At 30.9% G+C, this 57,671-nt stretch carries 52 protein-coding genes (1 of these 52 running past the window's edge); 28 read left to right on the forward strand and 24 right to left on the reverse strand.

The window, feature by feature from the left end; genetic code table 11:
- Positions 1–296: 296 nt before the first annotated feature.
- Positions 297–533: a NifU family protein gene (locus AQ1689_RS03850; protein ID WP_058884028.1), complete on the reverse strand. Its 237-nt coding sequence runs from the start codon at positions 531–533 to the stop codon at positions 297–299.
- 21 nt (positions 534–554) lie between these two features.
- Positions 555–1,685, reverse strand: coding sequence for an Mrp/NBP35 family ATP-binding protein (locus AQ1689_RS03855; RefSeq protein ID WP_101915050.1), 1,131 nt, complete (start codon positions 1,683–1,685; stop codon positions 555–557).
- Positions 1,686–1,869: 184 nt separating this feature from the next.
- On the opposite strand from AQ1689_RS03855, the gene AQ1689_RS03860 reads away from it, so the two are divergent.
- Positions 1,870–3,405, forward strand: a complete 1,536-nt coding sequence (locus AQ1689_RS03860) for a T9SS type A sorting domain-containing protein (protein ID WP_101955246.1) — start codon at positions 1,870–1,872, stop codon at positions 3,403–3,405.
- 103 nt (positions 3,406–3,508) lie between these two features.
- Here the strand turns inward: AQ1689_RS03860 and AQ1689_RS03865 are convergent, their stop codons facing one another.
- The 3 genes from AQ1689_RS03865 to AQ1689_RS03875 are packed head-to-tail and all read right to left on the reverse strand — an operon-like array spanning position 3,509 to position 4,748.
- Positions 3,509–3,835, reverse strand: coding sequence for an MGMT family protein (locus AQ1689_RS03865; protein WP_101955247.1), 327 nt, complete (start codon positions 3,833–3,835; stop codon positions 3,509–3,511).
- A gap of 10 nt (positions 3,836–3,845) precedes the next feature.
- A complete protein-coding gene (gene trmB, locus AQ1689_RS03870; protein ID WP_101915047.1) occupies positions 3,846–4,517 on the reverse strand; it encodes a tRNA (guanosine(46)-N7)-methyltransferase TrmB in 672 nt (223 codons plus the stop codon).
- Between the two features lie 12 nt (positions 4,518–4,529).
- On the reverse strand, positions 4,530–4,748 hold the full coding sequence (locus AQ1689_RS03875; RefSeq protein ID WP_101915046.1) for a DUF6341 family protein: 219 nt from the start codon (positions 4,746–4,748) through the stop codon (positions 4,530–4,532).
- Positions 4,749–4,790: 42 nt separating this feature from the next.
- On the opposite strand from AQ1689_RS03875, the gene AQ1689_RS03880 reads away from it, so the two are divergent.
- Positions 4,791–5,693, forward strand: a complete 903-nt coding sequence (locus AQ1689_RS03880) for a DUF6427 family protein (RefSeq protein ID WP_101915045.1) — start codon at positions 4,791–4,793, stop codon at positions 5,691–5,693.
- 2 nt (positions 5,694–5,695) lie between these two features.
- Here AQ1689_RS03880 and upp read toward each other — a convergent pair whose 3' ends face one another.
- Together upp and AQ1689_RS03890 are read right to left on the reverse strand one after the other, a co-directional pair.
- The gene (gene upp / locus AQ1689_RS03885; protein ID WP_101915044.1) at positions 5,696–6,349 is read right to left on the reverse strand and encodes a uracil phosphoribosyltransferase; all 654 of its coding nucleotides are present in this window, start codon (positions 6,347–6,349) and stop codon (positions 5,696–5,698) included.
- A gap of 155 nt (positions 6,350–6,504) precedes the next feature.
- Positions 6,505–7,284 (reverse strand): alpha/beta fold hydrolase, encoded by a 780-nt coding sequence (locus AQ1689_RS03890; RefSeq protein WP_101955248.1) that lies wholly within the window; start codon positions 7,282–7,284, stop codon positions 6,505–6,507.
- A 147-nt stretch (positions 7,285–7,431) separates the two neighbouring features.
- Here AQ1689_RS03890 and brnQ point away from each other — a divergent pair, with 147 nt between their 5' ends.
- Positions 7,432–8,712, forward strand: a complete 1,281-nt coding sequence (gene brnQ / locus AQ1689_RS03895) for a branched-chain amino acid transport system II carrier protein (protein WP_101955249.1) — start codon at positions 7,432–7,434, stop codon at positions 8,710–8,712.
- Positions 8,713–8,828: 116 nt separating this feature from the next.
- Here the strand turns inward: brnQ and AQ1689_RS03900 are convergent, their stop codons facing one another.
- The 3 genes from AQ1689_RS03900 to AQ1689_RS03910 all read right to left on the reverse strand — a co-directional run bounded on the left by AQ1689_RS03900 (position 8,829) and on the right by AQ1689_RS03910 (position 11,897).
- On the reverse strand, positions 8,829–9,338 hold the full coding sequence (locus tag AQ1689_RS03900; protein ID WP_058884019.1) for a DUF3575 domain-containing protein: 510 nt from the start codon (positions 9,336–9,338) through the stop codon (positions 8,829–8,831).
- Between the two features lie 219 nt (positions 9,339–9,557).
- A complete protein-coding gene (feoB, locus tag AQ1689_RS03905) occupies positions 9,558–11,660 on the reverse strand; it encodes a ferrous iron transport protein B (protein WP_101955250.1) in 2,103 nt (700 codons plus the stop codon).
- Between the two features lie 12 nt (positions 11,661–11,672).
- A complete protein-coding gene (locus AQ1689_RS03910; RefSeq protein WP_058884017.1) occupies positions 11,673–11,897 on the reverse strand; it encodes a FeoA family protein in 225 nt (74 codons plus the stop codon).
- A 137-nt stretch (positions 11,898–12,034) separates the two neighbouring features.
- Here AQ1689_RS03910 and AQ1689_RS03915 point away from each other — a divergent pair, with 137 nt between their 5' ends.
- The 3 genes from AQ1689_RS03915 to AQ1689_RS03925 all read left to right on the forward strand — a co-directional run bounded on the left by AQ1689_RS03915 (position 12,035) and on the right by AQ1689_RS03925 (position 15,480).
- Positions 12,035–13,180, forward strand: coding sequence for a DNA polymerase III subunit (locus tag AQ1689_RS03915; RefSeq protein WP_101915039.1), 1,146 nt, complete (start codon positions 12,035–12,037; stop codon positions 13,178–13,180).
- Positions 13,181–13,263: 83 nt separating this feature from the next.
- Entirely contained in the window at positions 13,264–14,676 is a 1,413-nt protein-coding gene (locus AQ1689_RS03920; RefSeq protein WP_101915038.1) for a sensor histidine kinase, read from the forward strand.
- A 21-nt stretch (positions 14,677–14,697) separates the two neighbouring features.
- The gene (locus AQ1689_RS03925) at positions 14,698–15,480 is read left to right on the forward strand and encodes an enoyl-CoA hydratase/isomerase family protein (RefSeq protein WP_101915037.1); all 783 of its coding nucleotides are present in this window, start codon (positions 14,698–14,700) and stop codon (positions 15,478–15,480) included.
- 76 nt (positions 15,481–15,556) lie between these two features.
- Here AQ1689_RS03925 and AQ1689_RS03930 read toward each other — a convergent pair whose 3' ends face one another.
- Together AQ1689_RS03930 and AQ1689_RS03935 are read right to left on the reverse strand one after the other, a co-directional pair.
- Positions 15,557–16,222: an HD domain-containing protein gene (locus tag AQ1689_RS03930; protein ID WP_101955251.1), complete on the reverse strand. Its 666-nt coding sequence runs from the start codon at positions 16,220–16,222 to the stop codon at positions 15,557–15,559.
- 99 nt (positions 16,223–16,321) lie between these two features.
- Positions 16,322–17,311 carry an aspartate-semialdehyde dehydrogenase gene (locus AQ1689_RS03935; protein WP_101955252.1) on the reverse strand — a complete coding sequence of 330 codons (990 nt, stop codon included), beginning with the start codon at positions 17,309–17,311 and terminating at the stop codon, positions 16,322–16,324.
- A gap of 231 nt (positions 17,312–17,542) precedes the next feature.
- Here AQ1689_RS03935 and trhO point away from each other — a divergent pair, with 231 nt between their 5' ends.
- Positions 17,543–18,574 carry an oxygen-dependent tRNA uridine(34) hydroxylase TrhO gene (gene trhO / locus AQ1689_RS03940; RefSeq protein WP_101913953.1) on the forward strand — a complete coding sequence of 344 codons (1,032 nt, stop codon included), beginning with the start codon at positions 17,543–17,545 and terminating at the stop codon, positions 18,572–18,574.
- Between the two features lie 41 nt (positions 18,575–18,615).
- Here the strand turns inward: trhO and AQ1689_RS03945 are convergent, their stop codons facing one another.
- From AQ1689_RS03945 to rplU, 4 genes are all read right to left on the reverse strand, one after another.
- A complete protein-coding gene (locus AQ1689_RS03945) occupies positions 18,616–20,388 on the reverse strand; it encodes a tetratricopeptide repeat-containing sensor histidine kinase (RefSeq protein WP_101913954.1) in 1,773 nt (590 codons plus the stop codon).
- Positions 20,389–20,398: 10 nt separating this feature from the next.
- Positions 20,399–21,133: a LytR/AlgR family response regulator transcription factor gene (locus AQ1689_RS03950; RefSeq protein ID WP_101913955.1), complete on the reverse strand. Its 735-nt coding sequence runs from the start codon at positions 21,131–21,133 to the stop codon at positions 20,399–20,401.
- 361 nt (positions 21,134–21,494) lie between these two features.
- Entirely contained in the window at positions 21,495–21,755 is a 261-nt protein-coding gene (rpmA, locus tag AQ1689_RS03955; RefSeq protein ID WP_101913956.1) for a 50S ribosomal protein L27, read from the reverse strand.
- Between the two features lie 36 nt (positions 21,756–21,791).
- Positions 21,792–22,427, reverse strand: a complete 636-nt coding sequence (rplU, locus tag AQ1689_RS03960; RefSeq protein ID WP_101913957.1) for a 50S ribosomal protein L21 — start codon at positions 22,425–22,427, stop codon at positions 21,792–21,794.
- 772 nt (positions 22,428–23,199) lie between these two features.
- Here rplU and AQ1689_RS03965 point away from each other — a divergent pair.
- Both AQ1689_RS03965 and AQ1689_RS03970 read left to right on the forward strand, forming a co-directional pair.
- The gene (locus AQ1689_RS03965) at positions 23,200–24,513 is read left to right on the forward strand and encodes a M16 family metallopeptidase (protein WP_101913958.1); all 1,314 of its coding nucleotides are present in this window, start codon (positions 23,200–23,202) and stop codon (positions 24,511–24,513) included.
- Positions 24,514–24,534: 21 nt separating this feature from the next.
- Positions 24,535–26,583 carry a M16 family metallopeptidase gene (locus AQ1689_RS03970; RefSeq protein ID WP_101955253.1) on the forward strand — a complete coding sequence of 683 codons (2,049 nt, stop codon included), beginning with the start codon at positions 24,535–24,537 and terminating at the stop codon, positions 26,581–26,583.
- Positions 26,584–26,663: 80 nt separating this feature from the next.
- On the opposite strand, the gene AQ1689_RS03975 is transcribed toward AQ1689_RS03970, so the two are convergent.
- Positions 26,664–27,536 carry a DMT family transporter gene (locus tag AQ1689_RS03975; RefSeq protein WP_101955254.1) on the reverse strand — a complete coding sequence of 291 codons (873 nt, stop codon included), beginning with the start codon at positions 27,534–27,536 and terminating at the stop codon, positions 26,664–26,666.
- A 92-nt stretch (positions 27,537–27,628) separates the two neighbouring features.
- Here AQ1689_RS03975 and AQ1689_RS03980 point away from each other — a divergent pair, with 92 nt between their 5' ends.
- Positions 27,629–28,228, forward strand: a complete 600-nt coding sequence (locus AQ1689_RS03980; protein WP_101955255.1) for a cation transporter — start codon at positions 27,629–27,631, stop codon at positions 28,226–28,228.
- A gap of 87 nt (positions 28,229–28,315) precedes the next feature.
- Entirely contained in the window at positions 28,316–29,341 is a 1,026-nt protein-coding gene (locus AQ1689_RS03985) for a COX15/CtaA family protein (protein ID WP_101955256.1), read from the forward strand.
- A 146-nt stretch (positions 29,342–29,487) separates the two neighbouring features.
- Here AQ1689_RS03985 and gldD read toward each other — a convergent pair whose 3' ends face one another.
- The 4 genes from gldD to mutY are packed head-to-tail and all read right to left on the reverse strand — an operon-like array spanning position 29,488 to position 32,870.
- Entirely contained in the window at positions 29,488–30,048 is a 561-nt protein-coding gene (gene gldD, locus AQ1689_RS03990; RefSeq protein WP_101913964.1) for a gliding motility lipoprotein GldD, read from the reverse strand.
- Positions 30,041–31,339 carry a gliding motility-associated protein GldE gene (gldE, locus tag AQ1689_RS03995; protein WP_101955257.1) on the reverse strand — a complete coding sequence of 433 codons (1,299 nt, stop codon included), beginning with the start codon at positions 31,337–31,339 and terminating at the stop codon, positions 30,041–30,043. The genes gldD and gldE overlap by 8 nt, the downstream gene beginning before the upstream one ends.
- A 19-nt stretch (positions 31,340–31,358) precedes the next feature.
- Complete coding sequence (locus AQ1689_RS04000) at positions 31,359–31,790, reverse strand: single-stranded DNA-binding protein (RefSeq protein ID WP_101913966.1); 432 nt, start codon at positions 31,788–31,790, stop codon at positions 31,359–31,361.
- A 39-nt stretch (positions 31,791–31,829) separates the two neighbouring features.
- A complete protein-coding gene (gene mutY, locus AQ1689_RS04005; RefSeq protein ID WP_101913967.1) occupies positions 31,830–32,870 on the reverse strand; it encodes an A/G-specific adenine glycosylase in 1,041 nt (346 codons plus the stop codon).
- A gap of 330 nt (positions 32,871–33,200) precedes the next feature.
- Here mutY and AQ1689_RS04010 point away from each other — a divergent pair, with 330 nt between their 5' ends.
- From AQ1689_RS04010 to AQ1689_RS04035, 6 genes are all read left to right on the forward strand, one after another.
- Positions 33,201–36,521 carry a SusC/RagA family TonB-linked outer membrane protein gene (locus tag AQ1689_RS04010; protein ID WP_101955258.1) on the forward strand — a complete coding sequence of 1,107 codons (3,321 nt, stop codon included), beginning with the start codon at positions 33,201–33,203 and terminating at the stop codon, positions 36,519–36,521.
- A 16-nt stretch (positions 36,522–36,537) separates the two neighbouring features.
- Entirely contained in the window at positions 36,538–38,097 is a 1,560-nt protein-coding gene (locus AQ1689_RS04015) for a RagB/SusD family nutrient uptake outer membrane protein (RefSeq protein ID WP_198913854.1), read from the forward strand.
- Between the two features lie 19 nt (positions 38,098–38,116).
- Entirely contained in the window at positions 38,117–38,989 is an 873-nt protein-coding gene (locus tag AQ1689_RS04020; protein ID WP_101955259.1) for a zinc-binding metallopeptidase, read from the forward strand.
- Between the two features lie 5 nt (positions 38,990–38,994).
- Complete coding sequence (locus tag AQ1689_RS04025; protein ID WP_101955260.1) at positions 38,995–40,242, forward strand: DUF4302 domain-containing protein; 1,248 nt, start codon at positions 38,995–38,997, stop codon at positions 40,240–40,242.
- A gap of 153 nt (positions 40,243–40,395) precedes the next feature.
- Entirely contained in the window at positions 40,396–40,686 is a 291-nt protein-coding gene (locus tag AQ1689_RS04030) for an HU family DNA-binding protein (RefSeq protein WP_058883990.1), read from the forward strand.
- 305 nt (positions 40,687–40,991) lie between these two features.
- Positions 40,992–42,524 carry an Rne/Rng family ribonuclease gene (locus AQ1689_RS04035; protein ID WP_058883989.1) on the forward strand — a complete coding sequence of 511 codons (1,533 nt, stop codon included), beginning with the start codon at positions 40,992–40,994 and terminating at the stop codon, positions 42,522–42,524.
- A 64-nt stretch (positions 42,525–42,588) separates the two neighbouring features.
- Here AQ1689_RS04035 and AQ1689_RS04040 read toward each other — a convergent pair whose 3' ends face one another.
- The gene (locus AQ1689_RS04040; protein ID WP_101955261.1) at positions 42,589–44,775 is read right to left on the reverse strand and encodes a patatin-like phospholipase family protein; all 2,187 of its coding nucleotides are present in this window, start codon (positions 44,773–44,775) and stop codon (positions 42,589–42,591) included.
- A gap of 53 nt (positions 44,776–44,828) precedes the next feature.
- Positions 44,829–46,625, reverse strand: coding sequence for an excinuclease ABC subunit UvrC (gene uvrC / locus AQ1689_RS04045; protein WP_101955262.1), 1,797 nt, complete (start codon positions 46,623–46,625; stop codon positions 44,829–44,831).
- A gap of 87 nt (positions 46,626–46,712) precedes the next feature.
- Here uvrC and AQ1689_RS04050 point away from each other — a divergent pair, with 87 nt between their 5' ends.
- The 6 genes from AQ1689_RS04050 (at position 46,713) to AQ1689_RS04075 (ending at position 53,090) form a co-directional block, all read left to right on the forward strand.
- Positions 46,713–48,494, forward strand: a complete 1,782-nt coding sequence (locus tag AQ1689_RS04050; protein ID WP_101955263.1) for a MutS-related protein — start codon at positions 46,713–46,715, stop codon at positions 48,492–48,494.
- A gap of 86 nt (positions 48,495–48,580) precedes the next feature.
- Positions 48,581–49,573: a GTP 3',8-cyclase MoaA gene (gene moaA / locus AQ1689_RS04055; protein ID WP_101955264.1), complete on the forward strand. Its 993-nt coding sequence runs from the start codon at positions 48,581–48,583 to the stop codon at positions 49,571–49,573.
- A gap of 28 nt (positions 49,574–49,601) precedes the next feature.
- Complete coding sequence (locus tag AQ1689_RS04060; protein ID WP_101955265.1) at positions 49,602–50,843, forward strand: molybdopterin molybdotransferase MoeA; 1,242 nt, start codon at positions 49,602–49,604, stop codon at positions 50,841–50,843.
- A gap of 136 nt (positions 50,844–50,979) precedes the next feature.
- Positions 50,980–51,270 (forward strand): GIY-YIG nuclease family protein, encoded by a 291-nt coding sequence (locus AQ1689_RS04065; RefSeq protein ID WP_101955266.1) that lies wholly within the window; start codon positions 50,980–50,982, stop codon positions 51,268–51,270.
- Between the two features lie 231 nt (positions 51,271–51,501).
- Entirely contained in the window at positions 51,502–51,978 is a 477-nt protein-coding gene (gene moaC / locus AQ1689_RS04070; protein ID WP_101913977.1) for a cyclic pyranopterin monophosphate synthase MoaC, read from the forward strand.
- A 2-nt stretch (positions 51,979–51,980) separates the two neighbouring features.
- Positions 51,981–53,090: an NTP transferase domain-containing protein gene (locus AQ1689_RS04075; protein WP_101955267.1), complete on the forward strand. Its 1,110-nt coding sequence runs from the start codon at positions 51,981–51,983 to the stop codon at positions 53,088–53,090.
- Between the two features lie 197 nt (positions 53,091–53,287).
- Here AQ1689_RS04075 and rimK read toward each other — a convergent pair whose 3' ends face one another.
- On the reverse strand, positions 53,288–54,658 hold the full coding sequence (rimK, locus tag AQ1689_RS04080) for a 30S ribosomal protein S6--L-glutamate ligase (RefSeq protein ID WP_101955268.1): 1,371 nt from the start codon (positions 54,656–54,658) through the stop codon (positions 53,288–53,290).
- A gap of 309 nt (positions 54,659–54,967) precedes the next feature.
- On the opposite strand from rimK, the gene AQ1689_RS04085 reads away from it, so the two are divergent.
- The 5 genes from AQ1689_RS04085 to AQ1689_RS04105 form a co-directional block, all read left to right on the forward strand.
- Positions 54,968–55,303, forward strand: coding sequence for a hypothetical protein (locus AQ1689_RS04085; RefSeq protein WP_101955269.1), 336 nt, complete (start codon positions 54,968–54,970; stop codon positions 55,301–55,303).
- 11 nt (positions 55,304–55,314) lie between these two features.
- Positions 55,315–55,689 carry a hypothetical protein gene (locus AQ1689_RS04090; RefSeq protein WP_101913980.1) on the forward strand — a complete coding sequence of 125 codons (375 nt, stop codon included), beginning with the start codon at positions 55,315–55,317 and terminating at the stop codon, positions 55,687–55,689.
- Positions 55,679–55,963 carry a hypothetical protein gene (locus tag AQ1689_RS04095; protein ID WP_101913981.1) on the forward strand — a complete coding sequence of 95 codons (285 nt, stop codon included), beginning with the start codon at positions 55,679–55,681 and terminating at the stop codon, positions 55,961–55,963. The genes AQ1689_RS04090 and AQ1689_RS04095 overlap by 11 nt, the downstream gene beginning before the upstream one ends.
- Before the next feature lie 242 nt (positions 55,964–56,205).
- On the forward strand, positions 56,206–57,309 hold the full coding sequence (gene dprA / locus AQ1689_RS04100; RefSeq protein WP_101955270.1) for a DNA-processing protein DprA: 1,104 nt from the start codon (positions 56,206–56,208) through the stop codon (positions 57,307–57,309).
- Positions 57,310–57,321: 12 nt separating this feature from the next.
- Positions 57,322–57,671 carry the start of a hypothetical protein gene (locus AQ1689_RS04105; protein WP_058883975.1) on the forward strand. 736 nt of this gene lie beyond the right edge of the window, so the window shows 350 of its 1,086 coding nt (coding positions 1–350); its start codon is at positions 57,322–57,324; its stop codon lies off the right edge, out of view.

Consider the following 57,671-nt stretch of genomic DNA (forward strand, 5'->3'; position numbering starts at 1 on the left):
TTAAATGACAGCGTAATTTTAACAGTCCTGCTTCAAAAACAGTAAATAATCCTGTTGGACCTGCTCCTATTATTAAGATATCTGTTGTAATCATTTGTTGTTGTTTTAAATCTCACAGACTTTAAATTCTGTGAGATTTTATTTTTTGGTAACTATTCAATGCGTTAGTGATTGAGCGGTTTGTTTGAGCTCTTTTTTAAATTTTTTCTATTTAAAAAAAGCGAGTAGCGAAAGCACGCCCGAACGCCCAAAAATAATACGTTTATAGGACTCTAAAAATGAAAAAAATCAGCTTTTTAAGCCACATTAATTACTTGTTCAATAACTGGTGCGTACTTTTTTATAGTTGCTTCAACACCATTTTTTAAGGTCATTTGGTTTACAGAACAACCGCTGCAAGCTCCTTCTAATTGAACTTTTACAATATTATTTTCTATAGATAAAAGCTTAATATTTCCGCCATCGCTTATTAAAAAAGGACGGATTTCTTCTAAAGCTTTCTCTACATTATGCTGTATTTCTGTTGCTGTCATACTCTTGCTTTTGAATTATTATTATTTAGTGCTACAACCACTCATAGTGGTTATACGAACCACTTCGGTAGCTGGTAAATTTTCATTTCTTTTTAACAATTCGGCAACCATTGCTTTTGTTACGTCTTTAAAGGCATTTTCTAGCGGCGTATTTTCTTGCAATGCTACTGGATGCCCTACGTCACCTGCTTCACGGATGCTTTGTACTAATGGTATTTCACCTAAGAAACTTGTTTTAATATCTTCTGCTAAATTTTTAGCTCCGCCTTGACCAAAAATGTAATATTTATTGTCTGGTAATTCGGCTGGTGTAAAATATGCCATGTTTTCAACAATTCCTAAAACAGGTACATTAATGCTTTCTTGTTGAAACATTGCAACTCCTTTTTTAGCATCTGCTAAGGCGATGTTTTGTGGGGTGCTTACCACTACGGCTCCGTTGATTGGCACTGCCTGTACGATTGATAAATGTACGTCTCCTGTTCCTGGAGGTAAGTCGATTAATAAGAAATCTAATTCGCCCCAATCTGCATCAAAAATTAATTGATTTAATGCTTTTGATGCCATTGGTCCTCGCCAAATTACGGCTTGATTAGGGTCGGTAAAGAAACCTAATGATAATAATTTTACGCCGTAATTTTCAACAGGTTTCATTTTTGAACGCCCGTCTACTTTTACTGACAATGGTTTTTCAGTAGCCACATCAAACATTAAATGTTGTGATGGTCCGTAAACATCGGCATCTAAAACACCTACTTTAAAGCCCATTTTAGCTAAAGAAACTGCCATATTAGAGGTTATGGTCGATTTTCCTACACCTCCTTTTCCTGAAGCGATTGCTATAATATTTTTGATATTAGGAATTACTTTTCCTTTAATTTCGTTCGGATTTTCTTTTTGAACAACCTCCACTTTTACATTCACTTTTACGTCAATAGTAGCATCAACATTTGTGTGAATTGCTTTGGTTATTTCTACCTCAGCTTTCTTTTTTGCTTGTAAAGATGGGTTTGAAATGGTTACATCAACAATTACTTCTTTACCAAAAGTAACGACGTTTTTTATGTTTTCGCTTTCTACTAAACTTTTACCTTCTCCTGGAGCTGTAATTGTTTCTAAAGCTTTGTATATATCTTGTTTTTTAAAACTCATTTGAGTATTTAATTTAATTAATGCTAAGTTACAAAGATACATTTTAGCCCGCAGAAAATAAAGGCTTTAGATGTTGATAATTGTTTTTACATTTTATTTTTAAATATATAATAGAAGCAATACTGTTAAAAATTATTTGGTTTGGTCATTATTTGCTTATTTTGTGATATCTAATATATAAAATATGAAACAAAAAGACTTTTTAAAATTATTATTTTCAGTAGCCATAAGCGTATGTTCTTTTAGTACTACCTACGGACAAGGACAATACACATGGACAGGGGCAACTAATAATGATTGGGATACCAATACAAATTGGGATAACAACGTTGTTCCACCAAACTCAACGGATGTAATTATTCCTAGTGGTTTAACAAATTACCCTACAAAATCAAGTGGATTTATCTTTCTTAATAGCCTTATTTTTGAATCAGGAAGTTCTATATTGCTTGAAGGTGGTAATATTTTTAGTGATATTACTTACAAACGAAACCTTACTTCTAACTGGCATTTAATAGCATCTCCTATTGAAGACCATACCTTTGAAGCACTTATTGCTGATAACGATTTTGCTGCAGGAACAGGAACGAATATTGGTATTGGTTTACATGACAATAGTCTTGCTACCCCTTGGCAATACAAAAGTGAAACCGCTACTGGAGCAATAGATAATAAATTAGGAATGGCAGTTAAGTTAAAGCCAGGTTCTTCTAGTATTGTTTTTAAAGGAAAAGTGTTTCGTGATGTAGCCGTAACCAAACCTGTTGACGGAATTACTGATTTTACCTTAATTGGAAACCCATATTTAGCCTACTTAGATTCAAATCTTTTTTTTAGTAATATGGATAATTCACTTCTTCTTAAAGAAAAAACAATTTGGCTATGGAATGGTACTGAGTATATTACAAAAAACTTAGCCGAGCCTATTAAAGTAGCACCAACTCAAGGTTTTTTTGCTAGAGCTATAGGGTCTATAAATGTTTATCCAGCGATGTTATCTCATCAAACTACAGATGTTTTTTTAAGACAAGCGCCTACGCCTTCTTTTGAATTATCTGTGGCTAATAATAAAGCTAAAAAATCGACTAAAGTATTTTTTATCGATAATAAAACTACAGGATTTGATAATGGTTATGATAGCAGTATATTTAGTGGTGTTAAAAATAAGTTTGCTGTTTTTACCCAATTAGTTTCAGATAGTAAAGGAGAAAAATTAGCAATTCAAACTTTACCCAATGCAAATTACCAAAACACGGTTATACCTGTTGGTTTAATTGCTAAAGCTAAAGAAGAAATCACCTTTGCTGTTAATTCTAAAAACCTACCTACAGATGTTACTATCTATTTAGAAGATAGAAAAAATAAGACCTTTATTAATCTTTCTAAAAATGAACATACTATTTCTTTAGATGAAAAAAGTAATGGTATTGGGCAATTTTACATACATACTCAGGCTAAAAAATTAAATACTGATACTATTTTAAATGATTTAAATAATATCAGTATTTACAATTCTGATGATAAAGAAATAAGTATTTCAGGATTACAAGGAAAAGCTGTTGTTAAAGTATATAATACTTTAGGAAAAGAATTAGTTCAAACACAAATTAACTCTAATGGTATTAATCAGGTTTTACTTCCTCATTTATCAGCAGGAATTTATATTGTTAAATTAAATACAGACTTAGGTTCTATCACAAAGAAAATTGTTTTAAAATAAGCACTTAATTATTCTTATAAAAACAAAAATAGGATTAAATCATTATTGATTTAATCCTATTTTTATATCATTTATATTCTTTTGAGCTTTAACTAAAAGCCGCTTACAATTCATCTATTGGATTCCAAAAAACAGTTTCGAAATTTTGTATTTGATTGTCAATAACAACAATTCCTTCACTTTCTAATAGTTGCTGCATCAGGTTTGTTCCATCAAAATGATGTTTTCCTGTCAGCAAACCAATTCGATTTACAACTCTGTGTGCAGGAACATCTTTGGTATGTGAATTATTCATTGCCCAACCTACCATTCGTGCCGATTTGGCTGCTCCTAAATACCTTGCAATAGCACCATAACTAGTTACTCTTCCGTAAGGAATTAACCTTGATACTTGGTAAACTCTTTCGAAAAAATTTTGATTACTACTCACGTAAATAAAGTTAATACTTTAACTTAAAACGGATATAAGTAATAGGTTTCCCTTTTTCTAAATATTGTTTTTCGTAAAAAGTTTGCGTAGAAGTTACTTCTTCTGGTGCTCCTTCATTTACGTAAACATTATGATTTGCATGTAAAATTTCATGCCCTTCTCCATGTAATAAACCCAAAGTATAACCGTGCATAAACTCGCTGTCGGTTTTTAAGTTCATGATACCGTCTTGTTTTAAAATATGATCGTATCTTTTTAAGAATGTCGCGTTGGTCATTCTATGTTTTGTACGTTGATATTTTATTTGCGGATCAGGGAAAGTTATCCAAATTTCATCAACTTCATTTTCAGCAAAAATGTGGTCAACTAATTCTATTTGGGTTCTAATAAAGGCAACGTTTTGCATATCGTTTTCGATAGCTGTTTTAGCACCACGCCAAAAACGAGCTCCTTTAATATCAATACCGATAAAATTTTTATCTGGATTTTTTTCTGCCAAGGCAATGGTATATTCTCCTTTACCACAACCAAGTTCTAAAACTATAGGATTGTCGTTTTTAAAGAAGGTGTTCCACTTTCCTTTTAAAGAAAAATTTCCTGTTACTTCTTCTCTCGTAGGTTGAAGTACGTTTGCAAACGTTTCATTTTCTTTGAAACGTTTCAATTTATTTTTGCTTCCCAATATGTCTGTAAATTATGCTTTATCTTCAGTTCCGTTTTTTCGAAAACCCAATGATTGTGACATCCAGTATCCAAATAACACTATTAAAATTAAAATAAAAACCCAGTTAACGGCATTTGAAGTCCACCAACCTAAGTCACCTTTTGCAACTTCTAATCGCAACCATTTGAAAGGTTGTAATATAAAAGTAAATAAATCTGCAATTAATCTAAAAATATTTAATCCTAACATAACTTGATTATCTTTATGTTTGCAAAAGTATAAAAAGAAACTATGTTAGCCAATTTTTTCGGTAAATCAAAACCTGTTAATTTTATAGTGCTTTTCGCACTGTTTTTAAGTTACTTCTCATTTAGCTTAGTAACCAAAGAAGTTTCCTTAGAAACAGCAAAAGAAATAATAGGTATCTTGCTTATTTTTAGTGTTTTCAATTTTATAATTACTAAAAATAAATTAACCTTTGACAACTCTTACGCCTTTTTATTTTTTGTATTACTTCTTGGTTTTTTTCCTGAAGCTATTCATCTTGATAAAACTTTTTTAGTAGCTTTTAGTATCTTACTTTTTTCACGAAAAATTTACAGCTTACAATCGTCTAAAAACAGCTTATTTAAGCTATTTGACGGCGGATTATGGCTTGGGGTTTCTTTTTTAATAGAGCCTTACTCTTTGCTTTTTGCCGTATTATTATACACCGCTATTTACCTGCACGAACACTTTACCTATCAAACATTATTAACTCCTTTTATTGGCTTTATAAGTGTTGTTTTTTTGTTTTTTACCTATTGTTTTTGGTATAATGAAATGCCGCTTTTTCACCAATTATTTGATTGGAATTTATCGTATAATATTGATTTTTACTTAACTACAAAGCATTTATTTTCAATACTATTTATAGCTGTTTTAGTATTTTATGCACTAATTTTAAAAACACCAAAAGCATTATCGGTACTAAATACCTTTAGAAAAAATTGGATTTTAACCTGTATTCACTTATTTATTGCCTTAATTACGGCACTTTTAATACCGCATAAAACAGGCACCGAATTGTTATTTCTCTTTTTTCCGATAGCCATTATTTTAGCCAATGGAATAGAATTATTTCAAAAAAGTTGGATTTCCGATGCCGTATTATTGTTGTTTTTTAGCTGTTCAATAGTCGCTAATTTTTTATGATATTACATTTTTGTACCAAAAGCTAAATCGCCAGCATCGCCTAAACCTGGTACAATATATCCTTTACTATTTAATTCGTTATCGATATCGGCAATCCATAAATGAGTGTTTTCAGGGAAAAATTTACTAATATATTCCACCCCTTCCGATGAACCAAGAACCGATACTATTTGAATTTCTTTTGGTGTTCCATATTTTTTTATAGCATCGTAAACCGCCACTAACGAACGCCCCGAAGCAAGCATAGGATCGACCAACAACAAGGTTTTTCCTTCAATTGATGGCGAGGCAAAATACTCTACTACAATTTCAAATTCGTCATCGTTATTCGGATGATGACGGTATGCCGATATAAAAGCATTTTCGGCATCATCAAAATAATTTAACAACCCGTTATGCAAAGGCAATCCTGCTCTTAAAATAGAGCATAAAATAATATCGTTAACAGGTGTTTCTATTTCTTTTACGCCTAAAGGTGTTGTAACTTGATTGGTTTTAGTGGCTAATTTTTTACTTAATTCATAGCCTAATATTTCACCAATTCGTTCAATATTTCTACGAAAACGCATGGAATCTTTTTGAATTTCAACGCTTCTTATTTCTGTTAAAAATTTATTTAAAATTGAAGTTTCTTTGGCTAAATGATGAATGTGCATGTTTAAAATAGTTTGATGCTAATTTACAAAATCTACTATAAAATAAAGCACAATGCCTAGCCCCGATTGAAGCATTTGTTTGAGCTCTTTTTTGTTTTTCCTTTTAAAAAACAAAAAAAGCGAGTGCGGAAAGCGGGAAATTGCTTCAAAAAAACTTAATCTGTAATAAATTTCTGAAGGATTTTTAACAATATTTTTTTATTGTCGATAGGACTCATATGCCCGCCACTAAGCTCGTGTAAAGGTGTGTTTGTGCGCTTTGCCTGTTCAGAAATTTCTTTAAAATTTAATATTGCATCGTTTTTTCCTGCAATAATTAAACGGTTTTCAATGCGTTGTAAAACGGCTTCGGTATTTGCTCTTAGTCGCATTCCTTGGCTTGCCGAAATATAACTTTGAGCCGTAATTTTAAAAGCTTCTTTTTTTGTTTGTGCTATTTCTGCTGGAAAATCTGCCTTATTTTTTGCTGTAAATAAATTAGAAATAGACATTTTCAGCAAACTTTCATAATTTGTTTTTGCCATTTTACAAGCTCTTTCACGTAACTTTTTTCTGTTTTGATCATCGGCTGATGCGCTTGAATTTAACAAGCATATTCCTTTTATTTTCTTCGGATATTTTTCAGCCAACGCCAATGCCACATAGCCTCCCATAGAATGACCAACTATATAAAATTGCTCAATATTTAAGGTTTTTAAAACCGATTTTACCGCCAAAGCCATTGCTTTCATTGTATGAATTTCGGCAAGAGAATCTGTTTTTCCATGCCCCAATAAATCAATGTAAATTACCCGATTTGTTTTTGATAAATTACAAACCACATCTTCCCACATTTTGGAGCTTTCTAAAAAACCATGCAATAAAACAAGGGGGTTTCCTTTACCTGATTCGGTATAAAAAATTTTAATATTTTTATAAATTATATAATTTTCCATAAATTTTAAAATACTACTATTTTAGGGTGTTTTATATAAAAAAAAGCATTGTTTTTTGAAGAGTTTTAATACTTTTGAACCCCTTTAATTTTTAATTGATTTTAGGTTTAATTTCACCCTTATTTATATTTATAAAAGTACTTAAAAATGAACAAAACGAAAGATATATACGTTACAGGTTTCGCTTTATTTTCTATGTTTTTTGGCGCAGGAAATTTAATATTACCTCCTTATTTAGGAAAAAATGCCGCTGATTTATGGAGTTTGGTAACCCTTGGTTTTTTTATTACCGCCGTTTTTATTCCTATTTTAGGAATTTTAGCCCACGCAAAACTACAAGGAACCATGTACGATTTTGGTAAAAAAGTATCGCCTATTTTTAGTAGCGCTTACTGCCTAATTGTCTATGCAATTGCGGTGGCTTTACCCTCACCAAGAACCGCTTCGGTTACTCACGAAATGGCAATTGCTCCTTATTTTGAAAGCAGTTCTTTAATAACAAGTTTACTATATTTCAGCTTGGTTTTTATTTTTGTAATGAACAGAAATAAAGTATTAGATTTATTAGGAAAGTTTTTAACTCCTTTAATTATATTTATATTATTAGCCATTATTATTGTGGGAATATTTACCACGCCAAGCGCAATGAACCCCTCAATATTCGATGCGCCTTTTGTAAGCGGTTTGCTTGAAGGCTATCAAACTTTTGACGCTATTGGCGCCGTGGTTGTTGGTGGCGTGCTGGTTGTTTCGATGAATTTTAATAAAAACACCTCTTTCGAGGTTAAAAAAGATTTAATTACCAAAGCAGGTTTTATAGCAGGTTTAGGGCTTTTAGTTATTTACGCAGGGCTTATTTATAACGGCGCATTATTTAACACTGTTTTTGCCGATGATGCCACTCGTTCAGAAGTTTTAAGCACTTTGAGTTCGCAAACTTTAGGAAATATTGGAACCTTATTTTTAGGTGTTTTGGTTGCCTTGGCATGTTTTACCACAGCGGTTGGGCTTATTACAGGAACAGCAGATTATATAAAAGGAATTTGCAAAAATTCGGATAAAGCCTATATGGCAACCGCTATTTTTGCTTGTGTTGTAGGTATTTTAGTTGGGCAGTTTGACGTAAAATATATTATAAATATTGCCCTACCTGCCTTGATGCTTGTTTATCCGACGACTATTGTTTTAATTATTTTAAACTTATTGGCTGATAAATATGCTTCAGGAATTGTTTTTAAAGCAGTGGTTTTTGTTACCTTATTTTTTAGTATTCCTGATGTTTTAGATTTTATTATTGATAAAGAACTTTTAGCGCCTATCAAAAATTTTATTCCACTAGCAACCCATAATTTAGGATGGGTTTTACCAGCAATTATCAGTTTTATTCTAGCAAATATTTTTCAGATGAAAAAACAAAAAAGCGCTTAAAAAAAGGCTTTTACTACTAGAAATAAAACCCCCTATATACATCTTTCAAAAGATGTATATAGGGGGTTTTATTTAACTTTCTATTGTTGATTTTTCATCAAAAAAAGATGAAATTTCTAAAATCTATATCCTAAATTGATACCAACTCTAGGAACAACAACTGGTGATTTTGAGGTAAACATATTTCTTCCTAAACCTGCATAAACATCAAGTACAAAACCACCTGATGACACATATTTAGATCCAATTGCCAAACCTAAAGCACCGTCAGTATATTTTTCTTCTATGTTTTCAACAACTCCCGCTGTTTCAACTTTTTTGTCTTTTTCACCACCGTTAATTCCCATAAAAACCTCTCCAAAATAATTCCAATTGCTATTATCTGTAAAATAATGACGGAAATAAGGCGTAATCATCCAGTTTTCATTATATCTAAAATCTTTGGATTTTTTTTCAAAATTAATCAATGTTGAAAGCCCTACTGATGAACGTTCGGTAGTGTAATATTCATAAGAAACTTCTACTGTTTTAAGCGCCAAAGCATCTAAAAGATCTACCTTAACTTCTTGTTGTGCCTGTGCAAATGAACCGATAAAAAGTACCGCTATTAAAAGTGTTTTTTTCATGTTTTAATTTTAAATGAATTGTATTTTAACTAAATAATCAATTATAATACCACAAAAATACATTAATTGTTTATTTCAAAACAAAATTAGACACTCTTTTCTATGAAGAACAATCGCAATTCGTAGCGCAGCCTTTTTGCTGTTTATCTTTAATAAAAAATTTATTTACTAAAAATAATACTGCAAAACCAACAGCTATATACGTTATAATTTCTTGCATTATCGTAGTATTTGATAGGCTAAAAAAGCCGATAAATATGCCAAAGATCCCATTCCAAAAAGTTGTAGCATTGGCCATTTCCAACTTTTAGTTTCTCTTTTAACAATTGCTAAAGTTCCCATACATTGCATTGCGAAAGCATAAAACAATAATAATGACATTCCTGTAGCAAAATTGAAGCGTTTTTCTCCCGTTTCTTCGTTTATTTCAGAGGCCATTTTTGCTTTAATCGTAGCAATATTATCATCGTTATTTTCAACGCTATAAATAGTTGCCAAGGTTCCGATAAAAACTTCTCTTGCTGCAAAAGAAGCAATTAATCCGATACCTATTTTCCAATCATAACCAAGCGGTTTTACAATTGGTTCGATTGCTTTTCCTGCCATTCCAATGTAGGAATTTTCTAATTTTACGGAAGCTATTTTTTGCGATAACTCTTGTTTTGATAACTCCTTATTTGCTGTATTTTCTGTAACATTTTTTTCGGCATTTTTAAAATTTGAAGCTCCGTTAGATGCTAAAAACCACAATACAATTGAAATCGCTAAAATAATTTTTCCTGCATCAAAAACAAAGGCTTTGGTTTTTTCCAACACATCAAAAAACACATTTTTTACCGATGGAATTTTATAATTAGGCATTTCCATTACAAAAAATGAGGTGTTTTTTATCTTTAATGTTTTATGTAAAATATACGCACCAATAATTGCAGAACCAAAACCAAGCGCATACAATCCTAACAAAGTTAAACCCTGTAAACCTATAAAACCAAACAATTTAGTATCAGGAATTATCAGTGCAATTAAAATAGCATATACCGGCAAACGCGCCGCACAGGTAGTAAATGGTGTTACTAAAATGGTTATTAAACGCTCTTTCCAGCTAGTAATTGTTCGGGTTGCCATAATTGCAGGAATCGCACAGGCTGTTCCCGAAATTAACGGAAAAACACTTTTACCACTCATTCCAAAACGACGCATAATTTTATCCATTAAAAAAACCACCCGACTCATATAGCCTGTTTCTTCTAAAATGGCGATGAAAAAAAATAAAATAACTATTTGCGGAATAAAAATAAGCACCCCGCCTATTCCTGGGATAATTCCTTCGGATAACAAATCGGTAAACATTCCTGCTGGTAAATTCGATTTGGCAAGGTCTGAAATACTCGCAAATAAACCGTCAATAAAATCCATCGGAGCAGATGCCCACTCAAAAACCGATTGAAATATCAATAATAATAATCCGAAGAAAATGAAATATCCGAATATTTTATGGGTAAAAATAGTATCTAATTTTGAACGAATATCTGTTGCTTTTGAAGCGTCAATTTGATAGGTTTTCTTTAAAGTATCATTTATTTTCTGATAGCGATAAATGGTTTCTTTGTGCTGGTATTTTTTTTGTTTAGATACATCATGGCTAAACAATTCTAAGGCTTTTTTTTCGGTTGAATAAAGTAAAGAGGTATGCTGTTTTGTAAGCATCATCCATAATTCATAGACTGAAAACTTAGTGCTTTTTTGAGCTAATTCTTCAAAATAATCAGCATCAATTTTAGTGGTGATTTCCTTAAAATTAGAATATACTTCTAAATTTTTAACGTTTTCTATTGCTCGTTTTAAAACATCAATTCCTTGATTTTTTCTAGCAGATATTAAAACCACTTTGGTATGTAATTCTTTTTCTAAATTTTCAATATCAATAGAAATCCCTTTAGTTTTCATTTGATCCGCCATATTTAAGGCTAAAATGATCGGAATTTCTAAATCTTGAATTTGAGAAAAAAGCAATAAGTTACGCTTTAAATTTTCAACATCGGCAACAATAACAATAACTGTTGGTTTTTCATTTTTTACCGTTAGCAAACTTTTTAAAACAATACTTTCATCCATCGAAGTTGGATTAATACTGTAAGTTCCTGGTAAATCGGTAATAATTGCTGTACTATTTTCTGATAATTGGCAAGTTCCTGATTTTTTATCAACTGTAACCCCAGGATAATTTCCAACTTTTTGAGTTAAGCCTGTTAATTGATTAAATAAAGAGGTCTTTCCTGTGTTCGGGTTTCCTATTAATGCTACTTTTATACGTTTACTCATTGATTATATCCGTTAAATTTTGGTAATTAAAATTTGGCTAGCCATCTCTTTTCGAATTGCTAAATGGCTTCCGTTTACGCAGATATATATCGGATCTTTTAAGGGTGCAATTTGCAGTAATTCGACTTCTGTTCCAGGCAAACAGCCCATTTCTAATAATTTTAAAGGAATAACATCTAATGATTCTTCGGATATAATTCCACTCTCACCAATTTGTAAACTTGCAATTGAACTCAAAATAATACGTATAATATTGACTAGCAAAGATACTAAAATAGAACGATTCTAAACAATAAGCCTGTAACAATCTTGCTATTTCTTTTTATTGATTGCTTGGTGTATTGTGCTATTATTTGAAATCTTATATTTGTTGCATGACTTTCGATAAAATTATAGGGCAAGAACATATTAAAAAACATTTACAGCAATCTGCGGATAACAACCGAATACCTCACGCACAACTTTTTGTTGGTAAAGAGGGTTCAGGAACGCTGCCTATGGCAATTGCCTACGCCCAGTATTTGCTATGTAATTCGTCAAATAATGCGGATGCTTGCAATTTAAAATGCAACAAATTACAACATCCTGATTTGCATTTTGCCTTTCCTGTAACCACCAACGATGCGGTAAAAAAACACCCTGTTAGTAATTTATTTTTAGCCGATTGGCGTTCTTTTATTGAAAAACAACCCTACGGAAGTCTTTTTAATTGGTCGCAACAAATTGGGGTTGAAAATAAACAAGGACAAATTGGGGTTGATGAAGCTTTTGATATTGTTAAAAAACTGCAATTAAAATCATACGAAGGTGGTTTTAAAGTGATGATAATTTGGATGGCAGAAAAAATGAATATCGCTTCGGCAAACAAATTATTAAAACTTATTGAAGAACCGCCCGAAAAAACGGTTTTTATACTGATTACTGAAGATGAAGAGCAAATTATAAACACCATAAAATCGCGCTGTCAGGCATTAAATTTCCCTGCTTTAAGCGAAGCTGATATTGCCAACGCCTTGGTTAAAAACAACCAGATATCAGAAAATGAAGCCATTAAAATAGCGCATCAATCCGAAGGAAATTACAACAAAGCACTGCATATTTTAAACAATAATTCGAACGATTTAATTTTTGAACAATGGTTTATTACTTGGATTCGTGCCGCTTTTAAAGCCAAAGGAAATGCGGCTGTTATTCAAGATTTAATCGAATGGTCAGAAACCATTGCAAAAGCAGGGCGAGAAACACAAAAACAGTTTTTACAATATTGCTTACAATTTTTTAGACAAGCATTATTATTAAATTATGGCGCAAATGATTTGGTCTTTTTAGAAACAAAAACGCCTAATTTTAAATTAGAAAAATTTGCACCTTTTATACATAGCGGAAATATTTTAATTATTGATAAAGAACTAAATGATGCGCAATATCATATTGAAAGAAACGGAAACCCTAAAATTATTTTGTTAGATTTATCTATTAAATTAACACGTCTTTTACATACAAAAGAAGAAAAAATTTAATTATAAAATTACACCAACAAATAAAACCATACAACTTGCTAAACATCCATAACATATCTTTACGAATTAGAATTTTCCTTTCCATGATATTATTGGTATTATTGGCATCGGTTTTAATTGTTACAGTAACCATAATTCAATATGGCGAACAAACCGAAGACTATAATATTCAGCGTTTTAACCGAAAAGAAAGTGCCACAAAACACGATATAGAAATTGAGTTAAAACGCAAAACAACCTACCCGATTACCACCGATAATTTAGCCAAAATATTTCAAGACCGAATTTACGATATCGCCTATGTTCATAAATTAACCGTGTCAATGTACGACATGAATGGGCGGCTTTTAAAATCGTCAATTCCCTATAATTTTGATCAAAAAAAAGCCCCCAATTTAACCACAGAAATTGTTACTGAACTGGCTAATAACTCCAATCATAAAATTTTAAAAAGCCGAAATAATAAAGGAATTACCTATCAATCATCATATACGTATATAAACGATACCCGCTTTAAACGAATTGGACTTTTAGAGCTGCAAATAGCCCAAGATAACGAAGAACAAAAGCAGGAATTACGAGAATTTATATCGCGTTTATTACTAGTTTATTTACTGATGTTTGTCATTGCTATTGCATTGGCGTATTTTTTATCGAGCTATATTACACGCTCTATTCAAACGATTTCTGAAAAAATTAAAGAAACGAGATTAAATCAACGAAACGAAAAAATCACTTTAAATTCAGCTAGTTCAGAGATAAATTCATTAGTTGATTCGTATAATAATATGATTGATCAGCTAGAGGAAAGCGCCGTAAAACTAGCCAAAAGCGAACGAGAACAAGCCTGGCGAGAAATGGCAAAACAGGTGGCACATGAAATTAAAAATCCGCTAACACCGATGCGCTTATCGGTACAAAGTTTTGAAAGAAGATTTAATCCTGAAGATCCAAAAATTAAAGACAAACTAGCCGAATACAGCGAAACACTTATTCAACAAATTGATGTAATGAGCGCTATTGCTTCTGCATTTTCAGATTTTGCAAAAATGCCCACACAGCGTCGTGAAAAACTCGATGTCGTAGATGTTGTAAAACATTCGTTAGATATTTTTACCGAAGATTACATTTATTTTATTCCAAAAGAACCCGAATTATTTGCCTATTTAGATAAAACACAATTAATTAGAGTTTTAACAAACTTAGTTAAAAACGCTACACAAGCAATTAAAGAAGATGAAAAAAATCCGAGAATTGAAGTAAAAGTAACTTCTGATGGAAATAACGTAAAAATCACCATTTCTGATAACGGAAAAGGCATTGCTGCCGAAAATAAAGAGTTAATTTTTGAACCTAAATTTACCACCAAAACAAGTGGAATGGGCTTAGGTTTAGCCATGATAAAAAATATAATTGAAGCCTATGATGGTTCTATTTACTTTACATCAACCCAAGGAATTGGAACTATTTTTACCGTAATTTTACCTAAAACTTAACACCTAAATTTAATGAATTTTATGGATTTCGAAAACATTTTAGTAAAAACTACTAACGGATTAGCAACAATTATCATTAACAGACCTAAAAAGTTAAATGCTTTAAATAGCGCTACCATTGAGGAATTAAGTACTGCTTTTGAAAGTTTAGAAGATGATCTGACTATAAAAACAATCATTATTACTGGAAGCGGAGAAAAAGCCTTTGTAGCAGGTGCAGATATTGCCGAATTTGCAAATTTCAACAGCCAAAAAGGAGAAGAATTAGCACGCTTAGGACAAGAATCATTATTTGATGTGGTTGAAAATTTAGCTACACCAGTAATTGCAGCCATTAATGGTTTTGCCTTGGGTGGCGGATTAGAATTGGCAATGGCATGTCATTTTAGAATAGCATCAGACAATGCTAAAATGGGATTACCAGAAGTATCTTTAGGCGTAATTCCTGGTTATGGCGGTACACAACGCTTACCTCAATTAATAGGTAAAGGAAAAGCAATGGAATTAATTATGACCGCAGCAATGATATCTGCTGAAGAAGCAAAAAATTGGGGCTTGGTAAATTATGTGGTTCCTCAAGAGGAATTACTACCATTAGCAGAAAAATTAGCAGGTAAAATAATGCGCAATTCATCGGTGGCAATTAGTGCTGCAATTAGCGCTATTAACGATAATTTTAAAGACGGAATTAACGGTTACGAAACTGAAATTTCAGAATTCGGTGACTCTTTTTCTACAGCTGATTTTAAAGAAGGAACAACGGCTTTTTTAGAAAAAAGAAAACCTAATTTTACTGGTAAGTAATTGCCTGTAATTTATTATTTTTTTAGAAGCAGCTAGTTTTCTAGCTGCTTTTTTATATTCTAATAAGCTCTAAAAATTACAATACACCATTAATTTCAGCATCAAATTGGGTTAAAAAACCCTGCATATATTCATGTCTAGCAAGCGCAATTTTTTTAGCTGTTTTAGTATTCATTTTATCTTTTAAAAGCAATAATTTTTCATAAAAATGATTAATTGTTGGGGCGGTTGAATTTTTATATTCAGCTTTTGTCATCTTTAAATTTGCGGGTATTTCAGGGTCGTATAAACCTCTATTTTTAAAACCTCCGTAATTAAAACAACGGGCAATTCCGATAGCGCCAATTGCATCTAACCTATCAGCATCTTGAATTACCGCCAATTCTGGGGAGCTAAATTTTTGAGCTGATGACAACTTATCTAAGCTATTTTTAAAAGAAATATGTTTAATAATATTTTCTATATGAAGAATTATTGATTCATTTAATTGCTGATTTTCTAAAAATTGACGTGCCATTTTAGGAGCAATTGTTTCATCGCCATTATAAAATTTAGCATCGGCAATATCGTGTAGTAAAGCACCTAACGATACTATAAAAACATCTACCTTTTCATCCTTAGCAATTAACAACGCATTTTTATAAACACGTTCTATATGAAACCAATCATGCCCGGCTTCTGCTCCTTGCAAGGTTTTTTTTACAAAGGCAATTGTGTTTTCTATTATCTGATTTTTATTCATGTTTCAAAAGTAAAAAAATCCTGTGCTATAAACACAGGATTTTAGCTCTATATAAAACAGGCTCTAAAATTAAGCAACCTATTAAATTATCTCTTAAAACTAAAGCAACTTATTAGCCACTAAATATTCGGCAATTTGAATCGTATTTGTAGCTGCTCCTTTTCGTAAATTATCAGCAACTATCCACATATTTAAGGTGTTTGATTGCGATTCATCTCTTCGGATTCGTCCTACAAAAACTTCATCTTTATTGTGTGCCAAAATTGGCATCGGATATACATTATTTTGCACATCATCTTGTACAATTATACCGTCGGTTTTACCTAAAATTTCACGTACTTTTTCTAAATCGAAATCATTTTCAAACTGCACATTTACAGCTTCTGAATGTCCGCCTGCCGTAGGAATTCGAACTGCGGTTGCTGTTACAGAAAAAGAATCATCGCCTAAAATCTTCTTTGGTTCTTTAACCAATTTCATTTCTTCTTTGGTGTAACCGTTTTCTAAAAATACATCGCAATGTGGCAAGGCGTTTCTTCCAATTGGATGCGGATATACCATTTCACCATCAATTCCAGCCTCTTCATTATCTAATTGCTGCACCGCTTTTACACCTGTTCCTGAAACCGATTGATAGGTAGAAATGACCACACGTTTCATCTTATATTTTTTATGTAAAGGTCCTAGCGCCATTACCAATTGAATGGTTGAACAGTTAGGGTTTGCTATAATTTTATCCTCAGCAGTTAAAAAATTTCCGTTAATTTCAGGCACTACTAATTTTTTGGTATCATCCATTCTCCATGCCGATGAATTATCAATAACGGTAGTTCCTACTTCGGCAAATTTAGGCGCCCAAATTAAAGAGGTTTCTCCTCCTGCTGAAAATAATGCTACATCGGGTTTCATATCCACCGCTGTTTGCAAACCTACAACACTATATTGGGTTCCTTTAAATTCAATTTTATTTCCTACCGAACGTTCCGATGCAACAGGAATTAATTCTGTTACAGGAAAATTACGTGCTGCTAATATTTGTAACATTACATTACCGACCATTCCTGTGGCTCCTACAACTGCTACTTTCATTTTTATTATTTTATAATAAGTTACTAAAACTAATGTATTTATTAAGACAAAGATTTAAAAAAAACGAATCATTTTTGCCTGTTTGCTATGATATTTTAAATAAACACTTAAAAAAAATCAAATTACTGCAAAAAGTCTATTTTCAAACAATAAAACACAAAAAACAAGTATATTTGTACTGATTTTTTAAATAAATCATCAAATTTTGTATCACTTAAAAACAAGTATAGCATGCAACTGTACAATAAATTAAGCGCCAATGAGCGTGCTGCTTTAATAGACGAAGCAGGAAAAGACCGTATTACTATTTCATTTTATCAGTATTATAAAATAGAAAATCCTCAACTTTTTAGAGATAAATTGTTCTTAGAATGGAACGAATTAGATGTTTTAGGTAGAACCTACGTTTCTTACGAAGGAATTAACGCCCAAATATCAGTAGCTTCTGAAAATTTCTTAGCCTTAAAGGAACAATTAGATGCGATTTCATTTTTAAAAGATATTCGATTAAACGTAGCTGTTGAACACGATAATAAATCGTTTTTAAAATTAAAAGTAAAGGTTCGTAACAAGATTGTTGCCGATGGTTTAAACGATACAACTTTTGATGTAACCAACAAAGGTGTGCATTTAAACGCCAAAGATTTTAATGAAATGCTAGCAAACCCAAACACGGTTTGTGTAGATATGCGAAATCATTACGAAAGTGAAATTGGTCATTTTGACGGCGCAGTAACACCTGATGTTGATACTTTTAGAGATTCGTTAGATATTATTGAACAAGATTTAAAAGACAACAAAGAAGATAAAAATTTATTGATGTATTGTACTGGTGGTATTCGTTGCGAAAAAGCATCGGCCTATTACAAGCACAAAGGTTTTAAAAATGTTTTTCAGCTAGAAGGCGGAATTATTGAATATACGCGTCAGGTAAAAGACGAAGGAATCGAAAATAAATTTATTGGTAAAAATTTTGTTTTCGACCACAGAAGAGCCGAACGAATTACCGATGACGTAGTTTCTAATTGTCATCAATGTGGAAAAGCTTGTGATGAGCATACAAACTGTGCCAATGAAGGTTGTCATTTATTGTTTATTCAATGTGATGAATGTGCTGAAAAAACAGAAAATACCTGTTCAACCGATTGTCAAGAAATCATTCAATTATCTTGGGAAGAACAAAAAGCATTACGAAAAGGTACACATGCTAGTAATAAAATCTTCAAAAAAGGACGTTCTGAAGTTCTGAAATTCAAAAAATAAATCACTAAAAAAAGCGTTCGAAAAGAGCGCTTTTTTTAGTTTTAATGCAAAGGTATTTTCAAGGAAACTTTTGTGCCTTTTGCCTTACCATTTTCATCAACCAAATCAATATAAACCAACGAATACTCATTTTGAAATTGTGTCGAAAAATTTTTCAAACGTTCTTTGGTTAAGTAAATTCCTATTGATTTTCTGTTTAACGTTTTATTATTTTTAATTCTAAGTGCTTCTTTTCTACCAATACCATTGTCTTCTATTTCAATTTTAATAAATTCTTTGGCTATTTTAACAACAGATATTTCTAGTTTTTTACTTCCTATTTTTGATGATAAGCCGTGCCAAATGGCATTTTCTAAAAAAGGCTGTAAAATTAATGGTGGAACTTTAATCCTTTCTAAATTTACAGATTCGTTAATAGTTTGGGTATATATTATAGCATTTGAAAGCCGTATATTTTCAATACTCATATATAGGTTCATTGTTCTGAGCTCTTCGCTTAAAGTAACTTCTTTTATAATAGTCGATTCTAAAATATTGCGCATTAGTTTTGAAAATTTATTCAAATAATACACCGCATTTTTTTGTTCGTTATTAATAATATACAATTTAATCGAATTCAAGGCATTAAACACAAAGTGCGGATTCATCTGAATTCTTAAGGTCTTTTGCTCTAACAGTAATATTTGTTTTTCATTTTTTAACAAGCGCTGTCTGTACATTGAATATAGCAAAAATCCAAAAAAAGCAAGCAACATTAATACTATAATTAAAATATTTCTATTTCGGATGTTCTTTATTTTAGCTATTTTATTTTCAATCGCTAAACTCTTTATTTTATTAGCACTTACTTCAATATCGTATTTATTAATAAGACTATTTACATAGCGAATATCTTTATTATTAAATCTTTTTTTAGCTATTTCAATTGATTTTTGATAGTAATTTAATGCCGCCTTATAATTTTCTGTTTGTTTATTTAATTCCGATAAATGATTATAACAATTTTCTAAATTTGATAAATTAGTATCTTTTAATCCTATTTCTAATGATTTTTTCAAATAATAATCAGCCTTTTTATCTTCTTTTAATTTCAAAAAAACCCAGCCTAAACTGCTGTAGACTTTTGATAAAATATCGCTATTTCCAATATCTTCAGCAAGTGTTTGTATTTCAACTAAACAGCTGTGAGCAGCTTTATACTGTCCTTTTATAATTAAAACATTGGCAATACTATTATGACAAATTATCATTACTAATTTATCTTTATTAAGTGTGTTATAGCCTAACGATTTTTTAAAATCAGCCAATGCTTTATCTAAATTTCCTGTTTTTTGATATGCAAGCCCTCGCTGTTGATAACTACTTGCTAAGCCACTAATATTACCTACTTCTTCCTGTATAGGAATCGATTGATTAAATAAATCTAACGCTCTTTCATATTGTTTTAAGGATATATAAATAGTTGCAATACTATTTATCGCAATACTAGCACTGTGTTTAACATCGTTGTTTTTACTTTTTATATTGGCTATAATATCTAAAGCTTCTTGATGGTAATTTAATGCTTCTCGAATGTTGTCTTGTTGGTTATAAGCATTACCTAACTTGTTTAATATTACAAGCGTTTCGGCATTGTTTTTTACAATTCTAACCTGTTTTAGTGCAGCTTTAAGCTTTGCTATTTTTTTAGACTTAAAAAAGGCTGCTTCTTTTTTACTGACAGTATTTAAAAATAAACTATCTCCATTTTTTTGCGCTAAACAAATCGGTAGTGTACAGAAAAACAAGAAAATTATAAAACTGATTATTTTCATAAAAATAGCTTTAAAATTTTTCTAAAAAGTCTGATTTCTTTTGACGAGAAACAGGGATTCTATGATTGTCTTCTAAAATAACATATCCGTCCGATTTTATAAATTGCTTTAATTTATTTAAGTTGATAATAAATGAATTGTGAATTCTAAAAAAATGCTCTTCAGGAAGTAGTGCATTTATTTCTTTTAGTTTTTTTGTTACCACAATTTTTTTATTATTAATGGTATGAATAGAACAATAGTTTCCGTCCGACTCTACAAATACAATTTCCGATTGTTTTAAAAAGATGAGTTTTCCATCGGTATTAATTGTAATTTTTCTTTTGTTAAATTTGTTATTAAAATTAGAAAGTATTTGTTCAATTTTTTCACTGCTATTACTTTTTTCATGATAATTTTTAACCCTATTTAATGTTACCTCTAAATCATCAGAATCTATGGGTTTTAATAAATAATCAATTGCATCATTTTTTAAAGCCTTTATAGCATATTCACTATAAGCAGTTGTAATAACAATGGCAAAATCTTTTCTATTTAACCTTTCTAACAATTGAAAACCATCCATTGTTGGCATTTCAATATCTAAAAAAAGACAATCAATCGCATTATTATTTATATATTTTATAGCCTCTTCTGCTTGAGTAAATGTTTGTATAACTTCTAGGTCATCATTAAAACTAGACAATTCCCACAAAAGTCCTTCTATTGCCTTAGGCTCGTCATCAACAATTACAGCTCGTAACATACATCAAATTTTACCTCAAATATAATCGATATTAGGCTAAATAAGAACACAAAAAGCTGAAAAACACTATTTAAAAAAAGGGAAAGTGCTTAAAATTAAAATAAAAACCATCCATACATAAATTGATACCATTTATACATAAGTTCTTTTTTCTGACATCTTTTTTAAAGATATTTGCATCTATATAATATACATGGGAAATCATTTTGATAAATTGGGGGATTAATCAAAATTGATCGTAAACAAAAGCATCACTCTAATAAGGTGGTGCTTTTTTTTATGCACAATATTTTAAATTTAGCGCATAAAAAAGCTCAAACAATAAATTGTTTGAGCTTTAATATATGTAATCAGAAATTTCTTAAGCCTCGAAAGGAACTATAGAAACGTATGATCTGTCATTTCTTTTCTTTCTGAAAGCAACAACACCATCAACTCTAGCATGTAAAGTATGATCTTTCCCCATGTAAACATTTTTACCTGGATTGTGTGTTGTACCTCTTTGACGAACAATAATATTACCTGCAATAGCAGCTTGTCCTCCAAAAATCTTTACTCCTAATCGTTTCGATTCTGATTCTCTACCATTCTTCGAACTACCGACACCTTTTTTATGAGCCATCTTATTTTGATTTTTTTAGATTAAACTTGTACGGGATTATTTTTCAATTCCTCCGTCTAACTTGTCTTGTAACACTTTTAAAACATCCCACTCACCATCAGCAGCTAATTGCGCTTGTTTTGGCCAAGTAGTAGTAACTAAGTGAGATAAACGAGAACTAGCTTCTACTAAAATTTTACTTAATGTAGCTGGGTCTTGTTTTGCAACTTTCGCAAAAGTATCGATTCCTGCGTTCACTAAAGCTTCAGCAGCTTTAGGTCCAGCACCTTCAATCTTTGTTAAATCATCGGCTTTAGAAGCTTTTTTCGCAGCTTTCTTTGGTGCAGCTTTAGCAGCCTTTGGAGCAGCTTTAGAAGTTCCAGAAGCAACGATAGATTCAACTTGAATTTCAGTTAAATACTGTCTGTGTCCGTTTTTCTTTTTGTAACCTTTTCTTCTTTTCTTCTTGAAAACGATTACCTTATCACCTTTTAAGTGACGTAATACTTTTGCAGTTACTCCTGCACCTGTTATAGCTGGGGCGCCAATAGTTACGTTACCATTGTCTGCAATTAGCATAACGTTCTCAAATGTTACATTTGATCCTTCTGCTGCTTGTAAACGGTGTACGTATACTTTTTGGTCTTTTGCTACTTTAAATTGCTGCCCTGCTATCTCTACGATTGCGTACATACTTTTTGTTTTGCGTTATTAGTTTACATTTTCCTCATGAAAATGAGGGTGCAAATATACGTTGTATAAAAATAACAAACAATCTAAAGCTCAGAAAATTACTACTAATTTGCATCAAAACAAGTATTTACTTCTTAAAAAAGCAATAATAACCTATCTATCAAAACATTTGAATTCATACTTATTTTTTTTTGGAGCTATTTCCCGCTTTCCGCACTCGCTCTTTTTTGAAAAAAAATCAAAAAAGGAGCTCAAACAATTGCTACAATCGGGGCTAAGCATCATCATCATATTTAAGATATTTCAAAAATTTATTTAGAGCCTGTTTAAATTTCATTTTAAAAAAAATTGTAACAGAATAATAAGAAATTGCATCGGTCAACCTGAATTCATTTCAGGTTCGCATCCTGATTTGCCGTAGTTCTCCCCTTTTTTTTGATGATTCTTGTCAATTCGAGTGATTTTAATGACTAGAAGGAATTAAAATTGTATCGAGAATTTGAACTCTTTTATATTAATGAATTTCATGCTAAAAAAATTCTCGATACAATTTTTTTGAAGGAAAAAAATCACTCGAACTGACAGCTTATTTAATTTTTAAACAGGCTCTTATAAAAATATTTTTCAACTAAAAAAAAGCCTTATTAAAACATAGAAATCACAAAAAAATGTTAAAAAATAGCCTTATTAAAATCTAGATATCATAATATGTAACAAACAGTCTAACTTCACGTCCTATATAAAAATCAGTTAAAAACTAAAAAAAATATCCATGAAAAAAAGTATGATAACTCTTTCAATGGCTTTACTTGTTGGCTTTTATGCTACTGCTCAAAAAGTCGAATTTAAAGAGTACGATTTAAGCAACGGAATGCATGTAATTTTGCATCAAGACAAGGCAGCCCCTGTAGTAACAACAGCAGTAATGTATCATGTTGGAGCAAAAGATGAACAGCCAAACAGAACAGGAATGGCACATTTTTTCGAACACTTATTGTTCGAAGGAACAAAAAATATTAAAAAAGGAGACTGGTTTAAAATTGTTTCATCTAACGGAGGAAAAAACAACGCAAATACCACCGATGACAGAACCTATTACTACGAAGTATTCCCTTCAAACAACCTAGAATTAGGTTTATGGATGGAGTCGGAACGTTTATTACACCCTGTAATTAATCAAGGCGGTGTTGACACTCAAAACGAAGTTGTAAAAGAAGAAAAAAGAATGCGTGTTGACAATCAGCCGTATGGAAGCTTCTTAGAAAATGTTAAAAAGAATATTTTCAAAAAGCATGCTTATAAAGGAACAACTATTGGTAAAATGAAGCATTTAGACGACGCTACTTTAGCCGAATTTTTAGCCTTTAATAAAAAATTCTACGTTCCTAATAATGCTACTTTAGTGGTTGCTGGTGATATCAATATCAAAAAAACTAAAAAATTAGTAGAAGCTTATTTTGGAAACATCCCTAGAGGTGCCGAAATAACAAGAAAATTTGTAAAAGAAGACCCAATCACCAAACAAATAAATGCCAAGGCCTATGATGCGAATATTCAAATTCCAGCAATTGTAAATGCCTACAGAACTCCTTCTATGAAAAGTAGAGAAGCAAGAGTTTTAGACATGATTTCAACCTATTTAAGTGATGGAAAAAGTTCTGTTTTATATAAAAAATTAGTCGATACTAAAAAAATGGCATTACAAGTTGGTGCTTTTAGTGTTAGCCAAGAAGATTACGGAACTTACGTGGTGTATGGGCTTCCTTTAGGAAAAACTTCTTTAACTGATTTAACCAAAGAAATTGATGAAGAAATTGTAAAAATCCAAACCAATTTAATTTCAGAAAAAGCCTATCAAAAATTACAAAATAAATTTGAAAATGATTTTGTAAACGCTAACGCAAGTGTTGAAGGTGTTGCAAATTCTTTAGCACGTTTTAACGTATTATATGGCGATACCAATTTAATAAACACCGAAATTGATATTTTCCGTTCTATTACTCGTGAAGAAATTAGAGCTGCTGCAAAAAAATACCTAAACCCAAATCAACGATTAGTTTTAGAATATTTACCAAAAAAGAAATAAATCAAAAGACATTAATATATTATGAAAACAAAAATAGTATCACTTATCGCAATTTTAGCAATGTCTTTTGCTACCACTGCACAAATAGATAGAAGCGTACAACCAAAACCAGGACCAGCGCCAAAAGTACGATTAGGAAAAGTGAAAAAATTTACACTGCCTAATGGTTTGCAAGTAATCATGGTTGAAAACCATAAATTACCAAGAGCATCTGCTAGCTTAACTATTGATAACAAAGCCGTTCTTGAAGGTGAAAAGGCAGGTTTATCAAGTGTTATGGGAAGTTTATTAGGACGTGGAACAGCAAACATTACCAAAGATGAATTTAACGAAAAAGTAGATTATTTAGGTGCTTATGTTGACTTTTATAGCTCAGGAGCATCGGCAAGTTCATTAATTAAATACTTTCCTGAAGTATTAGGTTTAATGGCTGACGGTGTTAAAAATTCAGCGTTTACTAAAGAAGAATTTGACAAAGAAATTACTGTTACTTTAAACGGTTTAAAATCAAATGAAAAAAGTGTAACCGCTATCGCAAGAAGAGTTGAAAGTGCTTTAATCTACGGAAAAAAACATCCTTTCGGAGAGTTTACAACCAAAAAATCAATTGGTAATATTACCCTTGCTGATGTTAAAAACAACTTCAATACTTATTACAAACCAAACAACGCTTATTTAGTTATTGTTGGAGATATTAACACTTCAAAAACTAAAAAAATGGTTACTAAATTATTTAGTAATTGGAAAAAAGGAAATGTACCTGCTGTTGCTTTTGATAAACCAAAAAACGTAAACAAAACCGAAATTAACTTTATCAATATGCCTAATGCGGTACAATCGGAAATTGTAGTAGCAAATAATATCGATTTAAAATTAGGCGATAAAGATTACTACGCAGCAATATTAGCAAACACCATTCTTGGTGGTGGCGGAACTGCACGTTTATTTTTAAATTTACGTGAAGACAAAGGCTATACTTATGGTTCATATTCTAGTATTAGACAAAGCAGAGATGCTGCTACCTTTAGAGCTAGCGCTAGTGTTCGTAACATTGTTACCGATAGTTCAGTCGTTGAAATTCAAAAAGAAATTCGCAAAATTAGAACACAAAAAGTATCTGATGAAGAATTGAAAAATGCCAAAGCAAAGTATGTTGGTAATTTTGTAATGGAAGTTCAAAAACCTGTAACTGCTGCTCGTTATGCTTTAAATATTGCACGTTATAATTTACCTACTGATTTTTATGAAAACTACTTAGAAAACATCAATTCAGTAACAATAACCGATATTCAAAATGCTGCTGTAAACTATTTTAAAGCAAACAATGCTCGAATTATAATTACAGGAAAAGCAACAGATGTTTTAGAAAACTTAGAAAAAAACAAAGAATATAGCATTCAATATTTTGATAAAGAAGGAAATGCTACTGCAAAACCTGCAATGAGTTTACCTGTTCCTAAAGGTGTTACTTCTACCTCAGTAATTGACAACTATTTTAAAGCAATTGGTGGTACAGATAAAATTGCAAGTGTTAGAACGTTAAAAACTACTTCAGAAGCTAAAGTTCAAGGAATGCAATTAACTTTAGTTCAAAAAAGTGCTGCACCTAACAAAACTTCAACAATTGTTTCAATGGCAGGAAATGTAATGCAAAAAGAAGTTTTTGATGGTGCAAATGGCTATCAAGAAGCTCGTGGGCAAAAGAAACAATTAAAAGGTAAAGAGCTTGAAGATGCAAAAAATAACGCAGCTCCTTTTGCTGATGCAGCCTACAAAAATGGTACTTTAAGCAGAATAGAACCTATTAACGGTAAAAACGCCTATGTAATTATATTTGGTAAAAAAGAGATTTTTTATGATGTAAAATCAGGTTTAAAAGTGAAAGAAGTATCGGTAGCTAAAGGACCTCAAGGAGAGGTAAAAGTACCTTTAGAATTTTCTGATTATAAAGAAGTAAACGGAATTAAATTTCCTCATTTAGTAATCCAATCAATGGGACCTATGAAAATGAACTTCAAATTAAAAGAAGTAAAAATAAACGAAGGAGTTTCTAATGCTGATTTTCAGTAAAAAGAGCTTTTAAAACTACTTTTAAAGAGTCAAAACAACCGTTTTGGCTCTTTTTTTATGCGCTATTTTATACTCTTTTTTTATTTCGCCTTATTTACCAACCAAACACCGAATAAAATAATTCCACCAGCTGATAATTGAACTAAACTTAATTTTTCGCCATCAGTCACGCCCCAAAAAACAGCCACAATTGGAATTAAATATGTTACTGATGACGCAAAAATAGGCGTCGTTAAATGCACCATTTTATTATACAATACTTTTGCAATTCCTGTTCCTACAACAGCTAAAACAGTTATATACCCAAATGCTGTAGTCGTTTGATTATTTAATTTAACCGATGAAAAAAAATCAGAAAACAACAACACCAAAGAAGCAGGAATAATCAATACTAAAAAATTACCTGTTGTTATTGCCAAGGCATCTAAATCTGATAAATATTTTTTGATGATATTTACATTAAAAGCATATCCGATAGATGAAAAAACAACCAAAATAGCATACCAATAATTCTGATTAGGATTTAATTCTGCTCCTTTTAAAATCAAAATAAGTGTTCCTATTAATCCGACTAAAATTCCTATAAATTGTTTTTTCTTAAAGGTAAACCCAAAAATTAAAGCTCCTAAAATAAACGTATTAAAAGGTGTTAGCGAATTCAAAATAGCCGAAATAGAACTATCGATACCTTTTACAGCAAAAGCAAGTAAAAAGGATGGAAAAAAAGTTCCTAAAAAAGCCGTATATAAAATATAAATTTGATGTTTTTTTTGAATTTTTTTAAGACTTTTAAAGCCTATCAATAATAAAAAAGCTGCCGTAATTAATATACGTAACGCTCCTAATTGAATTGGTGTAAAAACAATTAATGCTTTTTTCATTAAAATAAAAGAACTTCCCCAAACAATTGCTAGCAGTATTAAATAAACCCATTTACGTTGTTGATTATTCATTTTCAATACATTTAAGCACAAAATTCGGTTATTAATAACTATAAATTTGATTTTATTGATAACTTTGCTAAATAACCTAATAAATTAAAATTATGAAAATTCAAAAAATAATATTTGCACTTGCTTTAGTTAGTTTTTTAGTTGTCGGATGTAAAAATGAGGCAAAGAAAGATGCAAAAAAAGAAACGGTAACTCAAGAACAAAAAAAAACTAACCCAAGAAAAATAAAAGAACTAGCTTTACATATTTCTGGAATGACCTGTGAAATAGGTTGTGCTAAAAAAATAGCTTCAGACTTATCGAAAAAAGAAGGTGTTTTAAGAGTCAATGTTATATTTAAAGATAGCATGGCTACTGTAAAATATGATGAAAATAACACGAATAAAGCTGATCTAATTACTTTTATCGAAGCTATTGGAAATGGAAAAATGTACAAAGCGTCAGAAACAACTAAAAAAGCTTGTAAAGAAGGATGCGAAAAAGCTTGTTGCGATAAAAGTGATGCCGCTAAAAAAACCTGTGCTGCGGCTTGTAAAAAATCATGTGATTCAAAAGTAAAAGGTGATAAAAAAGCCTGTGCTGCTGCTTGTGAAAAAGCATGTTGTGCTAAAAGTGATGTAGATAAAAAAGCCTGTGCTACAAATTGCGAAAAAGCATGTTGCGCTAAAAACGATGCTCAGAAAAAAGCTTAATATTTTTTAAAATATACTTAAACGAAGCTTCTCATTAGAGAAGCTTTTTTTATGAGTTTATCTTATCTTTGTAAAAACTTTTTTTTGATGAAAAAACATTTTCCTCTCTTAGTAAAAATAGCATTAATCTCTGTATATATTATTTTTTTAGCAGGCTCAGTAGTTCGTATGACAGGCTCAGGAATGGGGTGCCCTGATTGGCCAAAATGCTTTGGTTATTACATTCCTCCTACTTCGGAAGCTCAAATTACTTGGCATCCAAATACCCAATATGAAAAAGGGATGATTATTATTAAAAATGAAGTGCTTTTTGTTGCCGAAAACAATTTAAAAACATCCGAAGAATTTGATAATAACAATTGGAATAAATATACAAAACACAGGTACGCAAAATTTAATAAATTACATACTTGGACCGAATACATAAACCGATTATCGTCGGCTTTAGCAGGAATTCCGTTTTTGTTTTTAATTTTTGTTTCGCTTTCTTTTTGGAAGACAAACAAAAAAATTACACTCTTATCTTTCGGTGCTTTTTCTTTAATTATTTTTGAAGCTTGGCTAGGTAAAACGGTAGTAGATTCTAATTTAAAACCGACTATTATTACCATTCATATGGTGGCTGGTTTGGTTATTGTTGGCTTATTATTATGGTTGTTATTTATAGTTTCCGACCGTAAAAAAGCAACCTATAAATACAATTCATTATTTAATAAATTACTAATTTTTTCGGTCGTATTTTCATTGATTCAAATAGCTATGGGAACTCAGGTTCGTCAGTTTATTGATCAGCAAGTAAAGCTTTTTGGTTTTGATAATAAACACTATAGTTTACTAAACCCGAGTTTTAAATTTTACTTTCACCGTTCGTTTACCATTGCTATTGTGTTGGTAAACTTAGCGATGTTTTACTTAAATCAACTCAAAAATTTAGGCTATAAATTAGTCAATTGGATTGTCGCTTTAATATTTTTAGAAACCATTACAGGAATTTTAATGTATTATGCCGAATTTCCGTTAGGAACACAAGCTATACATTTACTTTCGGGAGCTGTTTTATTTGGATTGCAGTTTTATTTATTATTACAAAGTAAACGTGTAATAAATCAATAAAATAAGCACTTTTTTAAAATTATGTAAAAATGCCTAGCCCCGATTGAAGCATTTGTTTGAGCTCCTTTTTTTGATTTTTCTTCAAAAAAAGAGCGAGTGCGGAAAGCGGAAAATTGCTTCAAAAAAAAATATAAATTAAGATATAATTAGTCTTTCCATTGCAAGGTTTCTAGCATTTGAATCATGTCTTTTTTGAGGTATTCAACGGCGGGTAAAATAGAATCGTAATTAGGTTTGCTGTAAAAAAATAGTGAACCTTTTAAAAAATGATTCGTGCTATCGGTTACATGAAATTGTAGTTGTGAAGCAGCATTTCCTGATATTTCGCACATTTTACCGTACACTTTTTTATCGGAATCAGCATAATCTCTCCACGAAATATGGTCTGCTTTTACGGTGTGTTCTAAAACCAATTTTTCAGATTCAACAAACAGTTCTCTCAGGTTGTTTTTTACAGGTCGGTAGGTAATATCTACAGATGCTTTTAAAGTTGGATATTTGATTTTTAACCAATTATTTTTTAAAATTTTAACACTGGCATTTTTTGCTACATCAAAACTATATGGGATATTTTTATTTAATTTTTGATAGCCTAAAGTAGGATATTCTAACCTTAAATACGCTTTGGGTTTTGGCAAAGTTTCGTTAGTACAACTTGTTAAATTTATTAATAATAAGGCAGATATTAGCCATAAAATTTTACACATTTCGGGTTGCTTTTATTTGTTTTATACGTTTTTTATCTAAGGCTTCAATGGTAAATGTATAGTTACTGAAATTTATTTTCTCGCCTTTTTTAGGAAATTTCCCTGATATTTCTAAAATAAAACCTGCTAGGGTTTCGCTTTCTCCTTTTAAGGTTTCAAATTTTTCATCGTCATCATCTAAAACACGACAGAAGTCTTTTATTGTTATTTTTCCTTCAAAAATATAATTGTGTTCATCGAGCTTTGAATAGGTTAAATCGTCATCGTCAAATTCATCGTTTATATCGCCAACTATTTCTTCAATAACATCTTCTAGAGTTACTATTCCGCTGGTACCGCCATATTCATCAACAACAATGGCTAGGTGCATTTTCTTTTCTTTAAATTCGGCTAATAAATCATCTAATTTTTTGTTTTCTGGCACAAAAAAAGGAGCTCTTATCAAATTTTGCCACTCAAAGGTTTTTTCATTCAAATATGCCAACAAATCTTTAGCGTATAAAACGCCAATAATCGTATCAATATTTTCATGATAAACAGGATTTCGTGAGTAGCCATTTTTTAAAATCATTTTTAAAACCTCTTCGTAAGAGGTATTATCGGCAATAGCACAAACATCGGTGCGGGGTTTCATTATTTGTACGGTTTCGGTGTTTCCAAAATTTACAATGCCTTCTAAAATTTTTTGCTCGTCTTTGGTGGTGGCTCCGCTAGCGGTTAATTCGAGGGCTTCGGATAAACGTTCTACCGAAAAATTATGATTTTTATTGCCTAATTTATTTTCAACAATACTGGTTAATTTTATTAGTGGTGTGCTTAATGGTGTTAAAATAATGCTTAAAAACTGAATTGGTTTTGCCATAAAATTAGCAAATAAAAGCGATTTTCTGGTGGCATATACTTTTGGCAATACTTCGCCAAATAGTAAAATTAAAAAAGTAACAAAAACAACTTCTACTAAAAATTTTACGCCTTCTGAGAGTTCACTAAAAAACACTTCTCCTAGCGAGGCGAATATCAATACGATTAAAATATTGATAAAATTATTGGTTATTAAAATGGTTGCTAATAGTTTTTTTGGCTTTTCAAGAAGCAATACAACATTACTTTTTTGTTTTGATGTTGCCGAAAGTTCATTTAATTGGGTTGATGAAATTGAAAAAAAGGCAACTTCTGCACCTGAAACCAACGCTGAACATATTAATAAAGATAGTAATACTAAGCAGTTTATTATTGTTAACAAATCAATGTTTGATATCGCTAAAAATAAGGAGTTGGGTTCTGTGTCCAATTTTTAAATTTTAAGTAAACTAATGTTGTAAATTTGTATTATTTTGATATATTCCTTTTACTGTAGCGCTATTTTCTACTGCTTTTGTAGCAACAGGTGCTTTTGTGGTTAGATCTTTTTTTGTTGATAAAAAAGTCATTTCTTGTACTTGAATTTCAGTGGTATAACGTTTTTGTCCATCGGCTTCATATTGACGTGTTTTTATGCGTCCTTCGCAATATACTTTATCGCCTTTTGATAAGTATTTTTCACAAATCTCAGCTAATTTATTACGCACAACAATATTATGCCACTCAATACTGGCTATTTTCTCTCCTGTTTGACGGTTGGTATAATTTTCATTGGTTGCTAATGGAAATCGACCAACAGAATTTCCTCCTTCAAAATAATGCATTTTTAATTTATCACCTAAATGACCTATTAAAATAACTTTATTTACTGTTCCTGCCATGTGTTCATTATTTGTGTAAAATCAAATATACGAAATTAACTAAGCCTTCGTTAAAAATTCGTTTAAAAAATTATCAATTAACACTGGCACAGGGTATTGCTTAATATCGTTCCACAAAATGGTTTTACTAGAGGTCTTTGTTGTTTTTACAATCCAAAATTTGGTCGATAAATGTTGATGTGATAATTTATGAACAATATCTTTTTGATTAAATAACGACAATACCGTTTCTTTTGGAAAAAATTCAGCAAATTCAGGCTGCTCAATTAATTGTGTTTCATTAATAGCTGTTGTTGTTTCAATTAATGGAAATTGATACAATCCTTGCCAAATTCCTTTACCTATTCGTTGTTCGATATTGGTTTTATGATCATCTGTAACAACAACTAAATAATTGAAATATCGCTTTTTAACCTTTGTTTTTTTCTCTTTTACAGGAAGTTCTTTAATTAATTTTTTATCTAAAGCCACACAGCTTTCTGATAAGGGGCAAGAATCGCATAATGGGTTTTGAGGTTTGCATTGTAAAGCGCCAAAATCCATAATTGCCTGGTTGTACATTCCTGGTTGCGATACATCAATTAATGTTTGTGCTAATTCTTTAAATTCTTTAATTCCTTTGGATGAATTAATAGGTGTGTTTATACCGAAATAACGGGCTAAAACTCGGTACACGTTTCCGTCAACAACTGCCACAGGTTCGTCATAACAAACCGATGCAATTGCCGAAGCGGTGTAATCTCCAATTCCTTTTAATTTTAAGAGTTCTTTATAGGTATTCGGAAAAACACCATCAAATTCATTTGCTACTTGTTTTGCTGTAAAGTGTAGGTTTCTAGCTCTTGAATAATAGCCTAATCCTTGCCATAATTTAAGTACCGTGGTTTGATCTGCTTTAGCTAAATCGAAAACGGTTTCAAAGCTTGTTGTAAAACTTATAAAATAAGGCAATCCTTGAGCTACTCGTGTTTGTTGTAGCATTATTTCGCTTAACCAAACTAAATAAGGATCCTTGGTTTTACGCCAAGGTAAATCTCTTTTATTTTTTAAATACCAGTATATAAGTTGGGAAGTAATCATTGGGGTTTTATTTTAAATTTTAAATAAACTATTTGGATTTTTTTTAGCATTTTAAGGTCTTAAAAATTAATTAGCCACACCTATATTCATAAAAAATCGTTAAAAATTAGTTTTTTTATCTTCTAAAACAGGCATAAATATTTTAATTTTAATAAGCTAAAACACTTATAATCATCATTATTAATTATTAACTGATAACTGTTATTCATTAATAAAATAATAAAAAGAGCCTAGATAAGCTAAAATTTTGTTAATATTGTATCTTTAATTTAACGTTTAGGAAATCAACCCTTCAATTTTAATACTTTACTAATTCAAATATTTAATTTTATGCAACAAATTACAAAAACATTAATAGTGTTTTTTATCTTAACTTTTCAGCTCACCTATGGGCAAAAAAAAATAACAGCCTCGGGTGTTGTTTCTGATCAATCAGGACCATTACCAGGTGTTACTATTTTAATCAAAGGTACTGCTTTTGGTACAGAAACAAATTTTGATGGAGAATACACCATTAAAACAACACAAAAAGATGTACTTGTTTATAGTTTCGTAGGAATGAAAACTGTTAAAAAAACAGTGAATTCAACGGCAGCAATCAATGTTGTTATGACTGAAGATGAAAATCTTTTAAATGAAATTGTGGTTACAGGTATTACTGTTACCGATAAAAGATTATTTACTGGGGCTTCAACTTCTTTAAAGGCTGCGGATATCAAATTAGATGGTGTTCCTGAAATTAGTAGAGGGCTTGAAGGTAGAGCTGCTGGGGTTACGGTACAGAATGTATCGGGAACTTTTGGTGCTGCTCCAAGAATTAGAGTACGTGGTGCAACATCTATTTATGGAAATTCAAAACCTTTATGGGTGGTTGATGGTATTATTTTAGAAGATGCTATTGACGTTTCTGCTGGAGATTTATCATCAGGAGATGCAAGTACTTTAATAAGTTCGTCTATTGCAGGTTTAAATGCGGATGATATTGAAAGTTTTGAGGTTTTAAAAGATGGTTCAGCGACTTCAATTTATGGTGCACGTGCTATGGCAGGTGTTATTGTAATTACCACTAAAAAAGGTAAAGCAGGTGTTAGTAACATTAATTATACGAACTCAACTACCTTTAGAATGAGACCTAGTTATACTGATTTTAACATCATGAATTCACAAGAACAGATGTCTGTTTATGAAGAAATGCGTGCTGGTGGATGGTTAAATTATAGTAAGGTTGCAAATGCTAGAGAAAGCGGTGTGTATGGTGAAATGTATCAATTATACGATAAATTAGATGCTAATGGAAATTTCTTAATCAAAAACACAGCACAATCTAGAGCTGCTTTTTTAAGAAAAGCAGAACTTAGAAATACCGACTGGTTTAAAGAATTATTTAATATTAATGCTTTACAAAGTCATGCGGTAAATGTATCGTCAGGTACTGACAGAGCTACCTATTATGCTTCATTAAGTGCAATTGTAGATCCAGGATGGACAAAAGCAAGTAGCGTTAACAGATATACAGCTAATTTTAAATCAATCTTTAAAGTTTCTGATAAATTAACTTTCAGTAGTATTAGTACCGGTTCTTTTAGAAAACAAAAAGCACCAGGAACTTTATCGCAAGATACTGATTTGGTAACAGGTACCGTAAAAAGAGATTTTGATATCAATCCTTTTTCTTATGCCCTTAATACTTCTAGAGTTTTAGACCCAGCCAAAAATTATACTAGAAATTACACTGATTTTAATATTTCTAAAGAATTAGAAGAAAATTATATTGATATTAATGTCGCTAATTTAAAATTTCAAAGCGAATTAAAATATAAAGTAAATTCTAAGATAAACCTTAGTGCATTAGGAGCTTTAAAATACCAAACCTCATCTTTAGAGCATAATACTACTGAGTTTTCTAATCAGGCAAACGCTTTTAGAGCCGATTATAATGAAATTATTAGAAATGCCAACCCATTTTTATATACCGATCCTGACAACCAATACGCTACACCTATTAGTGTTTTACCAGAAGGAGGAATTTTCAGAAAAACTACACATAGTATGTTAGGCTATGATTTTAGAGGAACTTTTTCATATAAAGATGTTATTAACGATGACCATACGGTAAACTTTTACGCAGGGGCTGAGGCTAATTCTGCAGATAGAAAGAAAACCAATTTTACAGGATGGGGATTACAATACTCTTTAGGAGAAGTGCCTTTTTATGGCTATGAGTTATTCAAAAAAAGTATTGAAGAAAACACCCTTTACTACGGTTTAAAAAATACAAAATACAGAAACTTAGCCTTTTTTGGAAACACTACATATTCTTGGAAAAGACGTTATACTCTTAATGGTACTTTCCGTTATGAAGGATCAAATAAATTAGGAAAATCGAAAGCATCTAGATGGTTACCTACTTGGAATGTATCTGGTGCTTGGAATGTACATGAAGAAGATTTCTTTGTTCATTTAGACCCTTTAGAAAGCCTTACTTTTAGAGCTTCATACAGTTTAACTGCCGATAGAGGTCCTGAAAGCGTTTCAAACTCATTAGTTGATATCAGAAGTTATAATCCCTGGAGACCTTCTGCAGGAAGTAAAGAAAGTGCTTTATACGTAGCTGGTTTAGAAAATAGCGAATTAACTTACGAAAAGAAACATGAATTAAATGTTGGTTTTGATACCAGTCTTTTTGACGGTCGTTTAGCTATTGGTGCAGATTGGTACCAAAGAAATAACTTTGATCTTATTGGCCCTACGAATACTCAAGGTATTGGTGGTGAAATTATAAAATATGGTAATGTTGCTGAAATGAAATCAAGTGGTTTAGAATTATCAATTTCTGGAACTCCTATTAAAACAGAAGATTTTTCTTGGCAAACAAGTTTTGTATATTCTAAAACAAAAAATGAAGTTACAAAATTAGATTCACAACAAAGAGTTATCGATTTAGTAACAGGATATGGTTTTGCTAAACAAGGATACCCTGTAAAAGCTATTTTTTCAATTCCTTTTGCTGGTTTAAACGAAGAAGGTTTACCTACTTTTCAAGATCAAGAAGGTGAGGTATCAATTGGAGAATTAAATTTTCAAGAAAGAGACAAATTAGACTTTTTAAAATATTCAGGTTCTGCTGACCCAACAGATGTTGGTAGTTTTGGAAACATTTTTAAATACAAAAACTTACGTTTAAACATCTTTACAACTTACTCATTTGGTAATGTAATCCGTTTAAATCCTGTTTTTAGTTCAAGATATTCTGATTTATCAGCCTTACCAAAAGAATTTGAAAACAGATGGATATTACCTGGGGATGAAAATTTCACAAACGTACCTGTAATTGCTAGTACAAGACAAGAAAACAGAGTTGGTGAATATGATTTAAGAACTGCTTATAATGCGTATAATTATTCTGATGCTCGAATTGCAAAAGGAGATTTTGTACGTTTAAAAGAAGTTTCATTAGCTTTCCAATTTCCTAAAGAATATGTAACTAAAATAAATGTTAAAAGTTTGTCTTTAAAATTACAAGCAACTAACTTATTTTTATTGTATTCTGATGATAAACTAAACGGACAAGATCCTGAATTTTTCAACGCTGGTGGAGTTGCAAGTCCTTTAGCGAAGCAAATTACATTTACATTGAAATTAGGATTATAATTTTTAAAATTAAAAAATGAAAAATAATATAAATAAATTACTGGCAATCGCTCTTTTGTCTTTCATTGCAATTTCTTGTGGTGACTTTTTAGACGAATTACCTGATAACAGAACAGAAATAGACAACAACAATAAGATTAGAAAAATATTAGTTTCAGCATACCCTAGCACTAGTTATGGTATGTTAGCTGAACTATCTTCTGATAATATTGATGATTACGGTTTAGACAACCCAAACACCGATCTATTTTTAGAGCAAGTATCGTACTGGAAAGAGATCACTGAAACAAATAATGACGGGCCTGCTTCACTTTGGGGAAGCTGTTATAATGCCATTGCAAATGCAAACCAAGCACTAGCTTCAATTGAAAATAGCAGTAACCCTGCTTCATTAGCTGCTGAAAAAGGAGAGGCTTTAATTGCCAGAGCTTATAGTCATTTTATATTGGTTAATATGTTTAGTAAACACTACAGCACTAAAAGTAGCAATACTGATTTAGGGATTCCTTATTTAGAAGCTCCTGAAACAACACTTAACCCTAAATATAAAAGAGGTACCGTAAAAGAAGTGTATCAAAAAATCAATAAAGATATTGAAGAAGGATTGCCACTTATTAGCGATAATATTTACACCGTACCTAAATATCACTTTAATGTAAAAGCATCTTATGCCTTTGCAGCACGTTTTAACTTATACTACGAAAACTGGGCAAAAGCAAAGAAATATGCTTCTGTTGTAGTAACAGCAAACCCTTCTAGTGTATTAAGAGATTGGAAAGCTTTAAGTGAAGTTGTTAAAAAACAAGACCCTATAACTAAGGCATATTATGAAGACCCTAGTGCTTTATTTACCCAAGCATATTCATCAAGTGCAGGGCGTCATTTTGGTGGTTTTTTTAGAGGTTCACGTTTTAACCACACGAGTGCTATTGCCAATAGAGAAACATTAAGCGTTGCATTACCATGGGCTGATAATGCTAGTTTATTTCCTTATAACAAACCTGTTGTATATGAAACAACTAATTTAGATAAAACGTTGTTTATGAAATTACCGTCTTTATTTGAAACTAAAGATGCTGTTGCACAAACTGGTTATTCAAAAACTATTAGAACACCATTTACTACGGATGAGACTTTGTTAGTAAGAGCGGAAGCAAACGTAATGTTAAAGCAATACGATGCTGCCCTAGCAGATTTAAATTCATTTACTATGAATTACAATCAGCAACAACCAACAACGAATATTGAGCAAGTAAACACTTTTTACAATGCTGTTCCTTATTCAACAGAAGCTACCGCTACACAGAAGAAAAAATTAACCGCTTCTTTTATAGTAACAGCTGGTACGCAAGAAAACATGTTACATTATACGCTTCAATTAAGAAGAATATTAACAATGCACGATGGTTTAAGATGGTTTGATAATAAACGATACGGAATTGTTGTACCAAGATACCTAAATGGTAAAAACGGAGCAATTAGTGTTGCCGATGTTTTAACAGTAAACGACAACCGTAAAGCATTACAATTACCTAAAGATGTTATCACCGCAGGTTTAACTCCTAACCCTAGATAAAACTAAAATTACTACAATTATGAAAAATATAAAATATATAGTTTTAGCGCTAGCCATTACATTTAGTGGTTGCGAAGAAACTAATTTACCAAACCCAAACAGAAGTGCCATTAACACTGATTTTGGGCATCAGAATGACTTTGACAAATTTTTAAAGAAAGAATTTGTAACGCCTTATAATATTGAAATTTTATATAAATTACCAGATATTCAAACTGATTTTAATTACACATTAGTTCCTTCTGAATATGAAAAATCAATAAAATTAGCCAACCTAATTAAGTATTTGTGTTTAGACGCTTATAATGCAATAGCACCTGCAAGTTTCTTAAAAGAAACCTTTCCTAAACAATTAGTTTTTGTAGGATCGCCAGGATATAATAGCAATGGAACTATTTTATTAGGAACAGCAGAAGGAGGGCTTAAAGTATCGCTTTATAACATCAATAAGTTAGATGTTGCTAATGTTGAAGAATTAAACAGTTCTTATTTTAATACTATTCACCATGAATTTGGGCATGTTTTACACCAAAAGAAACCTTTTTCTACTGATTTTAATCAAATTGTTGGTGCAGGATATATTGGCGATGAATGGAGTAAAAAATGGAAAGATGGCGAATCTTTAAAAGCAGGTTTTATTAGCGATTATTCTAGTAACCAAGTAAGTGATGATTTTGTTGAATTAATTTCTCATTATGTATTATATTCTAACGAAAAATGGGATGCTACACTTGTAGAAGCAGGTGAAGGAGCAGCGCTTATTAATGCTAAAATGGCAATTATTAAAAGTTATTTAATTAGTAATTGGGAAATAGATATTGATGAGCTACGTACTGAAATACAAAAAAGGTACAACAATTTAAGTTCACAAGATTTAGATAAAATAAACTAGAAAAAATGAAAAAAACAATAAATAAATTCCTAGTATTTTTGCTATTCGTAGGGGTTACAATATCTTGTAACAACAATACCGAAGAAGCAATATTTAACGAACCGACTTCTGTTAGAATTCAAAAATCAATTTCTGAATATAGAGATTTATTAACTTCATCTGAAAATGGATGGATTATTGAATATTATCCTGATGAAAAGCAAAACATCGGTGGTTTTAACTATGGTGTAAAATTCAATAAAGATTTAACCACAGAGGTTGTACATGAAAATGCCTTTGCAACAAAAGCATCAAACATGTTTGATGTAATTGCAAACGCAGGACCCTTATTAACCTTTAACACCTACACTTGGCTAACGCACTTTTATGCAAACCCAAATAGTAAAGATTCTGATGGAGCTGGTGGTGATTACGAGTTTGCATTAACTTCTAAAACAGCAGATGTTATTACCTTAACAGGAGCACAGTCGCGTAATAAAATGCGAATGTTTAAGCTTACCGAAGCACCTGAAGTGTATTTAGCGAAAGTAAACGAAGTTAGTAGTTTTATTTCTATTGTTTTTGGTAATGTTATTAATGGTAAAGCTACAGAAATTAGCTTAACAAACCGTCATATTACTTTTCCTACATCAGAAGAAAATGGAGAAGGTGAAGAGGTTAAACAGGCTATTGACATGGCGTATCACTTTACACCTACAGGAATTAAATTATATGAAGCAATTACTGTTGATGGTAATCAAGTAAGTGAATTTACTTTAAATAAAGCCTTAAATCAATTAACATCTCTTGATGGTAAGGTTGTTATTGACTTAGCTAAAAGCCCATTTAATATAAACCAAGATTGGAGTATTGATACCACAAACCCTTCAGACACTTCTGATGAGTTTTTTAATAAATATGTTGAAATATACAATGCCAATGGTGCCGCTTATGGTGAAGAATTACAGCGCTCAATTTTATTTGGAAATACAACGACAAATGAAACTTCGCCTGGTATTCTTTTTAAATCGAAAGCACCAAAAACAACCTGGAGTACACAGCAAAAATTAGATTTTTCACTTATTAATAATGATAGTGAATTAACCATATCTAAAGGAGCTCAAGGTTTAAACTGGTCTTATTACACACATTTAGATCCTTTAGTTGATTATATTATTAAAGGAGCTCCATATACAATAGATCAAATTACCCCAACGCAAGTTAAATTAACAAGTACTGCCGATGCAAATGCTTGGTTTGTTTTAAAATTATAATTTATTACAACAATAAAAAAAACCTAATAATTTAAAAAATTATTAGGTTTTTTATTTTTAAAAAAATTTTATTCTTGTTAACTTTTTGGAATAAATATAATTATCATATATTTGCAGCCTCATTTTCAAGAATAAACCCAAAATATATATAGGATGACAAAGGCAGATATCGTATCGAAGATTTCAGATAAGAGCGGAATTGAAAAAGCAGATGTATTAGCAACTGTGGAAGCGTTTATGGACGAGGTAAAAGATGCACTAGAAGGCGGAGATAATGTATATTTAAGAGGTTTTGGTAGTTTTATTATCAAAACAAGAGCAGAAAAAACTGGTAGAAATATTTCTAAAAATACAACTATTAAAATACCTGCACACAACATCCCAGCTTTTAAACCATCAAAAGTGTTTACAGAGGGTGTTAAAACTAAAGTATCTGTAAAATAATAAAGTATTAACCAAAAATCTTTACTTCTGAAGATTTTATAAAACATTTTAATTATGCCAAGCGGTAAAAAAAGAAAGAGAGCAAAAATCTCGACACACAAAAGAAAGAAAAGAGCAAGAGCAAATCGCCATAAGAAAAAGTAAGCTAACGCTTACTTTTTCATTGCTTTTAAAAGTATTTGAAAAAAAATCAGTTCATTGACATTAAGGTTTTAACACCTTGAAACGGTATAAAAATTATACCTGTTTACAAATTTTAATCCGTCTTCGTAAAATTTTTACGTAGGCACAAAACTATATTCAGAATGAAAACAGAATTAATAATTCGTTCAAATTCTTCTGATATTGATTTCGCCCTACTAAGAGATGGTAGACTTATTGAATTAAACAAAGAAACAAGCGATAATAAATTTGCTGTCGGAGATATTTTTCTAGCTAAAATAGGAAAAGTGATGACAGGATTAAATGCCGCTTTTGTAAATGTTGGATATCCTAAGGATGGTTTTTTACACTATCATGATTTAGGACCACAAGTACAGTCTTTAAATAATTTTATTAAGAAGGTAAGCATAGGTAATTATAAAGATTTCACTTTAAAAAATTTTCGTGCTGAAAACGACATCAATAAAGACGGAAGTATTCATGATGTACTAAAGTCAGGTCAAAATTTATTAGTACAAATTGTAAAAGAACCCATTTCTACCAAAGGACCGCGCATTAGCTCGGAACTATCAATAGCTGGTAGGTATTTAGTTTTAGTTCCTTTTTCTAACAGAGTATCTGTATCTCAAAAAATAGCAGACCCAAAAGAAAAAGAACGTTTAAAAAAATTAGCAAAAAGCATCAAACCAAAAGGGTTTGGGCTTATTTTACGTACTGTTGCCCAAGACAAAAAGGTAGCAGAACTAGATAAAGATTTACAAAATTCACTAGAACGTTGGGAAAAAATGTGTAACAGCATTGCCAATCAAAACACCCCAACAAAAATTTTAAGTGAGTTGAACAGAGCATCCTCTATCTTAAGAGATGTGATGAACGATTCTTTTACAAGTATTGTAACCAACGATGAAACTTTAATGGTTGAAATTAAAGAATATTTACAAGAAATTTATCCTGAAAAGGAAGATATTGTAAAACTTCACAAATCTGACACACCAATTTTTGAGAAATTTGGTATTGAACGTCAGATAAAAACATCGTTTGGTAAAACAGTTTCAATGAGCAAAGGTGCGTATTTAGTTATTGAACACACCGAAGCACTACATGTTATTGATGTTAACAGTGGTAATCGCTCAAACAAGGGGTTAAGCCAAGAAGAAACTGCTTTAGAAGTCAACTTGATTTCCGCTACCGAAGTAGCACGTCAGTTACAACTGCGTGATATGGGTGGAATTATAGTGGTTGACTTTATTGATATGAAGACTACTGAAAACAGACAGAAATTATATCAACATTTAAAAGATGCAATGTCTTTAGACCGTACGAAACACAAAATATTACCTCCGAGTAAGTTTGGTTTAATACAAATTACAAGACAGCGTGTACGACCTGAATTAGCAATAAAAACACGAGAGTCTAATCCTAATAAAAACGGAGAAGTTGAAGCTCCTATTATTTTAATTGATAAAATAGAGGCTGAATTAGAACGCTTGCTTAATAGTGGTAAAGAATATAAAGAAGTTACATTAAATGTACATCCTTTTATAGCCGCTTATTTAACAAAAGGGTTTATTTCTATTCGTTTAAAATGGATTTTACAACACAAAAAGTGGATTAAAGTATTACCAAGAGATGCGTATCAATATTTACAATACAAGTTTTTCTTGAAAAAAAAGTAAATAAGTAAGGCTATCTTAATTATCATAAAAAACCCATTTCACTAAGAAATGGGTTTTTTTATGTTTAAAACCAAAATCCTAAATTAAATAACCAATGTTTTTCGCTATGATCTGGCGACCAAGTATATTTCAATTCAACAGGGCCTAAAAAAGTTTCCATACTATACCCCAAAGCATAGCCCGATTTGGTGTTGTTAAAAAAGTTACCTCCCAAAAGAATATCTTCTTCTACACGTGCATAATTAGCAATAAATGTAGCGTAATGATTGCTTGCAATTTTATATCTAAAATTAAATTCTGACTTTAAAAAAGACTGATTACTTAAAGTTCCTGCGGCATATCCGTATAAAGGCGTAAAATTATTGATATAATTTTTATTGTATCCTCCCAAACGATAATCAAGCATTTGAGATGTTTTTTTACCTAATGTATAGCCTATATCAGAAGTGTATTGAAAGGTGAAATTATTTAAAAAAGTAGTCGCAAACCCCACAGTGGCAGTTGCTTGTGAAAATTGATGAAATAAATCGTTTTCTGTTGGTAGCTTGTTTAACTTGTTATTTCTATCAGACCAAACATACCATTTAAAACCAAAATCAGCATAAAAACCTTCCGTAGGAAATATCACTTTATTGTAGCTATCTAATTTTAAAAAACCATATAAACTTACATAATTACTTTTATCAAAAAACAATTGCTTACCTTCTTTTAAAACATTTCCTGAAGAAGCTTGCAACCATTTATGCTCAATTCCTGTACCCAAAGCAAATTTCTTATTAAAAGTAGTTTTTAAATAAAATGCATTTGTAAAATCATTGTATCTTATATTAATTAAACTATTGTCAAATAAAAACTCATCTTTAAAAGAATTATACCGCGACGAAATACCGTAACTTGGTTTTATTCCGTTATCAATATAATATTCAAAATTATAACGAATTCGATCACCAATAGCAACATCGAAAGACAATTCATCATTTTGTTTTAGCAGTTTTTTGTAATTGTAATTTAATAATACTGCCGATTTATATAAAACATCATAATGTAAGCCCAGTCGTAAATAAGATTGAATAGGCTCTTCCTTTACGGTTAGCATAATTTTTTTACCTGAAAAAGATTTACTTAAAAGATAATCTATTCTTCTAAAATTATTGGTAGCAGTTAAACTGTTTATTTTTCTTGAAATTCCTCGGTAAGAAACACTGTCACCTTCTGACAACTGAAGTTTTCCTAAAATATAATCATTCGTATAATTTTTATTTCCTTTGATAATAATTCTATCGACTAAAAATTTTCCTTTATTTAAATTTACAACAGCAGCTTTTCTTTTAATGGGTTGTAATTTGGCAATACTATCAAAAACAGGCTTAAAAGGTTTGACTGTTTTTTCACCTTCTTTTAAAATTTCAGCAATTTTATCAAAAGAAATCACATTATAATCGGTTAAATTTGGCTGTAAATAAACATCTAGCAATGCTACTTGTTCATCTGATTTTTTATACATCTGAAAGTTAATAATTTGCATTAATAAAGAAGCTGCCGATGATAGTTCTACTTTTTCTAACAACTTTCCTTGCACACTAACACCAATAATAAAATCGACTTTTTTTTTCATTATATCAACAGGAAAATTATTGACTACACCTCCATCAATCATTAATTTTCCGTTAATTTCTACAGGGTTTAATAATGATGGAAATGCACCACTAGCCCTTAATGCTAAAGGCAAAGAACCCTTTTCTAAAACCTCCTGACTACCTGTTTCAATATTAGTGGCAATACAATAAAAAGGAATTGGTAGCTTTGAAAAATTTTTAATTTCATCAACAGGAGCTAATAATTCTGTTAAAAAATTTAAAACATTTTGTCCTTTTGACAATCCTAAAGGAAGTCCTATTGTTTTGTTTTTAATAGGCAAAGTAATAGCGTATTTTTCGTTGTGTTCTTTATTAAAAAAAGGCTTTTCTCTTCTAGGCACCTGATCTCTTACCATTGCCATAAAATCAGTCGTTAACACAATTTCCTTAATTTGATCGGCAGTATATCCTGAAGCGTATAAGCCACCAATAATAGCCCCCATACTTGTTCCACCAATATAATCTATTTGAACACCCGATTTTTCCAATTCTTTTAAAACTGCTATATGAGCAAGTCCTTTAGCCCCACCACCACTTAAAACCAGTCCTATTTTTGGTTGATTTTGAGCCAGCATTATTACTGGAAAAAACAATAATATTAGTAACTTCTTCATCTTTTTACTTTTTATTTTTCTGCTGATTTTAGTATCAATTTTTAAGCCAATTTTTAAAGTTCTTTCTTTTGATAAAATTGCACTACCTTCTTTGCTTTTGACACTCCTATTGTTTCTTCTAAAGCGTCTAATGTTGCCTCTTTTACTCTTTTTACAGATTTAAATCTACGTAATAAAGTAGCAATAGTTTGTTCACCGATACCTGAAATTTCTTCTAATTCCGATTTTATAGCCGTTTTACTTCGTTTATTCCGATGAAAGGTAATTCCGAAGCGATGGGCTTCATTTCGTAAAAATTGAATTATTTTTAAACTTTCCGATTTTTTATCTAAATACAACGGAACAGAATCTCCTGGATAATAAATTTCTTCCAATCGTTTTGCAATTCCAATAATGGCTATTTTTCCTCGTAAATTTAAAGCATCTAAACTTTTTAAAGCGGATGATAATTGTCCTTTTCCTCCATCAATAATAATAAGTTGTGGCAATGGCTCATTTTCGGCTAATAAACGTTTGTATCTTCTAAAAACAACTTCTTCCATCGAGGCAAAATCATCTGCTCCTACAACAGTTTTAATATTATAATGTCGATACTCTTTTTTACTAGGTTTTCCGTCTTTAAAAACTACACAGGCAGCCACAGGATGCGTTCCTTGAATATTTGAATTATCGAAACATTCAATATGTCGAGGTTCATCTTGCAAGCGTAAATCTCTTTGCATTTGCCTCATAATTCGATTTATATGACGCTCAGGATTTACTATTTTTAATTGTTTTAATTGTTCAATTCGATAATATTTTGCATTTCTTTCTGATAAATCTACCACTCTTTTTTTATCGCCTAATTTTGGAACTGTCACTTTTATTTGTTCCCCTAAATCAACTTTAAAAGGCACATAAACTTCTCTCGATAAAGAATTAAATCTGTTTCGGGTTTCAATAATAAACAACTCTAATAAGTGTTTATCGGTTTCATCTAATTTCTTTTTTATTTCGGTGGTGTACGATTGCACAATTGCCCCGTTCATCACTTTAAAGAAATTTGCATAGCCATAAGTTTCATCCGAAATAATTGAAAATATATCCACATTATTAATTGACGGATTTACAATAGTCGATTTTGCTTGATAATTTTGTAACAACGCTAATTTATCTTTGATTTTCTGAGCTTCTTCAAATTTCATTTCCAAAGCAAAACCGAGCATTAAACTTTGTAATTTATCTAAAATTTCTTTAAAATTTCCTTTTAATATATTTCGTATTGCTGTAATTTCTTGCTGATAATCTTCTTCTTGCTGATAGCCTTCGCAAGCACCTTTGCAATTTTTTAAATGATATTCTAAGCACACTTTATATTTATAAGATGCTATTTTTTGTTCACTCAAATCATAAGTACAAGTTCGCAGCGGATACAGCTCTTTTATCAAACTTAAAAGCGACTGCACCATTTTAATATTGGTATAAGGACCAAAATATTCCGAGCCATCTTTTAGAACTCTTCGAGTAGAAAAAACTCGTGGAAAACGTTCTTTTTTAATACAAAGCCACGGATACGATTTGTCATCCTTTAGTAAAATATTATAACGAGGTTTGTATTTTTTTATCAGATTATTTTCTAATAATAAAGCATCAGTTTCTGTGTCAACCACAATATGTTCAATGCGGACAATCTTTTTTACTAGGATTCGTGTTTTACCATTTTCATGCGTTTTGGTAAAATAAGAGGAAACACGCTTCTTTAAATTTTTTGCTTTTCCGACATAAATAATCACTTCGTCGTTATCAAAATATTGATAAACTCCCGGCGAAGTGGGCAATGTTTTTAGTTGAAGTTCTAATGAAGTTGGCATACAACGAAAATACAATTTTATAAAGATATGTAAGTTGCTATATGTACATTTACCTCAATATTTATCTACACTATTATTTTCAAGAAAATGCAAGAACCAATTCAATTTTATAAAGAAGAAATAAACAGCTTAAACACCACGTTAATTACGCTAAAAAAACAATTGTTAACCACGCGAATTTTACGTCTTTTGGCTTTTTTAACCATTGCAACATCAGCATACGTGGGTTTTACAAAAGATAATTTGTTTTTTACACTAACAGGTTTAGCAATTATTACCTTCGGAATTTTAATTACAAAACACCTAAAATTAAAACAGCAAAAAAGTCTTGCAGAGGCAAAATTAAACATCAATAAAACAGAAATAGAAGTATTAAAAGGAAACTATTCACATTTAGATAGCGGTGAAGAATTTACCAATCCTGAGCATTATTTTAGCAACGATATTGATTTATTTGGAGCTGGTTCTTTTTTTCAATATATAAACCGAACAGCAACAAGTGAAGGTCGAAAATTATTAGCAACTATTTTAACAAGTAACACTATAAAAAACATTGATAAACGTCAAAAAATAACGCAAGAACTAGCTTTAAAAACAACTTGGCGACAACATTTTACCGCGGTTGCTAGTTTAATAAATACCAAAACAGCCATTCCTACTATTGTAAGTTGGATAACCTCTTATCAACAAAAGATTCCTTCTTTTTTGATGTTATTTTCGTACGCTTTTTCAGGAGTTTCGCTTGTTTTAGTAGGCTTATTAAGTTTTAGTATTATTCCTTTTTCAATCGTTTTAATTTGGTTTTTAATTGGATTAACTATTACCGCTTTCTATTTTAAAAATATTCAAGAATTAGCTACAGAAACAGGAAAAGCCAAAGAAACGTTTAATCAATATCATCAATTATTAGCACAGATAGAAAATGAAACTTTTACAAATTCAATTTTAAAAGATAAACAGCAACAAATTCAACAAGAAAGTGAAAAGGGAAATAAAAAAGCTTCGGATATTTTTAAAGAATTTTCTAAAAAATTAGATGCCTTTGACCAACGTGGTAATTTGATGATTGCACTATTCGGAAATGGGCTTTTTTTATTAGATATCCGCAATACTATTAAAATAGAAAAATGGATTACTTCTTATAAAAAAACCGTTGCGCAATGGTTTGATGTGGTTTCTTTTTTTGATGCACAAAACTCCTTAGCCAACTTTGTTTTTAACAAACCTGAATATATTTTTCCTAGTATCAGCAATGAAAAAGCCGTTTTAAACGCCGTGAACTTAGGGCATCCTTTATTAAATCCTTCTAAAAGAATTGACAACGATTTTATTATTGATACTGAAAACTTTTTTATTGTTACAGGTGCAAATATGGCAGGGAAAAGTACGTTTTTAAGATCGATTTCTTTGGCAATTGTAATGTCGAATACTGGTTTGCCAATTTGTGCCGAAAAAGCAAGCTATAATCCGATAAAATTAATTACAAGTATGCGAACTTCCGATTCGTTAAGTGAGGATGAATCGTATTTTTATGCCGAATTAAAACGTTTAAAATTTATCGTAAACGAAATTAAAACGGATAATTATTTTATCATTTTAGATGAAATTTTAAAAGGAACAAATAGTCAAGATAAAGCCATCGGTTCTAAGAAATTTGTTGAAAAATTAAACAACTCAAAATCAACAGGAATTATTGCAACCCACGATGTAAGTTTATGTGATTTATCAAACGAATATAGCAGCGTTAAAAACTATTATTTTGATGCCGAAATTATTAATGATGAATTAGATTTCGACTATAAAATGAAAAACGGCGTATGTCAAAATATGAACGCTTCGTTCTTATTAAAGAAAATGGAAATTGTTTAAGATCTGTCTTTTCCACAAAAAACATCACTATAAAACTATGATAAAAGACAGGAAATAACTGTTTCATTAATCCGTATCTTTGTTGTATGCACAAACTTATTGATAATTTCGGCAGGCAAATCAGCTATATTCGACTTGCTGTAACCGATCGCTGTAACCTTCGTTGCCAATATTGTATGCCCGCTCATGGTATTGATATTGTACCTCGAAAAGAGCTACTTACTTACAAAGAAATGTACCGAATTATTCGAGTACTTACCGAACTCGGTGTTAATAAAGTTCGGTTAACGGGTGGCGAACCCTTTGCTCGTAAAGATTTTATGTCGTTTTTAGAAATGCTATCTTATAATGATTTATTAGACGAAATAAATATTACCACAAACGGCGTATTGGTTGCCCAACATATTACAACCTTAGAAAAGCTTAAAAAAGTAAAAACGATCAATTTAAGTATTGATAGTTTACATGCCGATAAATTTGCGAAAATTACACGTCGTGATACTTTTAATCAGGTATATAAAACCTTAGAATTACTAGAAAAAAGTAGCCTTCATTTAAAGTTGAATATCGTTGTACAATCAGGTTTTAACACCAATGAAATTACTGATTTTGTAGGTTTAACTAAAGATAAAAATATGGCTGTTCGATTTATTGAAGAAATGCCTTTTAACGGAAAAGGACAGCGAGATATTCAAGAAAACTGGAATTATAATAAAATTATAAAGGAGATAAAATCGAAATATTCTGTAGAGAATATCATCTCAGAAAAATCATCAACTTCACGTAATTTTTCTATCAAAAACCATCTAGGAACTGTGGGGATTATTCCTGCTTTTACCCGTACTATTTGCAACGATTGCAATCGTATAAGAATTACATCAACAGGAACTTTTAAAAATTGTTTGTTTGATGATGGTGTTTTTAACTTGCGTGATTTTATCAGAAATGGTGCTTCTAATGATGATTTAAAAACACTTTTTTTATCATTGATAAAAGAAAAACCTGAAAACGGTTTTATCGCCGAAGCAAATAGAAAACAAGGAAGTGTAAGTGAGAGTATGAGTACAATCGGTGGATAATATTTTATAAAAAAGCATCAGTAAATATATGATTTCAGTAAAAAAAGCAAAAGAGATAATCCTAGAAAATACGTTAGATTTTGGAACAGAAAATATTCCTTTTATGGAATCTGTAGGGCGGATTTTAAAAGAAAATATTACTGCCGATAGAGACTTCCCTCCTTTTAATCGTGTTGCTATGGACGGAATTGCTATTAACTACCTTCATTTTAAAAATGGAGAACGCACTTTTAAAATTGAAGGAATTCAGCCTGCGGGAAGTGCGCAATTAACGTTGCAAAATTCAGCAAACTGCATAGAAGTAATGACAGGCGCAGTATTGCCAAAAAATTGCGATACGGTAATCAGATATGAAGATGTTCTTCTCGAAAATGGAATTGCAACAATTACTATTGATACAATTAATACACATCAGAATGTACATCCCAAAGGAAAAGACAACGTACAAAATGATGTTTTAATCCATAAAAACACCCTTATTTCAGCGGCAGAAATTGGCGTGATTGCTACGGTTGGTAAATCAGTTATAAAAGTAGCAAAACAGCCTAAAGTAATGATTATTTCTACAGGTGATGAATTGGTTGATGTGCATGAAAATCCGCTAGCGTATCAAATAAGAAGATCGAATGTTTACACCTTGGTTTCTTTATTAAAAGAGTTAGATATCCCTTCAGAAACCGCACATATTACCGATAACAAAACTATTTTAAAACAAAAAATAAGCGGCTATTTACAACAATACGATGTATTATTATTTAGCGGCGCAGTTAGCAAAGGAAAGTTTGATTTTTTACCCGAAGTTTTAACCGAATTAGGCGTTGATAAATTATTTCACAAGGTAGCCCAACGCCCAGGAAAACCTTTCTGGTTCGGCATCGCAGATGATTTAAATAGTAGTAAACAGGATGTTTATAAATCTGTAAAAAACAACAATACAATTGTCTTTGCTTTTCCTGGAAATCCAATTGCCACTTTTGTAAATTGCTTGGTGTATTTTTATGATTGGTATTACAAATCAGCAGGAATAAAATATATAAAAGAAATGGCTATTATTAATGAAAACGTTATTTTTAAACCTAATTTAACCTACTTTTTACAAGTTAAATTAATTTCTGAAAATGGACAATTAATAGCCATTCCAATTAAAGGAAATGGCTCAGCCGATTTAGCAAGCCTTGTAAATGCTGATGGTTTTATTGAAATTCCAAAAACAGAAAATACCGAGTTTAAAAAAGGAACTATGTTTCCTGTAATTAGATATAAAAAATGAGTAACATCTCGATACAAATTTGATTTTCCTATCGGACATCAAATTCACTCGATGTGACATACGCTGTCAGTTCGAGTGATTTTATTGAAATGTTAATGGAAATAAAATTGTATCGAGAACTTTTAACGATTCAAAAATGAAAATTTATTACGTTTACATATTAAAATGTTCTGATAACTCTTATTATACAGGGGTTACCTCTAATCTTCAAGAAAGGTTAATCGAACATAAAAATGGAAAAAATATAAATAGTTATACCTTTAAACGAAGACCTTTAAATTTAGTTTTTTATTCTGAATTTACAAATATAGAAGTAGCGATAGGAAAGGAAAAACAATTAAAAAAATGGTCAAAAGTCAAAAAAGAAGCTTTAATAAACAATGAATTTGAAAAACTCCCAAATTTAGCGAAGAAGAAATTTAAATAACATCTCGATACAAATTTGATTTTCCTATCGGACATCAAATTCACTCGATGTGACATATCCTGTCAGTTCGAGTGATTTTATTGAAATGTTAATGGAAATAAAATTGTATCGAGAACTTTTATATATTTGAAATAACATCTCGATACAAATTTGATTTTCCTATCGGACATCAAATTCACTCGATGTGACATATCCTGTCAGTTCGATTGGATTAATATAAAAAATAAAAAAATGAGCAACTTTACCCATATAAATGAGCAGAATCAACCGAAAATGGTCAATGTTTCTGATAAAAAAATTACCAAACGAACCGCTATTGCAAAAGCAACCATGTTTTTAGGTTCTCAAATTATTTCTCATTTTAAAAATAATGACCTAATTACCAAAAAAGGACCTGTTTTTCAAACCGCTATTATTGCAGGTATTCAAGCGGTAAAAAAAACGTCAGATATTATTCCAATGTGTCATCCGTTATTAATTAATGGTGTAGATATTGACATAAATATTGTTGGAAACGAATATTTAGAGGTTTTTTGTAAAGTTACTATCGAAGGAAAAACTGGCGTAGAAATGGAGGCTTTAACAGGTGCATCGGCAACTTGTTTGACCATTTATGATATGTGTAAGGCAATCAATCAAAAAATGATTATTAAAGAAATTATTTTAGTAGAAAAAACAGGTGGAAAATCTGATATTAAAACAGCTTAAAAATGGATAAAAAACATCAAAAACACGCAAAAATCACTAAAAAACAAAACGATACTTACACTACGAATGAAGTCGCTATTTTAGGAACAAATTGTGGTATAATTGCTGATTTAGTTAAAGATGTTTCTTTGAATTTATCAAATTATAATTTAGGGTATTTTGATGCTTCTCATGCCAAAAATGTTGCTAAAAACAACTTTACCGAATACACGTTTCATCAGCAAGGGAATTTACAAATTAACACGATAAGTTCAGTTAATAAATTTGAACAACGCTTGCAGTTTATAAATCATGATTTGGTGTTTATTAACGGAAATCATTATCAAGGAGCCAAGCAAATTTTAATTTTAGATGCCGAAAAACAAGCGTCTATTGAAAAAAGATTAGACCAAATAACCAACATTCAATTTATTATAAAACGTACTTCGGATGTTCCTTATTTTGATTGCTTACTCGAAAAATTTCCACAGATAAAAAACATAACTTGTTATCAAATTGATGAAATTGATAAAATTACACATCATATTGAAAATTTAATTAAAGAACATATTTCGCCTGTAAAAGGCTTGGTATTAATTGGCGGAAAAAGTACCCGCATGGGAACGGATAAATCGGTATTAGAATATTACGGGAAACCGCAAAAAGAACATGCTAAAGAATTGTTAGAAAGTACTCTTTTAGAAACTTTTTATTCGGTACAAACTTCTTCGGAAAAAGCTTCTTCGGATGAAATTCAGGATACTTTTTTAAATTTAGGACCTTTTGGTGGGGTTTGTTCTGCTTTTCAGAAAAATCCTAATTCGGCTTGGTTGGTGCTTGCTACGGATGTTCCTTTTGTTGATAAAAACCTACTGAAATTATTGCTAGAAAAAAGAAATCCTAGTAAAATAGCTACGGCTATTAAAGGAAAAAATAGTGAGTTTCCTGAGCCTTTAATTACTATTTATGAGCCAAAAGCATACAGTAAATTATTGCAATACATAGCCCAAGGATATTCCTGCCCTCGAAAAATGCTGATTAATTCTGATATTGAAATTGTAGAAGTTGATGATCATTTGATTCGAAATATTAACACGCCTGAAGAATTTGAAATGGCTAAAAAAATGCTTTAAATTGAGCAAAATACCTAGCCCCGATTGAAGCATTTGTTTGAGCTCTTTTTTGTTTTTCCTTTTAAAAAACAAAAAAAGCGAGTGCGCAAAGCGGGAAATTGCTTCTAATAAAAATTTTATAACTAAAAACAGCCCATTTTAATAAGATGGGCTGTTTGCTTTTAATTCGTATGTTTTTTAGCTTTTAATATGCCTTTTTAATTCTTGAATTTCAGCTTTTTTTCAATGGCTTCAATCATAATATTAGCGATGTCTAACCCTGTTGCAGCCTCAATACCTTCTAATCCTGGTGATGAATTTACCTCTAATAATAAAGGTCCTTTGTTAGAGCGTATAATATCGACTCCTGCCACAGGAAGGTCTAAAACTTTTGCCGCTTTGATGGCTAATTTTCGTTCTTCGGAAGTAATTTTAACTTTAGATGCCGATCCTCCTTGATGAATATTTGCTCTAAACTCCCCTTTTTCAGCTTGTCGTTGCATAGATGCTACCACTTTTCCGTTTACTACAAAACAGCGTAAATCTTGTCCGTTGGCTTCTTTGATAAATTCTTGAACAAGAATATTGGTTTTAACACTTTTAAAAGCATTAATTACACTTTCTGCGGCTTTGGTGGTTTCTGCTAAAACAACGCCTTTTCCTTGAGTACTTTCTAATAATTTAATGATTAATGGCGCTCCGTTTACCATTTTTATCAAGTCTTTAGTGTCTAAAGGTGAATTTGCAAAACCTGTAATAGGAACCTGAATGTCGTTTTTAGCAAATAATTGGGTGGCTAATAATTTATCTCTTGACTGATTAATTGCATCGGCTGAGTTTAAACAATAGGTTCCCATAGCATCAAATTGACGAATTAATGCACAGGCATAAAAAGTTACCGATGGTTTAATTCGAGGAATAATAGCATCAAAAGCATCGATTACATTTCCGCCTCTGTAGCGTATTTGAGGCTCTTTAGCATCAAATTTCATATAGGCTTGTTGCACGTTTAAAAACACCATTTCATGCCCTCTTGCACGCCCTGCTTCCATAATTCGTTTGTTACTAAACAAACCTGAATTACTGGCTAATAAGGCTATTTTTAAACCTGTTTTTTCTTTTCTAAAAGCAGCGTATTTTTCATCAATATCCTGTTCATTAAAAGCAGGAAGTAAATAACTTTCTGACGAGTTTACTAAATAGCCATTTGACAATGCTTCACGCCCTAATAGCATTCTAAATTCCATCGAATCTCGGTTGGCAAGGGTTAATTCAATATCAAAAGTAGCTTGACCTAAAGTTACAGGAACTTTTATAACAAGACGTTCTTCGGATATTCCCGTAGAACTTTTAATAGAGCGTTTTGCGTGTACTTTTGACTCACAAGTAATGCTGATACTCCTATTTTCTTGTAATGGATTTACCTCAAAACGAACCCATTCTTCTGTTCCTTTAAAAAAAGGCGTGATACTATTTGCTTGAATTGAAGAAGTTTTAGCTCCTGAATCTACTCGTGCTTTTATAGCAGGAATACCGAAATTATTAAACGAACACCACTCTTCGCTTCCTATGATTTTTAAATTGTTCAATGTGATTTGTTATTTATATAAAGGTTTAATTTATTATTTCCCTATATCAATAATAATCATTCTTTAAATAAAAAACTACTGTTTTTTATAAAAAAATGAAGAATTGATTTAAGTTTAATATTATATTATTATTTACTAGCAATACCCTATTCATTTTCTAAAAAACAAAACAGAAAATACTGATAAAGAGACAATTACTGCTGTTTATTTTTATATAAAAGGGCTATTGTTCAATAATTGAATACGATTGTTCAACTCAATATTCTTTTTTATGCTGTAAATTTGACTTGTATATTAAATAATTAAAAAGTGGATTTAGAAGAACTTTTAATCGAAACAAAATCAAAAGCTATTTTTCTCTTAAAAGATGATGGGGAGGTTATTGACTTTTTTCCAAAAAAAAATGACTTAGGCGATTTACAAGAGAAAATAATTGTGTTTCAAACAACTCTTTTTAATATGGGAAATCATTTTTTTAGTACGTTTTTTAATACTGAATTAAAGAAAATAAGGCTCAAGTCAGATGGTCAAAATATTCTTATGATTAAACACCATCAATACATGCTTTGCTTCTTATCAAAAAAGAAAATAAATATTGCCTTACTAGATATTATTTTAAAAAAAGAATTTAATAATCAACTATAAATAGAAAAAAAATGCAAAAAATATTAGATAAATTAGTGGAAAATGTAAGAGAAGATATTCCAGGATATATCGCAATTAGTATTGCTGAAATGGCTTCTGGAGAATCGCTTCATTCACATTCTTCTAAACCTGATTTTGATCCTGCCTTGGCTTGTGCTTATAACGTTGAAATAATAAATGCTAAGCGTAAAGCAATGGTTACCTTAGGTTTAAATGAAAAGATTAAAGACATTTATTTTAACCTAGAAAATGAAATACATATTGTTAATTTATCGCCAAGTGGTGAGTATTTTATTTATTTAGCTGTTGATTCTAAAAAGGCAAATTTAGCCCTTACCAGAACATTATTAAATAGACATAAAAAAGAATTAGATAATGAATTATAATAAAATTAATTTAAAAAATTATAATTTAGATAGCGATTTTCTATCATACATAGAATCGTTTCAAAATATATACGAGCATAAAGTATTGCAAATTACTCCAAGCACAAACACAGCAGAAGCAATAGCCTTAGAAGCAAAGGAAAATGTTTTTACAGAGAATACTCTTGTTACTGCTACTGTTGAAAAAAGAGATATAAAGAAAATATTAGAAGATTTCTTTTTTACTCCAAAATATAACAATGTGCTAGATGTTTTAAAATTTGGAAACAATTAAATTATAGAAATTCACTTAAAAAAATCGGTGATCCTAGTATTTACAAACACATAAGGATGCCGATTTTTAGGTGTGTGAAATAATAGTCGATTCAAAATTTAAAATTCCCCAAATTTTAGAATTTATTTATATTGTATGTTTTATTTTTTCAGCTAAAAAAAAACCGTTTTACTCCTTGTTGTTTGTCTTTTTAATTTTATCAATCGTATTTTTTTGTATATTGATATTCAAATTATTACGCTATGAATTCTGATAAAATAATCGCTATTTTACGCCTACAATCCACCAAAAACATAGGCGATATTATCGCTAAAAAATTAATTACCGCTACAGGAAGTGTGGAGCAAATATTTAAAGAAAAAGCAGGTTCTTTACAAAAAATAAATGGCATCGGAAATCATGTAATACAGCAACTATTAAATACTGAAAACATAAAAAAAGCGGAAGAAGAATTTGAATATATCAAAAAAAATAACATTCAATATTCTTATTTTTTAGATGCCGATTATCCTCAAAACTTAAAAAACTGCATTGATGCACCTATTTTATTTTTTAAAGATGGTACTATTAATTTAAACAGTCAAAAAATAATATCAATAGTTGGTACTCGAAAAATTACTCCTTACGGGCGTGATTTTTGCAAGCAACTTTTAGCTAATTTAGCGCCACACAACCCGATTATTATAAGTGGTTTTGCTTATGGTATTGATATTTGCGCCCACAAAGCAGCTATTGAAAATAACTTGCAAACTATTGGCGTTTTAGCACATGGCTTAGAAATGATATATCCAAAAACACATAAAAAATACTGCGCTCAAGTAACTAAAAATGGTGGTTTTATTACTGATTTTTGGCATAAAGAACAACCGCTTCGTGAAAATTTTTTAAAACGAAATAGGATTGTTGCGGGTATTTCTAAAGCTACTATTGTTATTGAATCGGCAGCAAAAGGAGGCTCATTAGTTACTGCCGATATTGCAAATTCATATAACAGAGATGTTTTTGCAGTGCCTGGTAGAACTTATGATATTTACAGTAAAGGCTGTAATAATTTGATTAAAAACAACCAAGCGCATTTATTAAATACCGCTGACGATATTATAAAAATGCTTAATTGGGACGTTAATGAATCAAAAAATACAACAGCAATACAAAACCAACTATTTGTTACCCTAAGCGATGATGAACAAAAAATTTATAATTTTTTAAACCAAAATGGCAAGCAATTATTTGATGTAATTGCCTACAAATGTGAAATTCCTGTATATAAATTATCATCATTAGTTCTTCAAATGGAACTTAAAGGAGTTCTCAGACCTTTACCGGGTAAACTCTTTGAGGTTTAGTATCTTTGAGTTATGGCACAAGAAAAATTAATATCTCAAAGAAAACCCGCGTATCCTGTTAATAAAAAACTCGGGCTTTATTTAAAAAGACATAATAGAACCATTCAAATTCCTATTTTTTATGATGATTTACTACGTTATCAGGGTGCTATAACGGTCTATGATAAAAATGATAATGACACCTTATGGGTACGTGTTTATTATAATGAATTTGAGCGTAAAGAAATAGATTTTAGCTTAAAAAAAATATATAATATTTTACATTCAAACGGTTCTGACGCTAGTATTCAGCACTTAAATGTAGATGCTGTTGATTTTTGTACCTTTGGTAATTCACAGCCTTTTAGGGTAAAAGTTCGTAA

This window comes from Tenacibaculum finnmarkense (assembly GCF_900239185.1).
In the GTDB taxonomy this organism is placed as follows: Bacteria; Bacteroidota; Bacteroidia; order Flavobacteriales; family Flavobacteriaceae; genus Polaribacter; species Polaribacter finnmarkensis.

Coding starts and splice junctions, on each gene's coding strand:
- AQ1689_RS03935 (WP_101955252.1), bottom strand. CDS start 17,311: ATGAAAGTAGCAGTTGTAGGAGCCACAGGAATGGTCGGTAATGTAATG.
- AQ1689_RS03925 (WP_101915037.1), top strand. CDS start 14,698: ATGGATTTCGAAAACATTTTAGTAAAAACTACTAACGGATTAGCAACA.
- AQ1689_RS03970 (WP_101955253.1), top strand. CDS start 24,535: ATGAAAACAAAAATAGTATCACTTATCGCAATTTTAGCAATGTCTTTT.
- mutY (WP_101913967.1), bottom strand. CDS start 32,870: ATGATTACTTCCCAACTTATATACTGGTATTTAAAAAATAAAAGAGAT.
- AQ1689_RS03985 (WP_101955256.1), top strand. CDS start 28,316: ATGAAAAAACATTTTCCTCTCTTAGTAAAAATAGCATTAATCTCTGTA.
- dprA (WP_101955270.1), top strand. CDS start 56,206: ATGAATTCTGATAAAATAATCGCTATTTTACGCCTACAATCCACCAAA.
- gldD (WP_101913964.1), bottom strand. CDS start 30,048: ATGTGTAAAATTTTATGGCTAATATCTGCCTTATTATTAATAAATTTA.
- AQ1689_RS04030 (WP_058883990.1), top strand. CDS start 40,396: ATGACAAAGGCAGATATCGTATCGAAGATTTCAGATAAGAGCGGAATT.
- AQ1689_RS04000 (WP_101913966.1), bottom strand. CDS start 31,790: ATGGCAGGAACAGTAAATAAAGTTATTTTAATAGGTCATTTAGGTGAT.
- AQ1689_RS04095 (WP_101913981.1), top strand. CDS start 55,679: ATGAATTATAATAAAATTAATTTAAAAAATTATAATTTAGATAGCGAT.
- moaA (WP_101955264.1), top strand. CDS start 48,581: ATGCACAAACTTATTGATAATTTCGGCAGGCAAATCAGCTATATTCGA.
- AQ1689_RS04025 (WP_101955260.1), top strand. CDS start 38,995: ATGAAAAAAACAATAAATAAATTCCTAGTATTTTTGCTATTCGTAGGG.
- rplU (WP_101913957.1), bottom strand. CDS start 22,427: ATGTACGCAATCGTAGAGATAGCAGGGCAGCAATTTAAAGTAGCAAAA.
- feoB (WP_101955250.1), bottom strand. CDS start 11,660: ATGAGTAAACGTATAAAAGTAGCATTAATAGGAAACCCGAACACAGGA.
- AQ1689_RS03920 (WP_101915038.1), top strand. CDS start 13,264: ATGATATTATTGGTATTATTGGCATCGGTTTTAATTGTTACAGTAACC.
- upp (WP_101915044.1), bottom strand. CDS start 6,349: ATGCACATTCATCATTTAGCCAAAGAAACTTCAATTTTAAATAAATTT.
- AQ1689_RS03945 (WP_101913954.1), bottom strand. CDS start 20,388: ATGAAAATAATCAGTTTTATAATTTTCTTGTTTTTCTGTACACTACCG.
- AQ1689_RS04010 (WP_101955258.1), top strand. CDS start 33,201: ATGCAACAAATTACAAAAACATTAATAGTGTTTTTTATCTTAACTTTT.
- AQ1689_RS03965 (WP_101913958.1), top strand. CDS start 23,200: ATGAAAAAAAGTATGATAACTCTTTCAATGGCTTTACTTGTTGGCTTT.
- AQ1689_RS03950 (WP_101913955.1), bottom strand. CDS start 21,133: ATGTTACGAGCTGTAATTGTTGATGACGAGCCTAAGGCAATAGAAGGA.
- AQ1689_RS04065 (WP_101955266.1), top strand. CDS start 50,980: ATGAAAATTTATTACGTTTACATATTAAAATGTTCTGATAACTCTTAT.
- trhO (WP_101913953.1), top strand. CDS start 17,543: ATGCAACTGTACAATAAATTAAGCGCCAATGAGCGTGCTGCTTTAATA.
- AQ1689_RS04050 (WP_101955263.1), top strand. CDS start 46,713: ATGCAAGAACCAATTCAATTTTATAAAGAAGAAATAAACAGCTTAAAC.
- AQ1689_RS04015 (WP_198913854.1), top strand. CDS start 36,538: ATGAAAAATAATATAAATAAATTACTGGCAATCGCTCTTTTGTCTTTC.
- AQ1689_RS04075 (WP_101955267.1), top strand. CDS start 51,981: ATGGATAAAAAACATCAAAAACACGCAAAAATCACTAAAAAACAAAAC.
- AQ1689_RS03930 (WP_101955251.1), bottom strand. CDS start 16,222: ATGAATAAAAATCAGATAATAGAAAACACAATTGCCTTTGTAAAAAAA.
- AQ1689_RS04060 (WP_101955265.1), top strand. CDS start 49,602: ATGATTTCAGTAAAAAAAGCAAAAGAGATAATCCTAGAAAATACGTTA.
- brnQ (WP_101955249.1), top strand. CDS start 7,432: ATGAACAAAACGAAAGATATATACGTTACAGGTTTCGCTTTATTTTCT.
- AQ1689_RS03880 (WP_101915045.1), top strand. CDS start 4,791: ATGTTAGCCAATTTTTTCGGTAAATCAAAACCTGTTAATTTTATAGTG.
- AQ1689_RS03915 (WP_101915039.1), top strand. CDS start 12,035: ATGACTTTCGATAAAATTATAGGGCAAGAACATATTAAAAAACATTTA.
- moaC (WP_101913977.1), top strand. CDS start 51,502: ATGAGCAACTTTACCCATATAAATGAGCAGAATCAACCGAAAATGGTC.
- AQ1689_RS04090 (WP_101913980.1), top strand. CDS start 55,315: ATGCAAAAAATATTAGATAAATTAGTGGAAAATGTAAGAGAAGATATT.
- AQ1689_RS03875 (WP_101915046.1), bottom strand. CDS start 4,748: ATGTTAGGATTAAATATTTTTAGATTAATTGCAGATTTATTTACTTTT.
- AQ1689_RS03900 (WP_058884019.1), bottom strand. CDS start 9,338: ATGAAAAAAACACTTTTAATAGCGGTACTTTTTATCGGTTCATTTGCA.
- AQ1689_RS03980 (WP_101955255.1), top strand. CDS start 27,629: ATGAAAATTCAAAAAATAATATTTGCACTTGCTTTAGTTAGTTTTTTA.
- rpmA (WP_101913956.1), bottom strand. CDS start 21,755: ATGGCTCATAAAAAAGGTGTCGGTAGTTCGAAGAATGGTAGAGAATCA.
- AQ1689_RS03890 (WP_101955248.1), bottom strand. CDS start 7,284: ATGGAAAATTATATAATTTATAAAAATATTAAAATTTTTTATACCGAA.
- AQ1689_RS03860 (WP_101955246.1), top strand. CDS start 1,870: ATGAAACAAAAAGACTTTTTAAAATTATTATTTTCAGTAGCCATAAGC.
- AQ1689_RS04040 (WP_101955261.1), bottom strand. CDS start 44,775: ATGAAGAAGTTACTAATATTATTGTTTTTTCCAGTAATAATGCTGGCT.
- AQ1689_RS03855 (WP_101915050.1), bottom strand. CDS start 1,685: ATGAGTTTTAAAAAACAAGATATATACAAAGCTTTAGAAACAATTACA.
- AQ1689_RS03850 (WP_058884028.1), bottom strand. CDS start 533: ATGACAGCAACAGAAATACAGCATAATGTAGAGAAAGCTTTAGAAGAA.
- uvrC (WP_101955262.1), bottom strand. CDS start 46,625: ATGCCAACTTCATTAGAACTTCAACTAAAAACATTGCCCACTTCGCCG.
- AQ1689_RS03975 (WP_101955254.1), bottom strand. CDS start 27,536: ATGAATAATCAACAACGTAAATGGGTTTATTTAATACTGCTAGCAATT.
- AQ1689_RS04020 (WP_101955259.1), top strand. CDS start 38,117: ATGAAAAATATAAAATATATAGTTTTAGCGCTAGCCATTACATTTAGT.
- AQ1689_RS04035 (WP_058883989.1), top strand. CDS start 40,992: ATGAAAACAGAATTAATAATTCGTTCAAATTCTTCTGATATTGATTTC.